Annotated in this window: 54 protein-coding genes and 1 pseudogene (1 of these 55 running past the window's edge); 25 read left to right on the top strand and 30 right to left on the bottom strand. The window is 66.7% G+C overall.

Annotated elements, in window-relative coordinates; genetic code table 11:
• The coding region (locus A5651_RS08215) for an O-methyltransferase (RefSeq protein ID WP_066978177.1) at positions 1-594 on the bottom strand (594 nt) is incomplete at its 3' end.
• Positions 595-783: 189 nt separating this feature from the next.
• On the opposite strand from A5651_RS08215, the pseudogene sigE reads away from it, so the two are divergent.
• The 4 genes and pseudogenes from sigE to tatB all read left to right on the top strand — a co-directional run bounded on the left by sigE (position 784) and on the right by tatB (position 3,985).
• Positions 784-1,598 (top strand): annotated as a pseudogene (gene sigE / locus A5651_RS08220) (RNA polymerase sigma factor SigE).
• Between the two features lie 39 nt (positions 1,599-1,637).
• Positions 1,638-2,033 carry an anti-sigma E factor RseA gene (gene rseA / locus A5651_RS08225; protein WP_066978180.1) on the top strand — a complete coding sequence of 132 codons (396 nt, stop codon included), beginning with the start codon at positions 1,638-1,640 and terminating at the stop codon, positions 2,031-2,033.
• Positions 2,034-2,102: 69 nt separating this feature from the next.
• Positions 2,103-3,596, top strand: coding sequence for a S1C family serine protease (locus tag A5651_RS08230; protein ID WP_066978049.1), 1,494 nt, complete (start codon positions 2,103-2,105; stop codon positions 3,594-3,596).
• Positions 3,596-3,985 (top strand): Sec-independent protein translocase protein TatB, encoded by a 390-nt coding sequence (gene tatB / locus A5651_RS08235; RefSeq protein ID WP_066978052.1) that lies wholly within the window; start codon positions 3,596-3,598, stop codon positions 3,983-3,985. The genes A5651_RS08230 and tatB overlap by 1 nt, the downstream gene beginning before the upstream one ends.
• 98 nt (positions 3,986-4,083) lie before the next feature.
• Here tatB and A5651_RS08240 read toward each other — a convergent pair whose 3' ends face one another.
• From A5651_RS08240 to A5651_RS08255, 4 genes are all read right to left on the bottom strand, one after another.
• Positions 4,084-5,226, bottom strand: a complete 1,143-nt coding sequence (locus A5651_RS08240) for an Mrp/NBP35 family ATP-binding protein (protein WP_066978056.1) — start codon at positions 5,224-5,226, stop codon at positions 4,084-4,086.
• Between the two features lie 56 nt (positions 5,227-5,282).
• The gene (locus A5651_RS08245; RefSeq protein WP_082943646.1) at positions 5,283-6,632 is read right to left on the bottom strand and encodes a lytic transglycosylase domain-containing protein; all 1,350 of its coding nucleotides are present in this window, start codon (positions 6,630-6,632) and stop codon (positions 5,283-5,285) included.
• A gap of 85 nt (positions 6,633-6,717) precedes the next feature.
• The gene (locus A5651_RS08250) at positions 6,718-7,272 is read right to left on the bottom strand and encodes a DUF1003 domain-containing protein (RefSeq protein ID WP_066978062.1); all 555 of its coding nucleotides are present in this window, start codon (positions 7,270-7,272) and stop codon (positions 6,718-6,720) included.
• Between the two features lie 61 nt (positions 7,273-7,333).
• On the bottom strand, positions 7,334-8,626 hold the full coding sequence (locus tag A5651_RS08255; protein WP_066978065.1) for a magnesium transporter MgtE N-terminal domain-containing protein: 1,293 nt from the start codon (positions 8,624-8,626) through the stop codon (positions 7,334-7,336).
• 25 nt (positions 8,627-8,651) lie between these two features.
• Here A5651_RS08255 and A5651_RS08260 point away from each other — a divergent pair, with 25 nt between their 5' ends.
• Positions 8,652-9,611 carry a CoA ester lyase gene (locus A5651_RS08260; RefSeq protein ID WP_156662726.1) on the top strand — a complete coding sequence of 320 codons (960 nt, stop codon included), beginning with the start codon at positions 8,652-8,654 and terminating at the stop codon, positions 9,609-9,611.
• A 10-nt stretch (positions 9,612-9,621) separates the two neighbouring features.
• On the opposite strand, the gene A5651_RS08265 is transcribed toward A5651_RS08260, so the two are convergent.
• Positions 9,622-10,065: a DUF4190 domain-containing protein gene (locus tag A5651_RS08265; protein WP_066978071.1), complete on the bottom strand. Its 444-nt coding sequence runs from the start codon at positions 10,063-10,065 to the stop codon at positions 9,622-9,624.
• Positions 10,066-10,076: 11 nt separating this feature from the next.
• Complete coding sequence (locus A5651_RS08270; RefSeq protein ID WP_066978074.1) at positions 10,077-10,859, bottom strand: DUF4190 domain-containing protein; 783 nt, start codon at positions 10,857-10,859, stop codon at positions 10,077-10,079.
• A 130-nt stretch (positions 10,860-10,989) separates the two neighbouring features.
• Here A5651_RS08270 and A5651_RS08275 point away from each other — a divergent pair, with 130 nt between their 5' ends.
• The 6 genes from A5651_RS08275 to A5651_RS08300 all read left to right on the top strand — a co-directional run bounded on the left by A5651_RS08275 (position 10,990) and on the right by A5651_RS08300 (position 16,561).
• A complete protein-coding gene (locus tag A5651_RS08275; RefSeq protein ID WP_066978077.1) occupies positions 10,990-11,517 on the top strand; it encodes a general stress protein in 528 nt (175 codons plus the stop codon).
• A gap of 120 nt (positions 11,518-11,637) precedes the next feature.
• A complete protein-coding gene (locus A5651_RS08280) occupies positions 11,638-13,035 on the top strand; it encodes an ABC transporter substrate-binding protein (RefSeq protein WP_066978183.1) in 1,398 nt (465 codons plus the stop codon).
• Positions 13,032-13,949, top strand: coding sequence for a carbohydrate ABC transporter permease (locus tag A5651_RS08285; RefSeq protein WP_066978081.1), 918 nt, complete (start codon positions 13,032-13,034; stop codon positions 13,947-13,949). Before A5651_RS08280 ends, A5651_RS08285 begins: the two co-directional genes overlap by 4 nt.
• A 2-nt stretch (positions 13,950-13,951) precedes the next feature.
• Entirely contained in the window at positions 13,952-14,788 is an 837-nt protein-coding gene (locus A5651_RS08290) for a carbohydrate ABC transporter permease (protein WP_066978084.1), read from the top strand.
• A gap of 4 nt (positions 14,789-14,792) precedes the next feature.
• Entirely contained in the window at positions 14,793-15,974 is a 1,182-nt protein-coding gene (locus tag A5651_RS08295; RefSeq protein ID WP_066978087.1) for an ABC transporter ATP-binding protein, read from the top strand.
• A complete protein-coding gene (locus A5651_RS08300) occupies positions 15,971-16,561 on the top strand; it encodes a suppressor of fused domain protein (protein ID WP_066978090.1) in 591 nt (196 codons plus the stop codon). The genes A5651_RS08295 and A5651_RS08300 overlap by 4 nt, the downstream gene beginning before the upstream one ends.
• Before the next feature lie 68 nt (positions 16,562-16,629).
• Here the strand turns inward: A5651_RS08300 and corA are convergent, their stop codons facing one another.
• The 3 genes from corA to A5651_RS08315 form a co-directional block, all read right to left on the bottom strand.
• Entirely contained in the window at positions 16,630-17,733 is a 1,104-nt protein-coding gene (corA, locus tag A5651_RS08305; RefSeq protein WP_066978092.1) for a magnesium/cobalt transporter CorA, read from the bottom strand.
• A gap of 74 nt (positions 17,734-17,807) precedes the next feature.
• A complete protein-coding gene (locus A5651_RS08310; RefSeq protein ID WP_082943647.1) occupies positions 17,808-19,004 on the bottom strand; it encodes a cytochrome P450 in 1,197 nt (398 codons plus the stop codon).
• Position 19,005: 1 nt separating this feature from the next.
• On the bottom strand, positions 19,006-19,461 hold the full coding sequence (locus tag A5651_RS08315; RefSeq protein WP_066978096.1) for a 2,4'-dihydroxyacetophenone dioxygenase family protein: 456 nt from the start codon (positions 19,459-19,461) through the stop codon (positions 19,006-19,008).
• A gap of 76 nt (positions 19,462-19,537) precedes the next feature.
• Between A5651_RS08315 and A5651_RS08320 the strand changes: the two genes are divergently transcribed.
• From A5651_RS08320 to A5651_RS08330, 3 genes are all read left to right on the top strand, one after another.
• Positions 19,538-20,527 (top strand): malate dehydrogenase, encoded by a 990-nt coding sequence (locus tag A5651_RS08320; protein ID WP_066978099.1) that lies wholly within the window; start codon positions 19,538-19,540, stop codon positions 20,525-20,527.
• Between the two features lie 112 nt (positions 20,528-20,639).
• Positions 20,640-21,809: an NADP-dependent malic enzyme gene (locus A5651_RS08325; protein ID WP_066978102.1), complete on the top strand. Its 1,170-nt coding sequence runs from the start codon at positions 20,640-20,642 to the stop codon at positions 21,807-21,809.
• Positions 21,810-21,816: 7 nt separating this feature from the next.
• Complete coding sequence (locus A5651_RS08330) at positions 21,817-22,662, top strand: hypothetical protein (RefSeq protein WP_066978189.1); 846 nt, start codon at positions 21,817-21,819, stop codon at positions 22,660-22,662.
• 4 nt (positions 22,663-22,666) lie between these two features.
• Here the strand turns inward: A5651_RS08330 and A5651_RS08335 are convergent, their stop codons facing one another.
• From A5651_RS08335 to A5651_RS08350, 4 genes are all read right to left on the bottom strand, one after another.
• Complete coding sequence (locus A5651_RS08335) at positions 22,667-23,503, bottom strand: SDR family oxidoreductase (RefSeq protein WP_066978105.1); 837 nt, start codon at positions 23,501-23,503, stop codon at positions 22,667-22,669.
• A 38-nt stretch (positions 23,504-23,541) separates the two neighbouring features.
• Entirely contained in the window at positions 23,542-24,579 is a 1,038-nt protein-coding gene (locus A5651_RS08340) for a GGDEF domain-containing protein (protein WP_197496579.1), read from the bottom strand.
• A gap of 490 nt (positions 24,580-25,069) precedes the next feature.
• A complete protein-coding gene (locus tag A5651_RS08345; protein ID WP_066978192.1) occupies positions 25,070-28,789 on the bottom strand; it encodes a multifunctional oxoglutarate decarboxylase/oxoglutarate dehydrogenase thiamine pyrophosphate-binding subunit/dihydrolipoyllysine-residue succinyltransferase subunit in 3,720 nt (1,239 codons plus the stop codon).
• Positions 28,790-29,006: 217 nt separating this feature from the next.
• Complete coding sequence (locus A5651_RS08350) at positions 29,007-29,753, bottom strand: hypothetical protein (RefSeq protein WP_066978111.1); 747 nt, start codon at positions 29,751-29,753, stop codon at positions 29,007-29,009.
• 127 nt (positions 29,754-29,880) lie between these two features.
• Here A5651_RS08350 and A5651_RS08355 point away from each other — a divergent pair, with 127 nt between their 5' ends.
• Entirely contained in the window at positions 29,881-31,134 is a 1,254-nt protein-coding gene (locus tag A5651_RS08355; protein WP_066978114.1) for a multidrug effflux MFS transporter, read from the top strand.
• A 169-nt stretch (positions 31,135-31,303) separates the two neighbouring features.
• Entirely contained in the window at positions 31,304-33,010 is a 1,707-nt protein-coding gene (locus tag A5651_RS08360) for an MFS transporter (RefSeq protein WP_066978118.1), read from the top strand.
• Between the two features lie 19 nt (positions 33,011-33,029).
• Here A5651_RS08360 and A5651_RS08365 read toward each other — a convergent pair whose 3' ends face one another.
• Together A5651_RS08365 and A5651_RS08370 are read right to left on the bottom strand one after the other, a co-directional pair.
• A complete protein-coding gene (locus A5651_RS08365) occupies positions 33,030-34,388 on the bottom strand; it encodes an FAD-binding oxidoreductase (protein ID WP_066978122.1) in 1,359 nt (452 codons plus the stop codon).
• Positions 34,385-37,810 carry a TM0106 family RecB-like putative nuclease gene (locus A5651_RS08370; protein WP_066978125.1) on the bottom strand — a complete coding sequence of 1,142 codons (3,426 nt, stop codon included), beginning with the start codon at positions 37,808-37,810 and terminating at the stop codon, positions 34,385-34,387. Before A5651_RS08370 ends, A5651_RS08365 begins: the two co-directional genes overlap by 4 nt.
• Positions 37,811-37,925: 115 nt before the next feature.
• Between A5651_RS08370 and A5651_RS08375 the strand changes: the two genes are divergently transcribed.
• A complete protein-coding gene (locus A5651_RS08375) occupies positions 37,926-39,194 on the top strand; it encodes a glycosyltransferase 87 family protein (RefSeq protein ID WP_066978128.1) in 1,269 nt (422 codons plus the stop codon).
• Positions 39,195-39,199: 5 nt separating this feature from the next.
• Here the strand turns inward: A5651_RS08375 and A5651_RS08380 are convergent, their stop codons facing one another.
• Positions 39,200-39,943: a maleylpyruvate isomerase family mycothiol-dependent enzyme gene (locus A5651_RS08380; protein ID WP_082943649.1), complete on the bottom strand. Its 744-nt coding sequence runs from the start codon at positions 39,941-39,943 to the stop codon at positions 39,200-39,202.
• A gap of 127 nt (positions 39,944-40,070) precedes the next feature.
• Here A5651_RS08380 and A5651_RS08385 point away from each other — a divergent pair, with 127 nt between their 5' ends.
• Positions 40,071-40,673 carry a TetR/AcrR family transcriptional regulator gene (locus A5651_RS08385; RefSeq protein ID WP_066978131.1) on the top strand — a complete coding sequence of 201 codons (603 nt, stop codon included), beginning with the start codon at positions 40,071-40,073 and terminating at the stop codon, positions 40,671-40,673.
• A 13-nt stretch (positions 40,674-40,686) separates the two neighbouring features.
• Here the strand turns inward: A5651_RS08385 and A5651_RS08390 are convergent, their stop codons facing one another.
• A complete protein-coding gene (locus tag A5651_RS08390) occupies positions 40,687-41,235 on the bottom strand; it encodes an LppP/LprE family lipoprotein (protein ID WP_066978134.1) in 549 nt (182 codons plus the stop codon).
• A gap of 88 nt (positions 41,236-41,323) precedes the next feature.
• On the opposite strand from A5651_RS08390, the gene A5651_RS08395 reads away from it, so the two are divergent.
• The 3 genes from A5651_RS08395 to A5651_RS08405 all read left to right on the top strand — a co-directional run bounded on the left by A5651_RS08395 (position 41,324) and on the right by A5651_RS08405 (position 44,964).
• Complete coding sequence (locus tag A5651_RS08395; protein WP_066978137.1) at positions 41,324-42,997, top strand: DEAD/DEAH box helicase; 1,674 nt, start codon at positions 41,324-41,326, stop codon at positions 42,995-42,997.
• Positions 42,994-44,142 carry an acyltransferase gene (locus A5651_RS08400; RefSeq protein ID WP_066978140.1) on the top strand — a complete coding sequence of 383 codons (1,149 nt, stop codon included), beginning with the start codon at positions 42,994-42,996 and terminating at the stop codon, positions 44,140-44,142. Before A5651_RS08395 ends, A5651_RS08400 begins: the two co-directional genes overlap by 4 nt.
• Before the next feature lie 105 nt (positions 44,143-44,247).
• Positions 44,248-44,964: a siderophore-interacting protein gene (locus tag A5651_RS08405; protein WP_066978142.1), complete on the top strand. Its 717-nt coding sequence runs from the start codon at positions 44,248-44,250 to the stop codon at positions 44,962-44,964.
• A gap of 10 nt (positions 44,965-44,974) precedes the next feature.
• On the opposite strand, the gene A5651_RS08410 is transcribed toward A5651_RS08405, so the two are convergent.
• The 5 genes from A5651_RS08410 to A5651_RS08430 form a co-directional block, all read right to left on the bottom strand.
• A complete protein-coding gene (locus tag A5651_RS08410) occupies positions 44,975-45,559 on the bottom strand; it encodes a TetR/AcrR family transcriptional regulator (protein ID WP_066978144.1) in 585 nt (194 codons plus the stop codon).
• On the bottom strand, positions 45,559-46,800 hold the full coding sequence (locus tag A5651_RS08415; protein WP_066978147.1) for a cytochrome P450: 1,242 nt from the start codon (positions 46,798-46,800) through the stop codon (positions 45,559-45,561). The genes A5651_RS08410 and A5651_RS08415 overlap by 1 nt, the downstream gene beginning before the upstream one ends.
• Before the next feature lie 71 nt (positions 46,801-46,871).
• Entirely contained in the window at positions 46,872-48,191 is a 1,320-nt protein-coding gene (locus tag A5651_RS08420; RefSeq protein WP_066978197.1) for an FAD-binding oxidoreductase, read from the bottom strand.
• A gap of 51 nt (positions 48,192-48,242) precedes the next feature.
• On the bottom strand, positions 48,243-48,518 hold the full coding sequence (locus A5651_RS08425; protein WP_066978150.1) for an L-lactate permease: 276 nt from the start codon (positions 48,516-48,518) through the stop codon (positions 48,243-48,245).
• A gap of 53 nt (positions 48,519-48,571) precedes the next feature.
• Positions 48,572-49,807: an MFS transporter gene (locus A5651_RS08430; protein ID WP_066978152.1), complete on the bottom strand. Its 1,236-nt coding sequence runs from the start codon at positions 49,805-49,807 to the stop codon at positions 48,572-48,574.
• Between the two features lie 76 nt (positions 49,808-49,883).
• On the opposite strand from A5651_RS08430, the gene A5651_RS08435 reads away from it, so the two are divergent.
• A complete protein-coding gene (locus A5651_RS08435) occupies positions 49,884-50,756 on the top strand; it encodes a uracil-DNA glycosylase (RefSeq protein WP_066978155.1) in 873 nt (290 codons plus the stop codon).
• A 7-nt stretch (positions 50,757-50,763) separates the two neighbouring features.
• Positions 50,764-51,813 (top strand): LLM class flavin-dependent oxidoreductase, encoded by a 1,050-nt coding sequence (locus A5651_RS08440; protein ID WP_066978160.1) that lies wholly within the window; start codon positions 50,764-50,766, stop codon positions 51,811-51,813.
• Here the strand turns inward: A5651_RS08440 and A5651_RS25930 are convergent.
• From A5651_RS25930 to A5651_RS08450, 3 genes are read right to left on the bottom strand one after another with little or no spacing between them, the layout of a single operon-like run.
• Positions 51,810-51,977 (bottom strand): nitroreductase/quinone reductase family protein, encoded by a 168-nt coding sequence (locus A5651_RS25930; protein WP_231988618.1) that lies wholly within the window; start codon positions 51,975-51,977, stop codon positions 51,810-51,812. The genes A5651_RS08440 and A5651_RS25930 overlap by 4 nt on opposite strands.
• On the bottom strand, positions 51,916-52,251 hold the full coding sequence (locus tag A5651_RS08445; protein ID WP_231988619.1) for a nitroreductase/quinone reductase family protein: 336 nt from the start codon (positions 52,249-52,251) through the stop codon (positions 51,916-51,918). The genes A5651_RS25930 and A5651_RS08445 overlap by 62 nt, the downstream gene beginning before the upstream one ends.
• Positions 52,252-52,254: 3 nt before the next feature.
• Positions 52,255-52,692, bottom strand: a complete 438-nt coding sequence (locus A5651_RS08450; protein WP_066978163.1) for an HIT family protein — start codon at positions 52,690-52,692, stop codon at positions 52,255-52,257.
• Between the two features lie 188 nt (positions 52,693-52,880).
• Here A5651_RS08450 and A5651_RS08455 point away from each other — a divergent pair, with 188 nt between their 5' ends.
• Complete coding sequence (locus tag A5651_RS08455; RefSeq protein ID WP_082943650.1) at positions 52,881-54,260, top strand: trypsin-like peptidase domain-containing protein; 1,380 nt, start codon at positions 52,881-52,883, stop codon at positions 54,258-54,260.
• A 12-nt stretch (positions 54,261-54,272) separates the two neighbouring features.
• On the opposite strand, the gene A5651_RS08460 is transcribed toward A5651_RS08455, so the two are convergent.
• From A5651_RS08460 to A5651_RS08470, 3 genes are read right to left on the bottom strand one after another with little or no spacing between them, the layout of a single operon-like run.
• Positions 54,273-54,704, bottom strand: a complete 432-nt coding sequence (locus tag A5651_RS08460) for an SRPBCC family protein (RefSeq protein ID WP_066978165.1) — start codon at positions 54,702-54,704, stop codon at positions 54,273-54,275.
• Positions 54,705-54,717: 13 nt separating this feature from the next.
• Positions 54,718-55,170, bottom strand: coding sequence for a hypothetical protein (locus tag A5651_RS08465; RefSeq protein ID WP_066978168.1), 453 nt, complete (start codon positions 55,168-55,170; stop codon positions 54,718-54,720).
• Between the two features lie 28 nt (positions 55,171-55,198).
• Positions 55,199-55,711 (bottom strand): DNA-deoxyinosine glycosylase, encoded by a 513-nt coding sequence (locus tag A5651_RS08470; RefSeq protein ID WP_066978172.1) that lies wholly within the window; start codon positions 55,709-55,711, stop codon positions 55,199-55,201.
• A 112-nt stretch (positions 55,712-55,823) separates the two neighbouring features.
• Between A5651_RS08470 and A5651_RS25260 the strand changes: the two genes are divergently transcribed.
• A complete protein-coding gene (locus tag A5651_RS25260) occupies positions 55,824-56,003 on the top strand; it encodes a hypothetical protein (RefSeq protein ID WP_156662732.1) in 180 nt (59 codons plus the stop codon).
• On the opposite strand, the gene A5651_RS08475 is transcribed toward A5651_RS25260, so the two are convergent.
• Positions 56,000-56,981: part of a copper-translocating P-type ATPase coding region (locus A5651_RS08475; protein WP_066978175.1), annotated on the bottom strand (this coding region is incomplete at its 5' end). Its footprint extends 859 nt past the window's final position; the window shows 982 of its 1,841 annotated nt. The genes A5651_RS25260 and A5651_RS08475 overlap by 4 nt on opposite strands.

The raw sequence follows: 56,981 nt of genomic DNA on the forward strand, positions 1-56,981 counted from the left end.
CTCGGCGATCAACCGGGCCGCTTCGCGCACCGCGGTGACCTCGGCGTCGCGGGCATTCGCGTCGCCGGCGCGGCCGCCCAACGCGGCGCGGTGCACGATGATCACCCCGCCCGGGCGCAGCAAGCGCACCCCCTCGACGACGAAGTCCGGCTGGTCGAGGGGATCGGCGTCGATGAACACCAGGTCGTAGGACTCGTCGGCCAGCCGGGTGAGCACTTCCTGGGCGCGGCCGCTGATCAGCCGGGTGCGCGACGGCCCGATCCCGGCCTCGTTGAACGCCTGCTTGGCCAGCCGCTGATGTTCGGGTTCGACGTCGATCGTCGTCAGCACGCCGTCGTGACGCATCCCCGACAGCAGCCACAATCCGCTCACCCCGGCGCCGGTGCCGACCTCGACGACGGTCTTTGCGCCGCTGAGCTTGGCCAGCACGCTGAGCAACGCCCCGACCGCAGGGGTGACGGCGCCCGCACCCGTCTCGACCGCGCGATCGCGCGCCGCCGCAACGATGGCGTCCTCGGAGATCGAATGCTCGGCGTGATTGACGATCGACTCGGCGCGGCTGGGCTGGCTCTGGCTCACCGGGGCATCGGCCATGCCCGCAGCGTAGAGCGGTGCGCAAACGCTCACCACCGCGACACGCCCGTACGGCAACGTCGAAATCCCGCGGCCAACCGATGATTTTCGCTGGTTAAAGCGGGCAGGAACGGGGTACAGCGGGGTTTCTCAGGGAAAGTTCAGTTAGCTCATATGCCCACCACACGACGGTCGGAAAAGGTATGTCGCATGGAACACGGCGGACGCTGGCGCTCTGGGAATAACTCTGTCGATCGTCGTGTTGCCGCGACTGTCGCGTTCCCGACAAGCGGTGAACGCTGTGACCTGGAGGATCCGACGAGCACAACCGTCACGGCGCCCCATCTGGCGCCCGTTTCCATGCCGCACCTCGAGCGCTACACCGATGGCGAATGGGTCGAGTCGTCCGACGAGCCACAGGGCACCGCGATCTTCGACGCCACCGGCGACAAGTCGGCGATGCCCTCTTGGGATGAGTTGGTGCGTCAACACGCCGACCGGGTGTATCGGCTGGCCTATCGGCTGTCGGGCAATCAGCACGACGCCGAGGATCTCACCCAGGAGACGTTCATCCGGGTGTTCCGGTCGGTGCAGAACTACCAGCCCGGCACCTTCGAGGGTTGGCTGCACCGCATCACCACCAACCTGTTTCTGGACATGGTCCGCCGGCGTGGCCGCATCCGCATGGAGGCGTTGCCCGAGGACTACGACCGGGTGCCCGCCGACGAGCCCAACCCGGAAGAGATCTACCACGATTCGCGGCTCGGACCTGACCTGCAGGCCGCGCTCGATTCGCTGCCGCCCGAGTTCCGCGCCGCGGTCGTGCTGTGCGACATCGAAGGCTTGTCCTACGAGGAGATCGGCGCCACCCTGGGCGTGAAGCTCGGGACCGTGCGCTCGCGTATCCACCGGGGCAGGCAGGCGCTGCGGGACTACTTGGCGCGCCATTGCGAGGACACGGCCAGGTCTGCCTGACCATTCACAGGTGTCGGGCATCGGGTCCCGCGCTACATTCAAGTAAGTAAATGTCTGTCGCGCTGGTGATGCATCGAGAGGAGCGGGTGATGGCCGACCCGGGACATGTGTTCCGTCGCGCGTTCTCATGGCTGCCCGCTCAGTTCGCCTCGCAGAGTGACGCACCGGTGGGGCCGCGCGAGTTCGGTTCCACCGAGCACCTGTCCACCGAAGCCATCGCCGCCTATGTCGACGGTGAGCTGCGGATGACCGCACATCTGCGCGCCGCCCATCACCTTTCGCTGTGCACGCAATGTGTCGCAGAAGTCGAGGCCCAGCGCCAGGCCCGCGCGGCGTTGCGGGATTCGCGGCCGATTGCCATCCCCACCTCGCTGCTGGGCCTTCTGTCGCAAATTCCCCAGGACACGGCCCATCTTCAGGCCGGCAACGATGACCAATCTCATTTTGCTGACGACACCATCCGCGGCCGGCGCAAGCGCCGGTAATGTGGACGACAATCCAAGCACCGACGCGCGCCGGCGGACAGCGGCGACCACATAGAGAGTGATACACGGGTGACCAAGCAGGACCAGACCGAAGGTAGCCAACGGGTCGCGCCCCGCCCTGTCATGCGGCCGCCGGTCGACCCGTCCACCACCCGGGCTTTCGGCAGGCCTGAAGGCGTCGACGGCTCCTTCGTCGGCGCGGACCGCTATCGCGACCAAGGCGAGTTCACCCCGACCAACCAGCCACCCGATCCCGTTTTGAAGGAGGCGTTCGGGCGGCCCAACGGCCGTGGTGATTCTCTGCAACGTCATCCCGCCGACATTGGAGCGTTGGAGGCGGAGCGCGAACGGGAGCAGCCGCAGGAGCCCGACGATCCGTGGCGCGATCCTGGTGCCGCCGCGGCTCTCGGTACCCCCGCAGTGCCCGCTCCCGCGCCGATGCCCGCGGCTGCCAACGTCGGCAAGCTCGGCGTGCGGGACGTGTTGTTCGGCGGCCGGGTCTCCTACGTCGCACTGGCCGTGCTGGCGATCATCGCGCTGGTGATCGGATTCGCCGGCGGTTGGGTGGGCCGCAAGACCGCAGAGGTGGTCGAGGCGTTCACCACGTCAAAAGTCACCCTGAACACCGACGCCGGCTCCGAGCAGCCCGAAGGCCGCTTCGCGAAAGTAGCTGCTGCCGTGGCCGATTCGGTCGTCACGATCGAAGCCGTCGGTGACAACGAGGGCGCCCAGGGCTCGGGCGTCGTCATCGACGGCCGCGGTTACATCGTCACCAACAACCACGTGATCTCCGAGGCCGCCACCAATCCCAGCCAGTACAAGCTGTCTGTGGTGTTCAACGACGGCAAGGAGGTACCGGCCAACCTCGTCGGCCGCGACCCGAAGACCGACCTGGCCGTGCTCAAGGTGGACAACGTCGACAACCTGAGCGTGGCCCGCCTCGGCGACTCCGACAAACTGCACGTCGGCGACGAAGTCATCGCTGCGGGTGCGCCGCTGGGCTTGCGCAGCACCGTCACCCACGGAATCATCAGCGCGCTGCACCGGCCCGTCCCGCTGTCGGGCGACGGTTCCGACACCGACACCGTGATCGACGGCGTGCAGACCGACGCCTCGATCAACCACGGAAACTCCGGTGGCCCGCTGATCAACATGAACTCCGACGTCATCGGCATCAACACCGCCGGAAAATCGTTGTCGGACAGTGCCAGTGGCCTCGGGTTCGCGATCCCGGTCAACGAGGTCAAGACTGTCGTCGAGGGACTGATCAAGGACGGCAAGATCGCCCATCCGACGTTGGGTCTGACGGCGCGCTCGGTGAGCAACGACCTCGCGTCGGGCGCGCAGGTGGCCAACGTCAAGGCTGGCGGCCCGGCGGAGAAGGCGGGCATCCTCGAAAACGATGTCGTCGTCAAGATCGGCAACCGCACGGTCGCCGATGCCGACGAGTTCGTGGTGGCGGTGCGGCAGTTGAAGATCGGCCAGGACGCGCCCGTCGAGGTGGTGCGCGACGGCCGCCATGTGACGCTTACCGTGAACCCCGGCTCCGACAACAGCACCTGATGTTCGCCAACGTCGGCTGGGGCGAGATGCTGCTCCTGGTGATCGCCGGTTTGGTGATCCTCGGGCCGGAGCGGCTGCCCGGCGCCATCCGCTGGACCTCTGATGCGCTGCGCCAGGCCCGCGATTACATCAGCGGGGCGACCAGACAGCTGCGGGAGGATCTGGGCCCCGAGTTCGATGACCTCCGCGAACCGCTGAGCGAGCTGCAGAAGCTGCGGGGCATGACGCCGCGCGCCGCGTTGACCAAGCACCTGCTCGACGGCGACGACTCGATCTTCACCGGCAAGTTCGACCAGCGCACCACACCACAACCACCGCCCCCGGCCGAGCCGACGCAGAAGGCGCCGCCGAAGCCGTTGTCGACGCCGTTCGACACCGACGCCACCTGAGCGCACCTAGGCGCATCTCGGCGCATCTCGGCGCGAAACATTATTCCAGCACGCAAATTGCGAGTGGAGCGGTGCGAGGATTCCGTTTCGCGGACGATCTAGCGGCCGGCCGGATCCAAGCCCAGCGACATGCCCGCCAGCCCGCGTTTGCGGCTGGACAGGGCGTCGGCGATGCTCCGCAGCTCCTTGCCGGCGGCCGAATCCGGCGCGCTCAACACCAGCGGCACCCCCGAGTCGCCCGCGGCGACCAGCGCCGGGTCCAACGGGACCTGGCCCAGTAGCGGCACGTCCGCGCCGACGGCCCGCGTCAACCGGTCGGCGACCTGGCGGCCACCGCCCTCGCCAAACACTTGCATGGTCGTCCCGTCGGGCAGCACCAGCCCCGACATGTTCTCGACCACACCCACGATGCGCTGACGGGTCTGCAACGCGATCGCACCCGCCCGCTCGGCGACCTCGGCCGCGGCGAGCTGCGGCGTCGTCACGACGAGGATCTCCGCGCCGGGGATCAGTTGCGCGACCGAGATGGCGACGTCGCCGGTGCCCGGTGGCAAGTCGAGCAACAAGACGTCCAGGTCGCCCCAGTAGACGTCGGCCAAGAATTGCTGAAGGGCGCGGTGCAGCATCGGTCCGCGCCACACCACCGGCGTGTTGCCCTGGGTGAACTGGGCGATCGAGATCACCCGCACCTCGTGGGCGATCGGCGGGATGATCATCGACTCGACCTGAGTGGGCCGTTCCGTCGTGCCCATCATCCGCGGGACCGAGTGCCCGTAGATGTCGGCGTCGAGCACGCCGACCGACAGCCCGCGGGTGGCCATCGCCGCGGCGAGGTTGACCGTCACGCTCGACTTGCCGACCCCGCCCTTGCCCGATGCGACGGCATACACCCGGGTCAGTGAGCCGGGCTGGGCGAACGGGATGACGGGCTCGCGCGCGTCACCCCGCAATTGCTTGCGTAGTTCGGTGCGTTGCTCGTCGCTCATGACGTCCAGGTTGACCGTCACGGCCCCGGTGCCCGGCACGTCGGCGACCGCGGCGGTCACCCGCTCGGAGATCTCCGTCTTCTTCGGGCACGCCGCGGTGGTGAGGTACACCGCGACATGCACGGCACCGTCGGGGGCGACGGCGACGCTTTTGACCATGCCGAGCTCAGTGATCGGCCTGCGTAACTCGGGATCGATCACCTTGGCGAGCCCGGCGCGGACCGCGGCTTCCAGCTCCGTTGAACGTTGTGACATCACCGCCGAGTGTAGGCGGCGTCTACGGAACCTCTTCGCGCGCGGCGGTCGTCAGGTCAGGAGGCCGGGCCGGGGGCCGGTCCCACGCCCTGCGGCCCGATCGGCGTCGGTGTGGCCGGCGCTTCGGCAGCCGGCGCGGGCGAGGTCGGCGCGAATTCCGCGGCAGGGCCCGGCGCGAGCGGGGCCGGCGCAGCGGGTGGCGGGACGACGCCCGGCGGCAGCGCTTCCGGCGGCAGCTGCGGCTGCACAGAAGCGGGCGGGTTCGTGCCGAGGCAGAACACCGCGCAGTTCTGCTGCGGCGGTTGCGGCATCCACGGCGGCAGGCTCTGCGGCGGGCCCGGCTGAGTGACCGCAGGCGCCCCCGCCTCCGCAGGCCCGGGCAGCGGCCCGAAGACCTGCCCGTTGGGTTGCATCTGGCTGGCCACGTCCGTGCGGCTCATATCGGCGAGGGGGACCAGCGCAAGCGGATCGTTGGCCGGCAGCCCGAGCACGTTCATCGGCAGGCCGGGGCCCAGGCCCTGGTAGTTGTCCAGGTGAGCGTCGGCGATGGGCGGGATCGGCCCCGTGATCGGCGGCAGATCGATCGGCACGACGCCCGTTGCGTATGCCGCCGCCCAGCCCAACACGTTCTGGGCGTAGGCCATCGAGTTGTTGTAGCGCAGGATCGCCGTCATCACCTGGGACTGGTCCCGCAGGTTCAGGCCGCCGCTGCACAGGTAGCGCGCCGCCGCGAGGCTGGCGTCGAACACGTTCTGCACGTCGGCCTTGCCGTCGCCGTTGCCGTCGGACGCGTAGCGCGACCAGGTGCCCGGCAGGAACTGCATCGGCCCCATGGCGCGTGCGTAGGTCACCCGGTTGGCGACGCGGCTCATCTCGATGACCTCGTTGCCGGGCAGCGTGCCGTCGAGAGTGGGCCCGTAGATGGGACGCACCGCGGAGCCCGACGCGTCGGTGGCTCCGCCGTTGGCGTGCATCGACTCGATCCGTCCGATGCCTGCCAGCAGGTTCCAGCTGATGCCGCAGCCCGGGTACGAGGCGGCCATCATGCGTTCAGCGTTCTGATAGGCATTCAACGAGATCATCGGAATGCGAAGGGTGCCAGGCGAACTCACGACAGCCGAGGGCAACGGACCGGATATGCCTGCGGCCGAGGCGATGTGGAACGGTGTCGGCGTCTTGGTGATCGCGACGACGGAAGCGCCGTGCGGATTGATCGGCGACGGGGCCACCGCCGCAAGCGGCGTCACCGCTGAATCACGTACGGGCGCCGTCGATGCCGGCGACCCCGCGACCGCTCCCGCAAAGACAACCGGGGTGATCGCCACAATGCCGAGGGCGGGCGACCGCATTACCCGCGCAGCGCGTCGCCGCACTGCCTCGAGCGCGGCCCCTCCCCCTATGTGCACTCAACCGTCCTAGCGTCGATGGCTTGTGAACCAAGTCACCATACCTACTCGGAACGAGCGGTGTGACGACAATGCCTGAGCTGGATTAACCCAGTCGTTTCGAGCGACGGTCGCCGGAGTGGGATTTGCCGGAGCCATCATGGCCCCCGTCGGCCGCCTCGGCGGGCCTCATTTCATGCAATAGGTCACGCAGTTCGTCGAGCTCGCGGCGCAGGTAATCACGGGTGGCCACCTCGCCGACGGCCAGCCGAAGCGCCGCCAGTTCGCGCGCCAGATACTCGGTGTCGGCCTTGGTCTGCTCGGCCCGCCGCCGGTCCTCTTCCAGTGCCACCCGGTCGCGGTTCTCCTGCCGGTTCTGCGCCAGCAGGATGAGCGGCGCCGCGTAGGCGGCCTGGGTGGAAAAGGCCAGGTTGAGCAGGATGAACGGGTACGGGTCCCAGCGCAGGCCGACGGCGAAGAGGTTCAGTGCGATCCAGACGATGACGATGATGGTCTGCCACAGCAGATAGCGCCCGGTGCCCAGGAATCGGGCAATGGATTCGCTGAACTGGCCGACCGCCTCGGCGTCGACGTTGAAGGCGAACCGGCGGCTCGACGTCCGTGGGGTGTCGAGCCGCTGACGCGCCGTCACCTCGCTCATGCGCTGCCCTCGTGTGCGAGGCCAGCGCATTCAACAACCATGATTCGCTCGCAAGCTTCGCTCATGCGCTGCCCTCCACGCCCGTCATTTCGGGTTCCTCGCGTTCCCGCCAGTCATCGGGCAGCAGATGGTCGAGCACGTCGTCGACCGATACCGCCCCCAGCAGGTGGTTCTCCTCGTCGACAACCGGACCGCAGACCAGATTGTAGGCAGCGAAATAGCGGGTGACCGCCGTCAGCGGGTCCTCGGCGCTGAGGCTGGGCAGATCGGTGTCGAGCATGCCACCGACGAGCGCCGCAGGAGGCTCCCGCAGCAGCCGCTGCAGATGCACGCAGCCCAGGTAGCGCCCGGTCGGCGTGGCCGTCGGCGGGCGCACCACGAACACCAGCGAGGCCAGTGCGGGGGTGAGGTCGGGATCGCGCACCCGGGCCAGGGCCTCGGCCACCGTGGTGTCCGGCGCGATCGCCACGGGCTCGGAGGTCATCAGGCCGCCCGCGGTGTCGGGGGAGTGGGCCAGCAACCGTCGCACGTCCTCGGAGTCCTCGGGATCCATTCGGCGCAGGAACAATTCGGCGTCGGCGGGCGTCATGGTGCCCAGCAGGTCGGCGGCGTCGTCCGGATCCATCGCCTCGAGAACGTCGGCGGCGCGTTCGGGTTCGAGCTGACGCAACATGTTGGCCTGCTCGTCTTCGGGCAGCTCCTGCAGCACGTCGGCGAGACGCTCGTCGTCGAGGGCGCGCACCACCTCGAAACGGCGTTTGTCGGACAGCTCGCGAATCGCCTCGGCCACCTCGATCGGGCGCTGGCCCTCGAACTGCTCGAGCAGCTGGGCCACGCCCTGTCCAGGCATCGCCAGCCCCGACGGCGTGAGGCCGTGCACGGTGTGCCAGTCGACGACGTCGATGTTCCTGCGGCGGCCCAGCCGGCGCGGCAACGGTCGCACCGCAACCTTGGTGACCAGCCAGTCACGGGTGCGGCTCTGCTCGATGCCGAGGTCGACCACAACCACGTCGACGCCGGCGAGCTCAGGCAGGCCGGGGTCATCGACGCGGACGCGCGTCTCGATCACCTCGCCGAGAACCAGCACCTCGCCCGGCCGCTGCGAGAACCGGCGCAGCGAGACGTTTGCTGTCGTCAGCGTGACGGCACTCGGATCGATGGCGGTGACCCGGCCGATCGGCACGAAGATCCTGCGGCGGGTCAGCAGTTCGACGACGAGGCCGAGCACCCGCGGTTGATGGCGGACGATGCTGATGCTGATCACCACGTCGCGGATACGGCCGATGGACTCGCCGTCGGGGCCAAGGACCACCAATCCCGCGAGTCGCGCCGCGTAGACCCTGTTCACCGCCATGACTCAAAGGGTAGAGAGTGTGGTTGTGGAAAACCGGTATCGACCCCGCCGAACGATCCTTTCCGTACCCGGCAGCAGCGCCAAGATGATCGAGAAGGCCAAGACGCTGCCCGCCGACGAGGTGTTCCTCGATCTTGAGGACGCCGTCGCCCCGGATGCCAAGGAGGAGGCCCGCACGCGGGTGGCCACGGCGCTGGCCGATTCCGGCTGGGCGGGCCAGCTGCGGGGCGTGCGGGTGAACGACTGGACGACGCCGTGGACCTACGCTGACACCATCGAGGTGGTGTCCACCGCGGGCGCATGCCTCGACATCATCGTGGTGCCGAAGGTGACCGACGCGTCCCACATCACCGCGCTTGATCTGCTGCTGACACAGCTGGAGACGACGCACGGCCTCGAGGTCGGCCGAATCGGCATCGAGGCGCAGATCGAAAACGCGCAGGGGCTGACCAACATCGACGCGATCGCCGCTGCCCCACGTGTGCAGGCGTTGGTGCTCGGGCCTGCGGACATGGCGGCCAGCTTGAACATGCGCACGCTGGAGGTCGGTGAGCAGCCCGAAGGCTACGACGTCGGCGACGCGCACCACTACGTCTTGATGCGCATCCTGATCGCCGCCCGCACCCACGGTGTACTCGCGATCGACGGGCCGTACCTCAAGGTGCGCGACGTCGACGCGTTCCGGCGCGTTGCCGGCCGCTCGGCGGCATTGGGTTACGACGGCAAGTGGGTGTTGCACCCCGACCAGGTCGCCGCGGGCAACGACCTGTTCAGCCCGCGACAGGCCGACTACGACCACGCGGAGCTGATCCTCGAGGCCTATGAATGGCACACCTCACGCGCCGGCGGGGCGCGCGGCGCGGTGATGCTGGGCGACGAGATGATCGACGAGGCCAGCCGCAAGATGGCGTTGGTGATCGCCGGAAAGGGCCGCGCCGCGGGCTTGACCCGTCAAGGGGAGCGGTTCCAGCCGCCGAGGAGCTAGCCGCGAAAACCTATGGAGCGTAGGAGAATCCGCTCGCTGTGACGGCGATGACGAAGATCAGGTACAGCGCGATCAACGCCGTGACCACTGCGCCGACGATGGTGCCCGCCAACGCCAGACCGTAGCCGTCCTGGCCGGTTCGTCGGCATTCACGCATCGCGATGATGCCCAAAATCAGGCCGGCGATCGAGGGCAGCCCGCAGAACATCAGGCCTGCCAGCGAGGCGACCAACGCGCCGATCGCCTTGCCGTTGGTTCCGAGCGGCTTACCGGGCCGGTAGGGGTCATACGGCGGATAGCCCGGGTAGGTTGCGGCCGGCGGGTAGACCGGAGGCGGCAACGGGGGATAGCCCGTCGGATAGTCGATGGGCGCATAGGGATCCGGCTGTTGCGGCGCTTCCTCCAACCGCGGGAATTCCCCGCCGCGGTACGGCTGCTCGGGCGGCACGCTCACGTCACGTCACGTCAGCCGCTGAGCGCGAACACAGTCCAGATGACGCTGATGATCAGCGTTGCGACGCCGACGGCGATGCCCGCAATCGCCAGTCCGTGGCCGCCCTGGCGCCGCTCTTTGATCTGGTTGAGGGCGACCACCCCGAGGCCGATTCCCACGAGTGACCCGAGCGTGCACAGGATCCCGATCAGCGACGCCACCAGCGACCAGATCGCCAACTGGTTCGTCTCGGGTTGCGGCTGCCCGTAGCCATCGCCGTACCCACCTGGATAGCCAGTCGGCGAATACGACGGCGGATAACCCGTTGAGCCGCCGTACGGCGAGGGCGGCGGTGGCGGATAGGACTGTGCGCCGTAGTTCTGCTGTCCGCCGAACGCCGAGGGATCGGGATAGGGCGGGGGATAGCCGGGCTGGGTTCCGGGCTGCTGCACGCCCGGCGTCGGGTAGCCGGGCGGCGGTGGTGGATAAGCCGGCGATCCGGGATAGGCCTGCGGCTGGTAGCCGCCCTGCTGATACTCCCCGGGCGGCTGGTAGGTGGGCTGCTGATAACCCGGTTGCTGGTAACCGGGCGCCTGATATCCCGACGGCGGCTCATAACCGCTCGACGGCGGCGTGTACCCCGGCTGAACGAACTGCTCTGTCGGCGCGGCGGGCGGCGTGAACTGCTCGGTGGCAGCCTGTGGCTGCGACTGCTCGATCGGCGGTGCCTCGTGGGCGCCCGATGACGGCTCCGACGCGGCCGAGCCCGAGTCGGATGATGGCGTTTCGGAGGAGTCCCCGCCCGGATTTGTCATGCTGTTCAACCTAGCGTATGTGCAGGTACTCGTGGCCGGAGTGGACGCAGGGCACGAACGCCGGAGCCGAATCGTTGAGGGTTTGTGACCGAAGCAATTCAGGGCACGAACCAGAGGAGAATGAGGACCGATGACCAGTCCCTTCCAACCCGGACAGACTCCTGGAGCGAGGCCTGGCGCGCCGACGCCAACACCGCGGGGCCCCGGCGCCCTGCCGACCCCGCCGAAGGGGTGGCCGATCGGCTCGTATCCGACGTACGCGGAAGCGCAGCGCGCGGTGGACTACCTGTCCGATCAGCAATTCCCGGTTCAGCAGGTGACGATCGTCGGCGTCGACCTGATGCAGGTCGAACGGGTGACCGGACGGCTCACCTGGCCCAAGGTGCTCGGCGGCGGCGTCATTACCGGCGCCTGGCTGGGTCTGTTCATCGGTCTGCTGCTGGGATTCTTCAGCGAGAACCCGTGGGCATCGCTGATCACCGGGCTGGTCGCGGGCATCTTCTTCGGCCTGATCACGTCCGCGATTCCCTACGCGATGGCGCGCGGCACAAGAGATTTCAGCTCCACCTTGCAACTCGTCGCCGGCCGCTACGACGTGCTGTGTGATCCCCAGAACGCCGAGAGGGGCCGGGATCTGCTGGCGCGCTTGACCATCTAGCCTCCCTTCGCAGCAGGTCGCGATCGTGCCGCGGCCACCGACGCGCCGCCACAAGTGTTGCCAACCATGCACGGCTGGCTCTACGGTGCTGGCGGGTATCGGACCGGACAGGAGGCGGGTGTGCGCGCACGTCGACTGTGTGCCGCGGCGCTGGTCGCCGCGACGACGGCGTCCGTGACGACGGCGTGCGGCTCGGGCGGCGGCGGCATCACCATCAACCTCTACACATCGGCCAACGAGTTGGCGACGTTCAGTGCGCTGGCCAAGCGCTGTGATGAGCAGTTCGCGGATCGATTCACCATCAAGCAGATCAGCCTGCCCAAGAGCGCGGATGAACAGCGGCTGCAACTGGCCCGCCGCTTCACCGGCGACGACAAGACCCTCGACCTGATGGCGATGGACGTGGTGTGGACGCCCGAATTCGCCGAAGCGGGTTGGATACTGCCGCTGTCCGATGATCCGTCCGGACGAGCCGATGCCGATGCGACCACCGACACGTTGCCGGGACCACTCGAGACGGCGCGGTGGCAGGGCAGGCTCTACGCCGCTCCGGTCACGACGAACACGCAGATCCTCTGGTACCGGGCCGATCTCGTGCCGGAGCCGCCGACGACGTGGGACCAGATGGTCTCGACGGCTACCGAGCTGCACGCCCGCGGCAAACCGAGTTGGATTGCCGTGCAGGCCAAGCAATACGAGGGTCTGGTGGTCTGGTTCAACACCCTGTTGGAAAGTGCCGGCGGCCAGGTGGTGTCCGAGGACGGCAAGAAAGCCACCCTCACCGACACCCCGGAGCATCGGGCGGCCACGGTGAAGGCACTGCAAATCATCAAGAACGTGGCCACCGCGCCCGGCGCCGACCCCTCGATCACCCGCACCGACGAAAGCACCGCTCGGCTGGCGCTCGAGCAGGGCAATGCGGCACTGGAAGTCAACTGGCCCTTCGTGTTGCCGTCGATGCTGGAGAACGCCGTCAAAGGCGGCGTGAAATTCCTGCCGCTCGACAAGCGGCCGGATCTGGCGAACAGCATCAACGACGTCGGCACGTTCTCGCCGTCGGACGATCAGTTCCGCGCCGCCTACGACGCCAGCAAGAAGGTTTTCGGTTTTGCGTCCTATCCGCGTGTGCAGCCCGACAAGCCGGCGAAGGTGACACTCGGTGGCCTCAACCTCGCGGTGGCAAAGACCACTCAGCACAAGGCGGAAGCGTTTGAGGCGGTGCGCTGTTTGCGCAGCCCGGAGAATCAGCGCTACGCCTCGGTCGAGGGCGGCCTGCCCGCGGTGCGCGCTTCGTTGTATGACGACCCTCAGTTCCAGGCCCGCTATCCGCAGTACGACATCATCCGCCGGCAACTCATCGACGCCGCGGTGCGGCCGGCCACCCCGAATTATCAAGCGGTGTCTACTCGTATCTCGGCGACGCTCGCGCCGATCACCGCGATAGACCCGCAGCGGACGGCCGATGTATTGGCCGAGCAGGTGCAGAAAGCCATCGACGGTAAGGGCCTCATCCCATGACCGTCTCAGCGCCGTCGGGTCAGTTGACCGGCCGCACCGACGACCGCACATCGCAACGCCGCCTGGCTTATGTGTTGATTGCGCCCGCCGTGATACTGATGCTGGCGGTGACGGCGTATCCCGTCGGGTACGCGGTGTGGTTGAGCCTGCAGCGGTACAACCTCGCGACGCCCGACGACACCGCGTTCGTCGGTCTCGACAACTACGTCACGGTGCTGACCGACCGTTACTGGTGGACCGCCTTTGCGGTCACGCTCGGCATCACCGTCGTATCGGTCGCCATCGAATTCGTGTTGGGTATGGCGCTGGCGCTGGTCATGCACCGGACGATTTTCGGCAAAGGCGTTGTGCGCACCGCGATCCTGATTCCCTACGGCATCGTCACCGTCGCCGCGTCGTACAGCTGGTATTACGCGTGGACACCGGGCACGGGTTATCTGGCCAATCTGCTACCCACGGGCAGCGCGCCGTTGACCGAACAGCTTCCGTCGCTGGCCATCGTCGTGCTGGCCGAAGTATGGAAGACGACGCCGTTCATGGCGCTGCTCCTGCTCGCCGGGTTGGCGTTGGTGCCGCAGGATCTGCTCAACGCCGCGCAGGTCGACGGTGCCGGGGGGTGGAAGCGGTTGGTCAAAGTGATTCTGCCGCTGATCAAACCGGCGATCCTGGTAGCTCTGCTGTTCCGCACCCTCGACGCGTTCCGCATCTTCGACAACATCTACGTGCTGACCGGTGGCACCAACAACACCGGCTCGGTGTCGATCCTGGGCTACGACAACCTGTTCAGGGCGTTCAACCTCGGGCTGGGCTCGGCAATCAGCGTGCTGACCTTCCTGTCGGTCGCCATCATCGCGTTCATCTACATCAAGGTCTTCGGCGCGTCGGCTCCCGGGTCGGACGAGGAGAGGCGCTGACCATGCGCGAACGTGTCGGCGCCGGACGGGCGACGGGCTGGGTGGTCGTCAACGTCATCGTGGTGCTGTACGCGCTCTTCCCGGTACTGTGGATTCTCAGCCTGTCGCTCAAGCCGACGTCAACTGTCAAGGACGGCAAGCTGATTCCGTCGCAGATCACCTTCGACAACTACCGGGGCATCTTCAGGGGAAACATCTTCAGCTCGGCATTGATCAACTCGATCGGTATCGGGCTGATCACCACCGTGATCGCGGTGATCGTCGGCGGCATGGCGGCCTACGCGGTGGCCCGGTTGGACTTTCCCGGTAAGCGGCTGCTCATTGGCGTGGCGCTGCTGATCGCGATGTTCCCGCAGATCTCGCTGGTGACCCCGATCTTTAACATCTGGCGCAGTGTCGGGCTGTTCGACACGTGGCCCGGCCTGATCATCCCGTATATAACGTTCGCGCTGCCGTTGGCCATCTACACGTTGTCGGCGTTCTTCCGGGAGATCCCATGGGATCTGGAGAAGGCGGCGAAAATGGACGGCGCCACGCCGGCGCAGGCATTTCGCAAGGTCATCGCTCCGCTGGCGGCGCCGGGCATCGTCACCGCCGCAATCCTGGTGTTCATCTTCGCCTGGAACGACCTGCTGTTGGCGCTGTCGCTGACGGCCACCCAGCGGGCCATCACCGCGCCGGTGGCGATCGCGAACTTCACCGGCAGTTCGCAATTCGAGGAGCCGACCGGATCGATTGCGGCGGGTGCCATGGTGATCACGGTGCCGATCATCATCTTTGTCTTGATTTTCCAACGAAGGATCGTCGCCGGGCTGACGTCCGGTGCGGTGAAGGGATAGTTCGATGGCCGAGATTGTGTTGGACCGGGTGACAAAGAGTTACCCCGACGGCGCCAACGGTGATCGGCTGGCCGTAAAGGATCTGTCGGTCACCATCGCCGACGGTGAGTTCATCATCCTGGTCGGCCCGTCGGGCTGCGGCAAGTCGACGACGCTGAACATGATTGCGGGGCTTGAGGAAATCTCTTCGGGCGAGCTGCGCATCGGCGGCGAACGGGTGAACGAGAAAGCGCCGAAGGACCGCGACATCGCGATGGTGTTTCAGTCCTATGCGCTCTACCCGCACATGACCGTGCGCCAGAACATCGCGTTCCCGTTGACGTTGGCCAAGATGAAGAAGGCCGACATCAACGCCAAGGTGGAGGAGACCGCGAAGATCCTCGACCTGACCGGGCTGCTGGACCGCAAACCGGCGCAGCTGTCGGGCGGCCAGCGTCAGCGCGTCGCGATGGGGCGGGCCATCGTGCGTAATCCCAAGGCGTTCCTGATGGACGAGCCGCTGTCGAACCTCGACGCGAAGCTGCGCGTGCAGATGCGCGCAGAGATCGCGCGTCTGCAGAATCGGTTGGGCACCACCACGGTCTACGTGACGCACGATCAGACCGAGGCGATGACCCTCGGCGACCGTGTTGTCGTCCTGCGGGCCGGCGTAGCCCAGCAGATCGGCACGCCCGAGGAGCTGTATGCGAAGCCGGCCAACCTGTTCGTCGCCGGGTTCATCGGATCGCCCGCGATGAACTTCTTCCCGGCGACGTTGACCGATCTCGGCGTCAAGCTGCCGTTCGGGGAAGTCATGTTCACCCAGGAAACCCAGGACGTGCTCGCGCAGCACAACAAGCCCAACAACATCATCGTGGGCATTCGGCCCGAACACATCGACGACGCCTCGCTGATCGACACCTACGCACGCATCCGCGCGGTGACGTTCGAAGTGACCGTCGATTTCGTTGAATCGCTGGGCGCCGACAAGTACATCCACTTCAAGACCGAGGGTGCGGGAGCGCACGCGGCGCAGCTGGCGGAGCTGGCCGCCGATTCCGGGGTCGGGGAAAACGAGTTCGTGGCACGGGTTTCCACCGAATCGAAGGTGACGCCGGGTCAGACGGTCGAGCTGGCCGCCGACACTACCAAGCTGGTCCTGTTCGACGCCGACACCGGCGCCAACCTGAGCATCCCACCGGAGTGAGCGACGTCCTCGCAGCCGTCCGCGTCCACCTGCGCGCGCATTTCGACGCCGAACCCGACGCCGCCAGCGTGACGTTCCTGGGCACGCAGTCGTTCGACGTGCTGCGGTTCGGGCCCGACGATCGTCCCGGGCTGGAGGGCGTCGTTCACTATGTGTCCCTTGGCTGTTCGCGCGAGCCGATGACCGACCCGGCCGAGCTGGTCGCCGATCCGGTCCGCGGCCCACGCGCGGAGGTGGTGGTCTCCTTGCGTGGGCCGACGCCGACCGGTCTGGCCCGAAGCGTGGCCGTGGTCGCCGCCGCCCCCGCCGTCGAGGGGCTGGTGCTGGTGCCCGACGCGTTGGTCGACCTGGGCACGCCGTTGTGGAGCGGCGCCCCGTTCACCGCGTTTCTGTTGGGCCGCAGCGACATTGCTGACGTCGCGCTGCCCGCGCCCTACGATCCCGTCGCAGTGCTCTCCGCAACCCCGATCACCGCCACGGAGGCGGCGTGGGTGCGGCTCAAGGGTGCCGAGGCGATGCGTGAGGCGTGGCAGACCGACGGGGTGGACGTGCTGGACCCGGCCCGGCGGGCGTCGTCACCCAGTTGATAACCGCGAAACGGAATTCCAGCACCCAAAGTGCGAGTAGCGACGTGCTGGAATATCGTTTCGCGGAGCTAGAGCCAGTTGTTCCGCCGGAACGTGCGATGCAGCAGCAGGCAGACGCAGGCCATCAGCGTCAGCACGGCGGGGTAACCCCACGTCCACGTCAGCTCCGGCATGTGCTCGAAATTCATGCCGTAGATACCGGCGATCGCGGTGGGCACGGCGGCGATCGCCACCCACGCCGAGATCTTGCGCATGTCGACGTTCTGCTGCATCGCGACCTTTCCGAGCGCGGCCTGCACCAGCGAGCTGAGCATGTCGTCGTAGCTGGTGATCCGGTCGGACGCCTGAATGTTGTGGTCGAGCACGTCGCGCATGTAGCGCCGCACCTCGACCGAGATCAGGTCATTGTGATCGGTGCCGATCCGTTGCAGGCCCAGCGTCAGCGGCGCGACCGCCCTGCGCAATTCCACGACTTCCCGCTTGAGCAGGTAGATGCATTCGATGTTGGTCTGGGTCAACGGCGAGAAGACGTCCTCTTCCATCGCGTCGATGTCGGTCTCGATCAGATCGGTGACGTCGAGGTAGCCGTCGACGACGTGGTCGGCGATGGCGTGCATCACCGCATAGGGGCCGAGCTTGAGCGTGGCGGGTGAGGCGTCAAGCCGCTTGCGCACCTCCGCCAGCCCGCTGTGCTCGCCATGGCGGACGGTGACCACGAAGTCGGCGCCGACGAAAATCATGATCTCGCCGGTCTCGACGATCTCGCGGGCCAGCGCCACCGACTCGTGTTCCACGTAGTTGACCGTCTTGAGGACCAGAAACAGCGTCTTGTCGTAGCGCTCTAGCTTCGGTCGCTGATGGGCATGCACGGCGTCCTCGACGGCCAGTTCGTGCAGGCCGAACACATCGGCGACGGCCTGCATCTGGTGTTCGTCGGGCTCGTGCAGGCCGATCCACACGAAGGCGTCGTTGCCGGCGGCTTCCAGCTCGTGCACCTTCTTCAGCGCAGCGGCGTGGGTGTATTTGCCCGGCAGCCGCTTTCCGTCGGCGTAGACACCGCAATCGACCATGGCCCGCGCGACGGGAACGTGAATCGACTTGGGATCGGGATGGGAGTGTTTGGTCCGCACCGGTCGAAGGGCGGGAGGTAGTGCGCCACGGAACGACGGCATAGGAACACCTCCTGCCACGCCGAGACACCTGCGGCGGCCAATGCTACGCGGTCAACGCGGAAGCGGACTGCGGGTCAGGCCGCGAGCCGCACCGGCAGTTGCTTGAGCGTGTTGTTCAGATTGCTTTGGATGCGCACTGGATCGCCGGTCAGCTCGAATGTGCCGAACGCGTCGAGCAATTCTTCGAAGAACACCCTGCCTTCCAGTCGAGCCAGGTGGACGCCGAGACAGAAGTGACTGCCGATACCGAAGGACAGGTGCGGGTTGGGGTGGCGATGGATGTCGAATCGCTGCGGCTCGGTGAACACCTCTTCATCCCGGTTAGCGGACGTGTAGTACATCGCCACCTTGTCGCCGGCGGCAATGCGTGCACCCGAGAGTTCGACGTCGACGAGTGCTGTGCGCCGGAAGTAGTGCAACGGATTGTCGTATCGGATGATCTCCTCGACGGCGCCGGGGATCAGCGAGCGGTCGGCGCGGAGTTCTGCCAGCTGATCGGGATGGCGCATCAGGGTGAGCAAGCCGCAGCCGAGCATTCCTTTGGTGGTGTCATTGCCCGCCGTGACGAGTTGCACGAAGAAGCTGCCGAAGTCGATGTCACTCATGGGCTGGCCGCCGAAGTCGGCGTCGAGTATCGCGCTCGTCAGATCGTCGGTGTGCGGACCGCTGCGCCGGTTCGCCGCCAGTTCGATCGCGTATAGAGCCATCTCCATTGTGGCCGCTTGAGCGTCGGCGATGTCGGGGTCCTGGCTGGATGTGTTGCGTTCGGCGAGCTCGTGAAGGTGAGCCCAATCCTGTTGCGGCAGCCCGAACAACTCGCCGATCACCCGCGTCGGCAGCGGTGAGGCCACCTCGTGAACGAAGTCGACTTCCCCACGCTCTCTCGCTTCGGCCATGATCGTTCGGCAGATCTCGCGCACCCGACCCTCGATCGTGTTGATGACCCGGGCCCGGAAATGAAGCGAAAGTGGAGTGCGGTGTGTCGTGTGCACCGGCGGATCCATCGCCAAAAGCATGTTGCGCATCATCGCCAGGTTCTCGGGGGAGAGGTTCTCGACGACGACGCCGCCTTCGCTCGCCGAGAAGATGTCGGTGTGGCGCGCCACGTAGCAGACGTCGGCGTGCCGCAAGACCGCCCAGAAGCCGGGCTGTCCGTCCATCGGCTGCCAGTGCACGGGATCGGTCCGTCGCAAGACCGCTAACGCCTCGTGGGGCGGCCCGTCTGCGAACGCGCGGGCGCTCGCGAGGTCGACCACCGCTGCGCTGGACACCTCAACCCACCAGCACGCTCGGCCGCGGGAGACCCTCGGCCTCACACAGCATGCGGTAAGCCGCCAGGGTGAGGGCCCCGTCGACGACGCTTTCGACGTTGCCCTCCGCGTCGAGGTTCAGGTTGGCCCCATACATCTGGAACCAGACGTGGGTGTCGTCCTCGAGCACCTGCAACGTGTGCACCGATCCCGCGGGCTCATAGAGGAACGACCCTGCGCGGTTGACGTAGTCGTACTCCTTATATTTCCAGGCCCCTGAGGTGGTGTAGGCGTATACCGGTCCGGTGTGCTTGTGGCGTTGCACTTCGTAACTGGCCTGGAAGATGTTCTCCACGATCCAGAGGCCTTCGGCCTCCTTGACCTGAATCACCTTGAGCTTCGAGCCGTCGCCGATGTCGACGAACGGGAGTTCCTCGGCGCCGATGTGGACTGCCTTGGGCATGTCGACTGTCAGCATGTCGGCCGCCTCTCGTCGGATGATGTGGGTGCGCTAGTTTCGTCGCGGACCATTGTCTTCCCAAGGAGCCTTCGACGTGAGCACTTCTCCACTAAAGGTGGCGGTCACCGGTGCCGCCGGCCAGATCGGCTACAGCCTGCTGTTCCGCCTGGCGAGCGGCTCGTTGCTGGGGCCGGACCGTCCGATCGAGCTGCGCCTGCTCGAGATCGAGCCGGCTCTCAAAGCGCTAGAGGGTGTCGTGATGGAGCTCGACGACTGCGCGTTCCCGCTGCTGTCCGGCGTGGAGATCGGCGCGGATGCCAACAAGGTCTTCGACGGCGCGAACCTCGCGCTGCTCGTCGGTGCGCGGCCCCGCGGCCCGGGTATGGAGCGCAGCGATCTGCTGGAGGCCAACGGCGCGATCTTCACCGCACAGGGCAAGGCCCTCAACGAGGTGGCCGCCGACGACATCCGCATCGGCGTGACTGGTAACCCGGCCAACACCAACGCGCTCATCGCGATGAGCAACGCGCCCGACATCCCCAAGGAGCGGTTCTCGGCGCTGACCCGCCTGGACCACAACCGGGCGATCAGCCAGCTGGCCCGCAAGACCGGCGCCAAGGTCACCGACATCAAGAAGATGACGATCTGGGGCAACCACTCGGCCACGCAGTACCCCGATTTGTTCCACGCCGAGGTCGGCGGACGCAACGCCGCGGAGGTCGTCAACGACCAGGACTGGATCGAGAACGACTTCATCCCGACTGTCGCCAAGCGCGGCGCGGCGATCATCGACGCCCGCGGCGCCTCGTCAGCCGCGTCGGCGGCATCGGCGACCACCGACGCCGCCCGCGACTGGCTGCTCGGCAGCCCCGAGGGCGACTGGGTATCGATGGCCGTGATCTCCGACGGCAGCTACGGCGTGCCGGAGGGCATCATCTCCTCGTTCCCGGTGACGACCAAGGATGGCAATTGGAGCATCGTGGGCGGGCTGGAGATCGACGACTTCTCCCGGAGCCGCATCGACAAGACCACCGCGGAACTGGTCGACGAGCGCAAGGCCGTGACGGACCTCGGCCTGATCTAGCCGCCGTCTGTGAATCTGACGACGAAAATCCGCATGAACCGTCGTGGAATTCACAATCGACGCTTGGGGGGACGATTAGGTTACCTACCAGTTCGTCGCTACCCTGAGGGCCGTGTCTGAGCCGCTAGAAAGTCCGCAGGTCGTGGTCACCGACGAAGAGATTTTCGATGCTCACGTAGCCGGCAAGCTCTCCGTCGAACTGAAGGCTCCGCTGGATACCCAGCGGGCCCTGTCGATCGCCTACACCCCGGGTGTGGCTCAGGTCAGCCGCGCCATCGCCGCAGACCACACACTGGCCGCCCGCTACACGTGGGCCAGCCGACTGGTAGCGGTCGTCAGCGACGGCAGTGCCGTGCTCGGCCTCGGCGACATCGGACCCGCGGCGTCGCTGCCGGTGATGGAAGGCAAGTGCGGACTGTTCAAGGCCTACGGCGACCTGGACGCGATTCCGATCGTGCTCGACACCAAGGACCCAGACGAGATCGTCGAGACCCTGGTGCGGTTGCGGCCGACGTTCGGTGCCGTCAACCTCGAGGACATCTCGGCGCCGCGGTGCTTCGACATCGAGCGCCGGCTGATCGAGGCGCTGGACTGCCCGGTGATGCACGACGACCAGCACGGCACCGCGATCGTCGTGCTTGCGGCGATGATGGGCGCCACCAGAGTGCTCGACCGCGACATCTCCTCGCTGCGCGTGGTGGTCTCCGGTGTGGGCGCCGCGGGCATGGCATGCGCGAATATCCTTCTCGCCGCTGGCGTTTCGGACATGACGGTGCTCGACTCCCGCGGCATTCTGCACCCCAACCGCGACGGCCTCACCCCGGTGAAGCTCGATCTAGCGCGACGCACCAACCCAGACGGTGTGTCTGGCGGAATGATCGAGGCGCTCAAGGGCGCCGACGTCTTCCTCGGGCTTTCGGGCGGCGTCGTCCCCGAGGAGCTCATCGCGACGATGGCGCCCGACGGCATCGTGTTCGCGCTGAGTAACCCCGACCCCGAGGTGCATCCGGACATCGCTGCCCGCCACGCCGCCATCGTCGCAACCGGACGCAGCGACTTCCCGAACCAGATCAACAACGTGCTGGCGTTCCCCGGCGTGTTCCGCGGCGCGCTGGACGCCGGAGCCCGCAGGATCACCGAGCGCATGAAAGTCGCTGCGGCCGAGGCCATCTTCAGCGTCGTCGGTGACGACCTTGCCGCCGATCACATAGTCCCCAGCCCCTTGGACCCGCGTGTCGGGCCCGCGGTGGCGCAGGCCGTCGCGGCGGCAGCGGAGGACTGACTTCTCGATGGCGGCCCGTCGGCTCGTCGCAGCGCTGCTGACGGCGCTGGTCGTCGCCGGCTGCGGCGCCCAGGCCGGGCGCCCGTCGATCGCCGTCGGGGCGCGTGACGACGTCGTCTCGACGCTGGTGGCGAACCTGTATGCGGCGGCGCTGCGGATCTACGGCACCCCGGCCCACGTGGCGGTGGTGTCGGATCCGCTGAAAGGACTCGACACAGCAGACATCACGGTGGTGCCCGGATTCACCGGTCGTCTGCTCGAGACGTTTGCGCCCGGCGCGACGGCGCGATCGGCAGCACAGGTCTACCGCGAGTTGGTCTCGGCGCTGCCGGAGGGCGTGGCGGCCGGGGACTACGCAGAAGCCGCCGAGGACAAGCCGGCCCTGGCGGTGAGCGAGGCCACCGCCAAAGACTGGCGATCACGGGAGGTGACGGCGGCGGTGCGCCGTTGCGACAAGCTCGACATCGGCGCTGCCGTGGGTGCGCCGTACCCGAAGACGGTTGGCACGTGCGCCCCAGCGGTGCGCGAATACCCATCAGCGGCAAAGCTTTTCGAGTCACTGCGCGTTAGGCAGCTGAATGCTGCGTGGACATCGACCGCTGATCCGGATATCCCGGCCGATGCGGTGGTGCTCGGGGACCGCACCGCGCTCATCCGCGCGGAGAACGTTGTCCCGCTGTACCGCCGCAACGAGCTGACCGAGATGCAGGTCCTCGCGCTCAACGAGGTGGCCGGGGTGCTGGACACGGCTGGCCTGGTGCAGCTGCGTCGCCAGGTGGCCGCCGGCGCCGACCCCGCCCTCGTCGCCGATGGCTACCTGGCCGAACACCCGCTGGGCGCCACCAGCCGATAGCCGGTCACGCCAGCGTGCGCGTCGGCCCCTGGTGCGACATTACGGCGGCGACCACGCGCTGATAGCGGGGGCCGGCGATGCGCGCGAACAGTTCGAGGGTCTTTGCGTCGTTGCCGACGAGCACCCGTGCCCTGTTCTTGCGTACGCCGTCCAGAATGACCCGCGCGGCCCTCTGCGGTGACGTACTGGCCAGGCGCTTGTCGAAGTACTTGGCGAGCGCTTCCTGGTCCACCCCTTCCGCTGCGGCCGAGTTGCGGGCGATCGCGGTCTTGATGCCGCCAGGGTGGACGCACGTCACCTTCACCGGGTGGCCGGCGATGATCATCTCCTGGCGCAATGCCTCGGTGAAGCCGCGCACGGCGAACTTGGCCGCGTTGTACCCGCCCTGCCCCGGCACTGCGAGGAGCCCGAAGATGCTGGAGATGTTGACGACATGTCCATCGCCGGAGGCGATCAGATGGGGCAGAAAGATTTTGGTGCCGTTGACCACACCCCAGTAGTCGACGTCCATCACCCGCTCGATGTCCTTGAACTGGCTGGCTTCGATGCTGCCCATGAACGTGATGCCGGCGTTGTTGTAGATCTGGTTGACGGTGCCGTAGTGCTCCTTGACGGCGTCGGCGTACAGCTCGAACGCCTCGCGCTCGGTGACGTCGAGCCGGTCGGCCTTCACGGGTGCGCCGATGGCCTTGAGCCGCTCCTCGGTCGCGGCGAGGCCCTCGCTGTTGACGTCGCTGATCGCCAGCTTGGCTCCGCAGCGGCCGAGCTCGATGGCCAGCGCCTGCCCAATGCCGGAGCCGGCGCCGGTGATGACGGCGACTTTCCCGTCGAAGCCTTTCATGCACGCACCCCCAAGGATGTGGTCGGACTCCGACGAGGTTAGCCGTTACCCGCGGTCCTGGTTACGGCGGGAGGCTCCGAGGGCCCGAGGCGGTTACTTTCGGTGATTGGGTTCGCAGCTGAGCGCGCTTGATTGCCTCCGCTGGCCTTGGCCGCGTACATCGCGGTGTCTGCCGATCTGATGAGCTCGTCGACGGAGGTCGTTGCGTGCGCGCCGACGATCTGTTTCACCGCGGCACTCGTGTGGCCGATGCTTGCCGTGACGGCGTGGGGTAGCGCGGCGACTGCCGTGCACAGTCGCACGGCGAGCGAGTGGGCGCCCGACGGCGGAACGGTCAGCGCGATGAGGAACTCCTCGCCGCCGGCGCGACATATCGCCGCCCGCGTCGGAACGTGGCATCGGAGCAGCTCCGCCACGGCCAGCAGAGCACGATCGCCTGCCTGGTGCCCATGGCTGTCGTTGATTCGTTTGAAGTCATCGAGGTCGAGCATGAGTACCGCCAGATGGGTGTCCTCCGGACGAGCGCTGACCAGGGCGCCGTGGACGGCGTCGCTGAATCCGCGTCGGTTGAGCAGTCCGGTGAGCGGGTCTTGGTCGGAATGTGTCGCATACTGCCCCATGGCCCGTGTGGTCCCGCGGATTGCCAGCGGCACCACGACGTTGAGCAGCCAGATGATCCAGAAGGCTGATGCGGCGGTAGCGAAGTTCGTCTGACCGGCCAATCGGATGGCCGAAATCAGCCCGGCCGCTATGCCGATGACGAAATTGAATAGAACGAGTTTGTTGGTGTGGAAGAACGCCATGTACCCACCCGTGACGGCCGTGGCGGCACAGCCCAACGCAGCCGTCGAGGTGGCCGGCTGCGCCAGGCTCCATGCTGCGATGGACAGCGTCCCGACGCAGACGAAGACTTCCGATTGCCGCCGGGTCGGCCAACGGGTCAGCCAGAACACCGTCATCCCCGCGCAGAATGCGGCGCCTGCCGAGCCGATCAGAATCGTGGCGGTGGTGGTACCGCGCAGCTGGACAAATAACGCGAAAGGCGCCAGCCCCGAAGAGGCCGCGACGATAGCCATGACAATCTGAGCCGAACGAATCATTCCGCGATTACGGAGGAACTTCGTTACCCATTCGAACTGATCAGGCTGGGCCCACCACATGGCTATTCGTGACATGAAGCCAAGGGCCCTCCGACTTCGCGTGAGCAGCTAAGCGAATTCGTGCGCCTTCTACATTACAAGGGGTTGGATTTGCTGCAAGACACCAATTTCTGGTACCGGCGTGCCGCTTCTTACTTGGCCTTCCCGCGCACTGTTGACTCCTTCGGCGCCTCACTAGATATCTAGCTCGTGGGTTGCGCGGTGTCGCAGCTTACGCGCTGTCTTCTAGACAGGGTCTACGAAAGGTTTGCTGGAGGCGAATATTGCGTCGCGTGACGCAAGTGCGGCAAACGGATTGTCTGGAAGCGCTGAACAGAACGTTCGCTCCCGTGAATCGTCGGTGGTGTTACGCGCGCTGTCCGGGCCCGGCGGTGAGTATTTGACTACTTCAGTGGAGTCGCTTCGCTCAGGAGAACGCCTCGTCGATGATTTCCTGCTGCTCCACCGCGTGCACCTTCGACGACCCCGACGACGGCGCCGACATCGCGCGCCGCGATATCCGCTTGAGGCCCGTCAACTTCTCGGGCAGCAGCTCGGGCAGCGTCAGGCCGAACGTCGGCCATGCCCCCTGGTTGGCCGGCTCCTCCTGCGCCCAGATGTACTGCTCGACGTTCGGGTAGCGGTCCAGCGTCTCGTTCAGCCGCCGTTTCGGCAGCGGCGCGAGCTGCTCGATCCGCACGATCGCCACATCGTCGCGCTTGTCCTTGTTCTTGCGCGCCACCAACTCGTAGTAGAGCTTGCCGCTGGTCATCAGCACCCGTTTCACCTTGTCACGGTCGCCGTCACCGTCGGTATAGGTCGGCTCTTCGAGGACCGAACGGAACTTCTGCTCGGTGAAGTCACGAATGTCGCTGACCGCGGCCTTGTTTCGCAGCATCGACTTCGGCGTGAACACGATCAACGGGCGGTGGATCCCGTCGAGCGCATGCCGCCTCAGCAGATGGAAGTAGTTCGCCGGCGTCGACGGCATCGCGATCGTCATCGAACCCTCGGCCCACAACAGCAGGAACCGTTCGATGCGCCCAGAGGTGTGGTCGGGGCCCTGACCCTCGTGGCCGTGCGGTAGCAGCAGCACGACGTCGGACAGCTGACCCCATTTGGCCTCACCGGAGCTGATGAACTCGTCGATGATCGACTGCGCTCCGTTGACGAAGTCGCCGAATTGCGCCTCCCACAACACAACTGCGTCCTGGTTGCCGACCGAGTAACCGTATTCGAAACCGACGGCGGCGTATTCGGACAGCGCGGAGTCGTACACCATCAGCCTGCCGCCGGTCGGTTCACCGTCGGAGTTGGTGGCCAGCAGTTGCAGCGGGGTGAACTCGGCGCCGGTCTTGCGGTCGATGATCACCGAGTGTCGCTGGGTGAACGTTCCACGCCTGGTGTCCTGACCCGACAGCCGGATCAGCTTGCCCTCGGCGATCAACGAGCCGAGCGCCAGCAGCTCGGCGAAAGCCCAGTCGACCTTGCCCTCGTAGGCCATTTCTCGGCGCTTCTCCAGCACCGGCTTGACGCGCGAGTGCACGGTGAAGCCTTCGGGCAGATCCAGATGCGCGTCACCGATGCGCGCCAGCAGCGACTTATCGACGGCAGTGTCCATGCCGGCGGGCACCATCTGGTCGCTTTCCACTGACGCGCTGGGCTCGATCGCGTGTTTCTCGAGCTCGCGGACCTCGTTGAAGACCTGTTCCAGCTGGCCCTGGTAGTCGCGCAGGGCGTCTTCGGCCTCTTTCATCGAGATATCGCCGCGGCCGATCAACGCTTCGGTGTAGGTCTTGCGCACACCGCGCTTGGTGTCGATGGCGTCATACATCGACGGCTGCGTCATCGACGGGTCGTCGCCCTCGTTGTGCCCGCGGCGGCGGTAGCACAGCATGTCGATGACGACGTCCTTCTTGAACTTCTGCCGGAAGTCCATCGCCAGCCGCGCCACCCACACCGCGGCCTCGGGGTCGTCGCCGTTGACGTGGAAGATCGGCGCGCCGATCATTTTCGCGACGTCGGTGCAGTACTCCGACGACTTTGCATCGGAAGGCGAAGTGGTGAAACCGATCTGGTTGTTCACGATGATGTGGATCGTGCCGCCGGTGCGGTACCCGCGAAGCAGCGCGAGGTTCAGTGTCTCGGCCACCACACCCTGACCGGCGAACGCCGCGTCGCCGTGCAACATCAGCGGAACCACGGAAAAATCTTCGGAACCGTCGACTCCCTTGCCGATGTCCAACAGGTCCTGCTTGGCCCGCACGATGCCTTCCAGCACCGGGTCCACCGCCTCGAGGTGCGACGGGTTGGCCACCAGCGATACCGCAATGTCGTTGTCGCCGAACATCTGTATGTAGGTGCCGTTGGCGCCCAGGTGATATTTCACGTCACCGGAGCCGTGCGCCTGCGACGGGTTCAGGTTGCCCTCGAACTCCGAGAAGATCTGGCTGTACGGCTTGCCGACAATATTGGCCAGCACGTTGAGCCTGCCGCGGTGCGGCATGCCAATGACAACCTCGTCCAGGCTATGCTCGGCGGCCTGGTCGATGACGGCGTCCATCATCGGAATGACGGTTTCGGCGCCCTCCAGCGAAAATCGCTTCTGCCCAACGTATTTCGTCTGCAGGAACGTCTCGAACGCTTCGGCGGCGTTCAGCTTGCTCAAAATGTACTTCTGCTGCGCGACGGTCGGCTTCTCGTGCTTGACCTCGACGCGCTCCTCGAGCCACTTCTGTTGCTCGGGCTCGAGGATGTGGGTGTACTCGACACCGACGTGGCGGCAGTACGAGTCGCGCAGCAACCCGAGCACGTCGCGCAGCTTCTTGCGTTCGGCACCGGCGAAGCCGTTGACCTTGAACACCCGGTCGAGGTCCCACAGGGTCAACCCGTGCGTGGTGACGTCGAGATCGGGATGGTTGCGGAATCGGCTCTTGTCCAACCGAAGTGGGTCGATGTCGGCCATCAGATGTCCGCGGTTGCGGTAGGCCGCGATCAACTCGATGACGCGGGCGTTCTTGTCCTCGATCGAGTCGGGATTGTCGGTGCGCCACCGCACCGGCTCGTACGGGATGCCCAGTTCGTGAAAGATCTCGTCGAAGAAATCGTCGGACAGCAGCAGCTCGTGCACGGTGCGCAGGAAGTCGCCCGACTCCGCACCCTGGATGATGCGGTGATCGTAGGTGGACGTCAGCGTGATGAGCTTGCCGATACCGAGTTCGGCGATGCGTTCCTCGCTGGCGCCCTGGAACTCGGCGGGGTACTCCATCGCGCCGACGCCGATGATCGCGCCCTGGCCGCGCATCAGCCGCGGCACCGAGTGCACCGTTCCGATGGTGCCGGGGTTCGTCAACGAGATCGTCACACCGGAGAAGTCCTCGGCGGTCAGCTTGCCGTCGCGGGCGCGTCGCACGATGTCCTCGTAGGCGGCGATGAACTGGCCGAAGCGCATGGTCTCGGCGCCCTTGATCGCAGCGACGACCAGCTGCCGGTTGCCGTCCTTGCCCTGCAGGTCGATGGCGAGCCCGAGGTTGGTGTGCGCGGGCGTGATCGCGTTTGGCTTGCCGTCCACCTCAGCGAAGTGGCGGTTCATGTTCGGGAACTTCTTGACCGCCTGCACCAGGGCGTAGCCGATCAGGTGGGTGAACGAGATCTTGCCGCCGCGGGTGCGTTTCAGGTGGTTGTTGATGACGATGCGGTTGTCGATCATCAGCTTGGCCGGGATGGCGCGCACGCTGGTCGCGGTCGGCACGTCCAGCGACGCCGACATGTTCTTCACGACCGCAGCGGCCGCGCCCCGCAACACCTGCGCTTCGTCGGTAGGCTCCGCCGACTTCGCCTCGGCCGCCTTCGGTTTGGCGGGCTCGCTCTTGGCGGGCTCGGCTTTGCGCTTCGGTGGGGCGGATTGCTTCTTGACGAGCGACGGCTGCGCAGGCGCCGGCTTGCTGGGCGCGGCGCCGTTGCCGTGTCCGGTATTCGGCGCAGGCGCGGGGCCGGGCTCGCGCGGGGTCAGCGGCGCCGACACTGACGGCTTCCCGTCGGCGACGTCCATGGCGGTCTCGGTGTTCGATTCGGGCGAGTAGTCGACGAGGAACTCATGCCAACTGGGATCGACCGAGGAGGGATCTTCGCGGAATTTGCGGTACATCTCCTCGACCAACCACTCGTTCTGTCCGAATGGTGAAGTTGAACTGCTCACGGCAGCTACTCGCCTCGATTCCTTCTTTTTCGGCAAGTGTCCCAACCGACGCCTGCCCGTCTGTGGTTCCATCCAGCCTGCGGTTACCCCGCATCAACGCCGCCTAAAGGCTAGCGCTTCTGCGCATGCGCAGAGTCACAAGAGCCTCAATCGCCCACCGGCGATGTCAGCCCTGCGGGGAGGGCAACACATGCAGCTTCGACGGCCAGCGCGGCGGCGGAGAGCCGAAGGCCATGCGCGCGTTGGAGATGATGCGCTTGCCCATCAGTCGATTGCCGACCCCGCCGACGACGGCGCCGATGCCGACCGGCAGCAGCTTGCCGAAGGCGATCGCGCCTCGCTTGAGCGCGTATCGCTTGACGAAGTAGCGCAGCAACCTCGAATTCAGTTGCGACACCGCGGGTAGCGGCAAGGTTGCCGCGCCGTCACTGAGCCACGCCCCCCGGGTCCGACCGGGGCCGAGCAGCTCGGCGACCGCGTGCCTGCTGTCCTCGCCCACTAGCACGGCCAGCACCAGGGCCCGCCTGCGCTCGCGGTGCTCGGCGGGGATGCCGTGCACCTCGGCCACGGCGAGCACGAACACCGCCGTCGCCTCCAAGAACACCACGGTCTCGCCGGCCACCGCCGACAGCGCCGCCAACGTGCCGATCCCCGGGATGGCCGCCGCGGAGCCGACGGCCGCGCCGCTGGCCATCACCGCTGCCATGTATCGCTTCTCCAGCTTGGTGACGATCTCGGCGGGCGTCGCGTCCGGGCTGTCTTCCCGCAGCCGATTCACGTAGGCCCGCACGGCGGGGCCCTGCGCGCGGGCGCCGCGCTCGATGATCTCCGAGAGCGCGCGCGCAGCCGCGCCAGGATGGTCGTCGGATTTCTTGGTAGCCGGCAGCTGGCTGGCCTTGGACCGAGCGCTCAATGCGGCCTCCTGCGATGGACGGGTAACCGTTGCTTTCAGGCTAACGGGTGTTCAACGAACGACCGAGGTCTCGAGTGCCCGGCACCACCAGGGAAGAAAATATTGATTTAGCGTGCTAATCATTCTCATGGCAACATCGCCCACTGTGAATTCACACGCACCCAGCCGCTGGCGCATGATCATTGTGCTGGGTGTGATGGTCGCCCTGGGCCCGCTGACCATCGACATGTACCTGCCCGCTCTGCCCAAAATCGCCGACGACCTGTCGGTGTCCTCCTCTGTCGTGCAACTGACGCTGACCGGAACGCTGGCCGGGTTGGCGCTGGGCCAGTTGATCGTCGGCCCGCTGTCCGATTCGCTAGGCCGCAGACGCCCGCTGATGGCGGGCATCGTCGTGCACATGGTGGCCTCGGTCATCTGCATGCTCGCGCCGAACGTGACGGTGTTGGGGCTGGCCCGCGGACTGCAGGGCGTCGGGGCCGCCGCGGGCATGGTGGTGGCGATCGCCGTGGTCGGCGACCTGTTCAGCGACTCCGCCGCCGCGACGGTGTTGTCCCGGCTCATGCTGGTGCTGGGCGTCGCGCCGGTCGTCGCGCCGTCATTGGGTGCCGCGGTGTTGCTGCACGGCTCCTGGCACTGGGTGTTCACCGCGCTGGTGCTTCTCGCCGGCGCGCTGCTGCTGGTGGCGGCGCTGGCGCTGCCCGAGACGTTGCCGCCGTCGCACCGCAGGCCGTTACGGGTACGCGGCATCGCCGCCACGTATCTCGAACTGCTGCGCGACGCGCGGTTCGTCATCCTCGTGCTGGTGGCCGCGCTGGGCATGTCGGGGCTGTTCGCCTACATCGCGGCGGCGCCGTTCGTGCTGCAGGGCGGTTACGGCCTCGATCAGCAGGCGTTCGCGTTGGTGTTCGGCGCCGGCGCGGTGGCGCTGATCGGCGCCACCCAGTTCAATGTCGTGCTGCTGAAGCGGTTCACCCCACAGGCGATCACGTTGTGGGCGCTGGCCGCCGCGCTGCTCGCGGCGGGCGTATTCGTCGCCCTGTCGGTTGCCGAGGTCGGCGGCCTGGCCGGCTTCGTGGTGCCGGTGTGGGCCATCTTGGCGGCGATGGGCCTTGTCATCCCGAACGCACCGGCCGTCGCGCTGTCCCGGCACCCCGACGCCGCAGGCACCGCTGCCGCGCTTCTGGGCGCGGCGCAGTTCGGCCTCGGGGCAGCGGTGGCGCCGGTGGTGGGCGTGCTCGGCAATGACGAGTTGGCGTTGGCCTCGGTGATGGCCGTCAGCGCGCTGGTGGCGCTGCTCGCCCTGATTGCGGTCGGTGTATCGACCAGCGACGACGCCGACGAGTCCGTGTCCGGCGAGGCGGTTTCCGAGCCCGCGTAGTTGTCGCGGACGGGTTTGTGAACGTAGCGTCGGGTCGAATCACCCGATGGCGCGGCACAGCCCGTTTCCGGACTCGTCCGACCTCCGCTGACCGGTCCTTGCGCGCTCCTGCGGCAATGGCGCCCGGCGAAGCCGACACCATCGGGGTCAGGCGAAGACGAGGTGGGAGATGACCACGGCGCTGCGGGGACGGCTCAGAGCTGCGCCCGTCGATGACCCGTGGCGCGCGCTGTGGGCCATGATGGTCGGCTTCTTCATGATCCTGGTCGACGCGACGATCGTGTCGGTGGCCAACCCGTCGATCATGGAGAAGCTGGACGCAGGCTATGACGCCGTCATCTGGGTCACCAGCGCCTACCTGCTCGGCTTCGCGGTACCGCTACTGCTCGCGGGCCGGCTCGGCGACCGTTACGGACCCAAGAACGTCTACCTGTTCGGCCTGCTGGTGTTCACCGCCGCCTCGCTCTGGTGCGGCCTGTCGGGCACCATCGGCATGCTCATCGCGGCGCGGGTAGTGCAGGGTGTCGGAGCGGCGCTGCTCACGCCGCAGACCCTGTCGACGATCACCAGGATCTTCCCCGCCGAGCGACGCGGGGTGGCGATGAGCGTGTGGGGTGCCACCGCCGGGGTTGCCACCCTGGTGGGGCCACTGGCCGGCGGCGTGCTCGTCGACGGGCTGGGCTGGCAGTGGATTTTCTTCGTGAACGTTCCCATCGGCGTCATCGGCCTGGCGCTGGCTCTCATGTGGGTTCCTGAGCTTCCGACGGAGCGGCCGGCCTTCGACATCATCGGCGTTGTGCTCTCCGGCATCGGCATGTTCATGGTGGTCTTCGCCTTGCAGGAGGGGCAGGCGCACCACTGGGCGCCTTGGGTGTGGGGCATGCTGGCCGGCGGCGGGGGTTTCATGGCCGCGTTCGTCTTCTGGCAGCAGGCCAACCGCGACGAGCCGCTGGTTCCGCTGGGCATCTTCCGCGACCGCGACTTCAGCCTCTGCGCCCTCGGCGTCGCGACCATCGGCTTCGTCGTCACCGGCATGTTCCTGCCGGTGATGTTCTATGCGCAGGCAGTCGGCGGCCTGTCATCAACGCGGGCGGCGGTGTTGACCGCACCGATGGCCATCGCGACGGGGTTGTTGGCGCCGTGGGTGGGCAGGCTCGTCGACCGGTACCACCCCCGGCCGATTATCGGGTTCGGCTTCGCCATGCTGGCGATCTCGCTGACGTGGCTATCGGTGGAGATGACGCCGGCAACCCCGATCTGGCGAATCGTGTTGCCGCTGACGCTAACCGGCGTCGGCATGGCATTCATCTGGTCGCCGTTGGCGGCGACCGCGACGCGCAACCTGGCGCCGGATGTAGCAGGCGCGGGATCGGGGGTGTACAACGCCACCCGCCAGGTGGGATCGGTGCTGGGCAGCGCCAGCATGGCGGCGTTCATGTCGACGCGCATCAGCGCCGAGATGCCGATGGCGGCCGAGGGGTCCGGCGGTGAAGGCTCGGTCACCCAGTTGCCCGGGTTCTTGCACGCCCCGTTCGCGGCCGCGATGTCGCAATCGCTGTTGCTGCCGGCATTCGTCGCGTTGTTCGGCGTCGTGGCATCGCTGTTCCTGCTGGGTTTCGCCAACCCTCCTCGAACCGAGCCCGTGGATACCGATGACGAATACTCCGATGACGACGAAGGTTGGGACGACGACGACTACGTCGAGTTCATCATCGAACGAGACGACGGCAACACCCAGCCGATCGGCTTCGCCCACAACGGCTTTCACGCCGACGTTCAGGAGCGGTTCCAGCCGCTCAGCCGGCATACGCGTGTCCAAGCCGATGATGCCGTCAGCCCAGGCCGCCACGGGCGGCACTCCCGGCCCGGCGACTAGTCGCGCCGCCCGATCACTGCTAGTCGAACAGCACCGCCGGGTTGAGATAACCCTCGGGGTCAAACGCGTTCTTGACGGTGCGCATCGCGGCGATATCGGCATCGGTCCGTGACATGGACACGTAGCCGCGCTTGCGGCTGCCGACGCCGTGCTCGGAGCTGACATTGCCTCCGCTGTCGGCGATCAGCGTCATCATGGCCGAATACAGCGCGGCCTCGGCGTCCCCGTCAAGTTGGCAACGGACCAGGTTGAGGTGCAGATTGCCTTCACCGATGTGGCCGAACAACACCGGGATGGCGTCGGGGGCGCGCTCGGCAACCAACTCTGCGGATCGGTGCGCGAACGCCGGGATCGCCGAGAGTGGAAGCGACACATCGAATTTCAGCGGCGGGCCGTACACGCCGAGAACGTCGCCGAGCGATTCACGCACCTGCCAGAGCCGCTGCTGGGTGTTCACGTCAAGCCCGACCGCGGGCTCGCCGGTGGTCGAGAGCGGTTCCAGCGCCGCGGCCAGCCGTTCGGTCTGATCGATGTCGGCGGCCAGCTCGATGAGCAGGTGCCAGGCGCCGTCGACGGGCGCGGCCACCCCGAGGTGCTCGGCGGTCAGCGCGCCGGCGCGCGCGTCGATCAATTCCAGCGCCGCGATGGGATCCATGTCGCGGAACTCGCGGCCCGCCGCGACCAGATCCTCGAGGTCGTGGAACCCGCAGACCGCGGTGACCCGGTGCGTCGGGGTGGGATGCAGCCGCAGCTCCAGGCCGGTGATGACGCCGAGGGTGCCCTCGGCGCCGACGAACAGCGACGCCATGTCGTATCCGGTGTTGTCCTGTCGAACTTGGCTGTGCCGCTGCACGATTGATCCGTCGGGCAGGACAACGTCCAAACCGATCACCTGCTCGCCCATGTTGCCGTAGCGCACGGTCCGCAGACCGCCCGCGTTCGTCGCCGCCATGCCGCCGACAGTGGCGGAGTCGCGCGCGGCGAGGTCGACACCAAACACCAGGCCAGCTTCGGCGGCCGCGCGCTGCACCGCTGCCAGCGGCGCGCCAGCGCCGACCCGGATGCGTCGTTCGGTGGTATCCACCTCACCGATATCGGTGAGCCGTTCGGTGGACAACAGCACGTCGTCGTGCTCAGGGACGGTGCCGGCCACCAACGAGGTGCGTCCACCCTGAACAGTGACGGCGACGCCGGCGTCGCGGCAGGCGCGCAGCACGTCGGCGACCAGCTCGGCGTTTCCCGGCCGAACCAGGACGCTGGCGTGCCCGTGGTAGCGGCCTGTGTGGTCGACGCTGCGGCCTTCGAGCACGTCGGGATCGGTGCTGACATGCGCGGCGCCGACGATGGCGGCGAGCCGTTCGGCCAGCGTTTCGGTCATTCCGTGGGTCTACCACACGCGGTCAGCGATAGAAACGCACCCAACTCGATGAGCCGGTCCGGCGTCGTGGGCAGGTATTCGGTCAGCAGCGGCGAGCACACCACGGCACTGAGGTACTTCGCCCGGCTGATCGCGACGTTGAGCCGATTGCGGTTGAGCAGGAACGAAATTCCGCGTGGCACATCGTCAATGGACGACGCGGTCATCGACACGAACACCACCGGCGCCTGCTGCCCCTGAAACTTGTCCACCGTTCCCGCTCGCACCTCGCGCAATCCCGCCGCGTCGAGCCGCTCTCGTAGCAGCGCAACCTGCGCGTTGTACGGGGTGACGACCAGCACGTCGCGTTGCGTCAGTCGACGAGAACCGTGCTCGTCGATCCACTCGGCACCGATCAGCCGGTCGATCTCAGCGACGATGGCGTCGGCTTCTTCGGGGCTGTCGGTCGCGTTCCCGTCGTGGTCGACGGGCAGCAGCCGCACGCCAGGGGCGCACCCATCCAACCGTCGCACGCCGGCCACCTCGTCGACCGAGCACAGCCGATTGTCGTACGACAGCCGCGACACCGCGGCGCACACGTCGGGATGCATCCTGTAGGAGCGGTCGAGGAAGTATCCGAGATCGGTGGGCAGCGTGTGCCTACCGTCGATCAGCCAGCCCAGCGCCGAGGTATCGACCGGCTCGGGATGGATGCCCTGGCTGACCTGTGGCAGCTGCTGCGGATCGCCGAGCAGCAAAAGATTTTTCGCTGCCGACGCCACCGCGATGGTGTTCGCCAGACTGTACTGTCCGGCCTCCTCGATGACGAGCAAATCCAGGCTGCCGCGGGGCACCCGGCCTGCGTTGGCGAAATCCCATGCGGTACCGCCGATCACGCAACCGTCATGGTCGGCGATGAAGCCCGGATACTCCTTCTCGTCGATCTGCTGCCAGGTCGCCTCGCCGCCGTGCTTCTTCTTGGCCACCAGCGAGGCGTCGACCCCGGCGGCGATCACATCACGAAACAGGTTCTCGACGACGGCATGTGACTGGGCGACCACACCGATGCGCAAGTGGTTTTCCTTGACGAGGCGGGCGATGACCGTGGCCGCGGTGAAGGTCTTGCCGGTTCCCGGCGGCCCGTGTACCGCCAGGTAGGACGAGTCGAGGTCAAGCAGCGCCGCGGTGATCGCATCGGTGACGGAGCCGCGAGGAAGGGGCGCGCCACTTCGTGTTCGCGGCGGCTGGCGCAGCAGGATGTCGATGACGGGGCTCGGGGCCAGATTCGGCAGCCCAGCCGCAATGTCTGTCGCGAACGCCTCGATGGAGTCGCGCAGCGGCCCCGTGGAAATCGGCGGACCCGGCGTCAGCGCGAAGGGCAGCTGGTCGAATGTGCCACCTGTCTTGGGTTCTCGTTCGACGACGGTGACTTCGGTCGGGGCCGCTGGGTCGTCGCAGTCGACGACGATGACCGACCCGAACGCCCGGCGCTCGGTGTCGTCGGTGAGGCCGGCGGGGGAGGGGGGTTCGTACAGGGCGTACATCGAGCTGGCAAGCCCTCCGGAAGCGATGCAGCCGCAGAGTCGCACCCGACGCTGCGGCTTGCGCGCCTTCGGCGGCGTGTGCCAATCGGTTTCCACGACCGCGTCCTCGGCGATGAACACGTCTGTGTTGTCGGCCCATTCGTCGATCGGGTTGTTCAACCGGTCGAAATGGCCCCACCAGTAGGGTTTGTCCTCGCGGCGGTGATAGCCGCGGGCCGCCGAGATCATCGCCACCGCAGTCTGTTCCGGCTTCCGCGCGGCGGGGTCATCGCCGACGAACTTGGCCAGTTGGCGCGCCAGGTCGTCGTCGTCGGTGATTGGCGCGGCGGTCTTGACTGTGACCGGCTGGGCGCCCATCGGCGGCACCGCGCAGTCGATCGCGCGACAGATCAACCAGTCCCGCAGCTTGCGCGTCGATGTGCAGTCGTAGCGGTTGTAATCCTCGATGTCTTTCAGCACGGCCGCCGCGGCGTCGTCGCGTCCCGCGGCACGCAGCTCGCAGTACTTCGCGTACTGGGTGATGGAGTCGGTGGCCGTGGTCACGTCCCCGGTGCGCAGCTGTCCGCCCATGTAGAGCGGCTCGAGCGACTTCAGGCTGTAGTTTTCGGTGCCGACCCGGATGCTCTTGCGGACAAGGGGATACAGGTCGACCAGGACGCCGTTGCGCAACAGGTCGTCGACTTCGTCCTCGCCGACCCCGTACCGCCCAGCGAGCCGCAACAGCGCGGTCTTCTCGTAGGCGGCGTAGTGATAGATATGCATGTTGGGATAGCGTTTGCGCCGTGCGCGCACCATCTTGAGGAAGTCCTGAAGGGCCCGGCGCTCCTCGGCGCGGTCGTGAGCCCACAGCGGCCGGAACTCATCGGCGGTGTCGAGCACGCCGAAGAGATATTCCAGGCCCCACTCCTGGCCGTCGGACGTCCACAGCGGGTCGCCCTCGAAATCGAAGAACAGATCACCTTTATCGGGCTCGGGCAGCACCATCAACGGCTGTGCGTCGGCGATCTCGTAGGGCGGCTTGCCGTCGATCCGGGGCGCCAGTTGCAGCCGTGCCTGTGCTGACAGTGCATCGACGGTGCGCTGCGACAGTTCCGGCACGGCGCCGTCGTGGCCGGCGAGATCGGTGATCGTCGTGATGCCGGCATCGATGAGCCGGGCCCGCTGACTGGTCCGCATGCCCGCCACCAGCAGCAGGTCGTCGTGTTCGCGAACCTGGATGGAGCACTCGGGGCAGCGGAAGCAGGCCCGGATGTTGTCGTTCTCCCACCTCACCGGCCGGCCGCCGGCCAGATGCTCGTCGAGCAGGCGCTGCAGCGCGCCGCGGCGCGGACCGTAGACCGGCAGGAGCTCGTCGACCCGGTAGCTCGCCATCGCGCCGTCGCCGAGCATCAGCTCCACCTCGTCGGCGACCGGTATCCCGGCCCGGTTGAGCGTGTCGGCGTAGGCCGCCAGTTGGAGCAGGGCCTCGACCTTCACCGAGCGTGCGAGCTTCGTGTCGCGCAGCCGGTAGCGCTGGCCGTCGGGCCCGTCATCGAGGATGAGGAAGTCGGCGAAGCCGACGAACCGCCCGTCGAACATCGCCGCCTGGTAGATGATCGGCGCCCGGCGCTCGACGGCCTTCATGGTCGCCTTAGCAGCGGCGGTGAGCCCGGCGATGGTGTAGTCGGGGCGGCCGATGATCGCGACGTTCTCCTGCGAGAGCTCACGCAGCTCGTCGAGGTGACGCTGTTCGTGCCGGCCGCCGAGTTCTGTGGTGCGGGCGAGTAATTCGTCGGATACCGCGATCGCCTCGCCACGGCCCAGTTTCGCGTCGAACGAGCGCAGCAATGCGTACTCGCAGCGGGCCGCGGCTGCGAGATCAGAGGCGCTGTAGATCACTCGATCGTCGACGACGAACACGTGCCCAACTGTAGGCCCGCCCGCCGACAGCATGTGGTCAGCGGGCGATCGCTATCCTCGCGCATCGCAGAGCCAAGGAACGGGTACCGGACACGGGAGAAGGAGTCGCCCTATCGTGCAGGACAATCCCGCCCTCAGCGCAGTCTCTCGATCGGTCCGTGTGTTGGGACCGATCGTTTTGTTGATTGCGTTGGGGTGTTACCTGGCCGCATATCTGTGCTGGCCCAGCTTGGCCAGTCAAGTCGACCTGCTGGTTTACCGGTTCGGAGCGGTGCGAGTCTGGGACGGTCAGGATCTGTACTCGGTCGGGATGACCGGAAATTCCCAGACGATGTTGTTCGACTACACGCCGTTCGCTGCGCTGTGCTTTCTGCCGCTGATCGGGCTGAGCCAGGCAGCCATTCTGGCCCTCGGTCTTCTGGTGAACGTTGGCTGCGTGGGCTACACCGTCCGGCGGGCGGTCAGTGCTGCGGGCATCACGACCGCGTCGGGTGCGTGGGGGTTGACGGCACTTCTGACGGCTCCGATCATCTGGCTGGAGCCCGTCCGGCTGTCGCTGCAGCTGGGCCAGATCAACTTGTTCATCATGGCCATCGTCCTTGCGGATGTGCTGTCGCCACCGTGCCGCAGGTGGGCGGGGATCGGTATCGGAATCGCCGCCGGCATCAAGCTGACTCCGGCGCTGTTCATCATCTTTCTCGTGGCAACCGGGCGACGTCGCCAGGCAGCCATCGCTGCATTGACATTCATCTCGACCATCGCCGTTGGGTTCGTGCTGCTGCCGGCGGATTCGACCGAGTTCTGGCTGCACGGACTGTTTCGAGATGTTCGGCGGATCTCCAGTGACCCGCTGGCGAATACCAGTCTGGCCGGGCTTCTCTCGCGCTTGAATTGGGCGACGGGCTGGGAGACAGCGGCCTCCGTCGCGTTCGCGGCTGTCGCCATTGCAATCGCTGCGGTGGCATGGCGTCGCGGTCAGTTGCTGTTGGGCGTCGCCATCGCCGGGATGACGTCAGCCGCCGCTTCCCCCTTCAGTTGGAGTCACCACTGGGTGTGGTTCGCACCGCTCCTGATCCACCTTGGGCTTCTCGGGTACGTCTACCGCTCGCGCGCGGCAGCCCTTGTCATGTGGACGCTCGCGGCGATCTTCGGGGGCTGGTTCATCGCATCGCGAAGCTCGCCCCCACAAGCGGGCCTGATGTCCATGCGCCACCCGGGGATCTGGAATCAGCTTCTCCCGGCGGCATACCTCTTCGCGCTTTGTATCGTCCTCTGCATCGTCTACCTGAGCCGGCGAGCACGACACCGCCCTTCGGCCGCAGCCGTCGGCATCAAGGCAACGGCGGAGGGCAGTCGACCGACAGCGCGCATCGGCCCGCTCTAGCGGAGTCAGAACACCCTCAACCGCTGAACGACCTCCAGCGTCGGTTGATCGCCTTCGGCGTGCACATCGAGGCTTTGCCACGTGTTGCGTTGGGTCACCCACCGGACGAATCCTTCGGCGTTGCAGGTGATTTGGGCGGCGACGGTGCCGGCGCCGATATGCAGGGTGCGGTTGCACACCCCGGTGAGTCGCACCTCGGCGCCGGTGTTCATCCCGTTGATCAGGCTCGCATTCTGCTGTGGCAGGGCCGCCTGGATCCAGTCGAGCGTCGCGCCAAGCCGCAATTCGTCAGCTTGTTCCGCCTCTCCGTCAAGCGGTCCGTTGGGGGCGAACAGGTCACACCGGAGGTGCACGTAGGTCTCGAAGGCAAATGCGGTCGGCACAACTGACGCCGGATAGGTCCCGACGTCGCCAAGGGGCACGTCGATCTTCAAGCCCTCTGTCGCCGCGAGAAGCTCCAAACCTCTCGTGCTGACCGACTCGTAGTCGGCCACCACCTCTTCGGGAGTCATCGACCGACGCGATTCGACGTAGAGGTCTGCTGCCCGTTCCGCGGGCAGCCCGTTTGGATCGGGCAGCTTCGACGGGTCGACTGCCAACCAGAAGCTGCAGCCCATGTGTGAAACGAGATCGTGCACCGACCAGCCCGGGCACCCGCTCGGGCTGGCCCAGACCGAGTCCGGAACTCGGGACAGGACGTCCAACAGCACCTTCCGATCCGCTTCGATCGCTTCTATTGCAGAACTCATAGGGCAATCACCTTCCGCCGATACATACAACATGTATGAACATACATATCGTATGTATGTAGGGCAAGGCGGTTTCGGCGAGCCGGATGTACGAGGATGCATGCAACACGTATGAGGGAAAGGCCCGATGGACGAGGTTCGTCGCACCCAGGCCGAGCGTTCTGCCGAAACTCGTGACGCGCTGATCGCCGCAGCCCGGACGTTGTTCGCTCAACACGGTTTCGCCGGCACGTCGCTCGAGGCCATCGTGCGCACAGCCGGGCTGACCCGCGGCGCGCTCTATCACCACTTCGCGGACAAGACAGAGCTATTCGCGGCGGTCTTCGAGCAGGTGGAGGCCGATGTGGCTACCCGCATGAGTGAAGCAATCGCCGCATCCGGCCACACCGATGCGATCGAGGTCATGAGGCTCGGCGCCGCTTACTGGCTGGATGCTTGCGCCGAGCCCGAGATCCGCCGCATCGTGCTGGTCGACGCCCCCGCGGTGCTGGGCTGGACGCGGTGGACCGAGATCGGAAACCGGTACAACACCGGGTTGGTCCGCGACCTGCTGGCGGAGGCGATCGACAAGAAGATCATTCCGCCCCAACCCGTGGAGGCCACCGCTCTTACCGTTCTGGCCGCGATGCGCGAAGCCACTCTCTTCGTGGCGTTGGCCGATGACCAAAAGAAGGCGCGAAGGGAGGCTGGTGCGGTCATGGACCGCCTCATCGGTGCACTTGGCCGCTGAGCGGCCGGTGCAGTCAGCCCGGCGTGTTGCCGATCAGCTCGACGCCGTTGCCGTTCCACCGGAACTTCACGATGCTGTCCAGGCCCGGCGTTCCGTTCGAGTACACCAGCGCGACGGTGTCACCGGTGCTTTCCGACGGCGCGATGCTGTTGAACCCGTAGGTGTCGGGCACCCCGGTCGGGATGAATTTGCCGAGGTGAAAGAGCACCGCACGGGTGTTGGGATTCTCGGCGTTGGTGTTGGCCTTGATGATGACCGCCGACAGCTGCGCGCATTCGTTGTAGGTACCGGCCAGCGGCTCGGGACTCCATGCCTGCCCGCTGCGCGGGTCGCGCGGTAGTTCGGCGACGGCCTTGGTGATCTCGGGTGCGGCAAGGTTGACCGCGCACGGATCGGGTGCGGGCGCTGCTGGGGCAGCGGTGGACGCAGGCGCGGCCGTTGCCGACGCGGGCGCGGCGGCGGTCGTCGTCGCGTCGGGCGTCTTGGAAACCGTCGAATCGCCCGAGCCGCAGCCGGACAACAACGCAACGCCCGCCGCGGCAGCGGTGAGGACCCATTTCACAATTGCGCACCGTACCGTGCGCTCCGGCGAGGATCGGGCAGGCAGCGCGGCGGGTCGAGCAGGTCGAGGCCACTAGACTGGCAATCCCATGACGCCGTCCGACCCCGACGCGCCGGAAGCGCAAACCACATTCGCCGACCTGCAGATTCACCCCGCGGTGCTGCAGGCGGTCACCGATGTGGGGTACGAAACGCCGTCGGCGATCCAGGCGGCGACCATCCCCGCGATGATGGCGGGCTCCGACGTCGTCGGCCTCGCGCAGACGGGAACCGGCAAGACGGCGGCGTTCGCGATCCCGATCCTGTCGAAGATCGACACGGCCGACAAGACCACGCAGGCGCTGGTGCTGGCGCCGACGCGGGAACTGGCGCTTCAAGTCGCCGAGGCGTTCAGCCGCTACGGCGCAAAGCTGTCGGTGAACGTGCTGCCGATCTACGGCGGCGCCTCCTACGGGCCGCAGTTGGCGGGGCTCAAGCGCGGCGCGCAGGTGGTGGTCGGCACGCCGGGCCGGGTCATCGACCATCTGGAGAAGGGCAGCCTCGACCTCACGCACCTCGACTATCTGGTGCTCGACGAGGCCGACGAGATGCTGCAGATGGGGTTCGCAGAGGACGTCGAACGCATCCTTGCCGACACTCCCGAGTACAAGCAGGTCGCGCTGTTCTCGGCGACCATGCCGCCGGCCATCCGCAAGATCACCTCGAAGTACCTGCACGATCCGGTCGAGGTGACGGTCAAGGCCAAAACCCAGACCGCCGAGAACATCACGCAGCGCTACATCCAGGTCGCCGGTCCGCGGAAGATGGATGCGCTCACCCGTCTGCTCGAGGTCGAGCAGGGCGACGCGATGATCGTGTTCGTCCGCACCAAACAAGCCACCGAGGAAGTCGCCGAGCGGCTCAAGGCCCGGGGTTTCGCCGCTGCGGCCATCAACGGCGACATTCCACAGGCGGTGCGTGAGCGCACCATCGCAGCGCTCAAGGACGGTTCCATCGACGTGCTGATCGCGACCGACGTCGCCGCGCGGGGACTCGACGTGGAGCGCATCTCGCACGTGGTGAACTACGACATCCCGCACGACCCCGAGTCGTATGTGCACCGGATCGGGCGCACCGGTCGGGCCGGCCGGTCGGGCACCGCGCTGCTCTTCGTCACCCCCCGCGAACGCCATCTGCTCAAGTCGATCGAGCGGGTCACCCGCCAGAAGCTCGTCGAATCCGAGCTGCCCTCGGTCGAGGACGTCAACGCCCAGCGGGTGGAGAAGTTCCGCGACTCGATCACCACCGCGTTGGCATCCCCGGGAATCGAGTTGTTCCGCAAGCTGATTGAGGGCTACGAGCGCGACCACGACGTGCCGATGGCCGACATCGCCGCCGCGCTGGCGTTGCAGAGCCGCGACGGGGAAGAGTTCTTGATGACCGAACCGCCTCCCGAGCGCCGCCGTAGTCCCGACCGGCGGGGCGACGACGGGCCGCCGCGCAAACGCCGAGAGGTCCGCGACGACCTTGCGACCTACCGCATCGCGGTCGGCAAGCGGCACAAGGTGATGCCCGGCGCAATTGTCGGCGCGATCGCCAACGAAGGCGGCTTGCACAGAAGCGATTTCGGCCACATCACCATCCGGCAGGACTATTCGCTCGTCGAACTTCCCGCCAGGCTGGACAAAGATACGCTGAGAAAGCTTGGCAAGACACGGATTCAGGGTCAGCTGATCGATCTGCAACCCGACCGCGGGCCGAAGAGGTCGTACCGCACGAGATGACCGTATCCAAGGGCGTCACAGCGCAGGCCCAGGGCGGGCTCGAATCGGTGGCGGCGCCCGAGCGGGTGGCGTCGCTCACCGGGATCCGCGCAGTGGCCGCGCTTCTGGTGATGGCGACGCACGCGGCCTATACGACGGGCAAGTACACACACGGCTACGTCGGCCTGGTCTATTCGAGGATGGAGATCGGCGTCCCGATTTTCTTTGTGCTGTCGGGGCTTCTGCTGTTCGGTCCGTGGGTCAAGTCGGCCGCAGCGGACGGGCCCGCGCCGTCGGTCCGCCGCTACGCGTGGCACCGCGTGCGCCGCATCATGCCCGCCTATATCGTGACCGTGCTGACGGCCTATCTCGTGTACCACTTCCGCACGGCGGGTCCCAATCCCGGCCACACGTGGATGGGGTTGTTCCGCAACCTCACCCTCACGCAGATCTACACCGACAACTACCTGTTCTCCTATCTGCACCAGGCGTTGACCCAAATGTGGAGCCTGGCAGTCGAAGTCGCGTTCTACGCGGTGCTGCCGCTGCTGGCGTGGCTGTTGCTCACGGCATGTCGACGGCGATGGCGGCCGGGACTGATTCTTGCGGGCCTCGTGATTCTGGCAGCGCTCACCCCGGCGTGGCTGACGCTCGTGCACACCACCGACTTCTTGCCCGACGGCGCGCGGCTGTGGCTGCCCAGTTACCTGGTCTGGTTCGTCGGGGGGATGCTGCTGGCCGTGCTGCAGCAGTTGGGGATGCGCGCCTACGCGATGGCATGCCTGCCCGTAGCGGTGGTCAGTTACTTCATCATCTCGACGCCGCTGGGCGGCGAACCGACCACCTCGCCGTCGGAGTTGCGCGAAGCGCTCGCCAAGGCCGGCTTCTACGCGGTGATCGCGACGCTGGTCGTCGCGCCCCTGGCCCTGCATGACCGCGGCTGGTATGCCAGCCTGCTGGCGAGCCGGCCGATGGTGTTCCTGGGCGAGATCTCGTATGAGATCTTCCTGATCCACCTGCTGACGATGGAAATCGTCATGGTGGAGATCCTGCGCTTCCCGATCTACACCGGCTCGATGCCTGCCTTGTTCATCGCCACGTTCGTCGTGACGGTCCCGCTGGCCTGGCTGCTGCACCGCTTCACCCGCGTCCGCTCGTCGTCGTAGCCCCGCGAAACGGAATTCCAGCACGCCTTCACTCGCACTTTCAGTGCTGGAATTCCGTTTCGGGTGAGGGCCCGCTACGACATTAGGTTAGGTTACGCTTCCCTAATGACTGATCAAAGGGCGTCGCGCGGTCTCGAAGGTGTGCTCGTCAAGCTGTGGCGGGGTGGCGACTATCAGATGACGGTGACCGGCCGCACCGAGATCACGGCCAACTACCTTCGCCTGCACTTCAACGCCAAGGAGCTGCTCACCGACCGCGACATCCACCCGACGATGTGGATCCGCGGCTGGTTTCCCGACGGCGCGAAGTCTCATCAACGGGGTTACACCCTGGTCAACCCCGATCCGGCGACCGGGACTGTCGACATCGACTTCGCCATGCACGAGGGCATCGCCACGCGGTGGGCGCGCGTGGCGATGCCGGGCGACGTGCTCGAGGTGACGGTGCTCGGCAGCAATTTCTCGCTGCCCGAACCGGCCCCTGCGGGCTACCTGATCGTCGGGGATGCCGCGTCGCTGCCCGCCATCAACTCGCTGCTCGAGGCCATCGGGGACACGCCGGCGCGGGTGTTCCTCGAATCGGCTCACGACGACGACCGCGAGCTGCCGATCGTCCGAGACACCAACGTCGTGTGGGTGGACCGCAAGAACGAGGGCGAGGCGCTGGTGCAGGCGGTCAGCTCGTCGGCCTTCGACGCCGCTGACCACTTCGGCTGGGTCGCCTGCGACAACCGGACCACCCGCGCTGTCTCGAAGATCTTCCGGGAGGAGTACAAGATCCCGCGCAAATCTATTAAGGCGCAAGCCTATTGGGTGTCTTGACGGCCTGCGGCTAGCTCGTTTCGGAGGTCGCCGGCACTACCATCGGCACCACGAACTGCTCGATCATCGCCCGCTCGTCGGCCTCGTCGAGGCCAGGGAACACCAGGAGTGACGTCATCACCCGCACGAGCCAACGGGCCTTGCGCTCGACCACCTCGGGGTCATCAGGCCCCATCGACACCAGAAACGCTTCGGTGAGGGCCTTGACCACCTGTGACTGCTCGGCGATCTCGGCGCCGATCGGCCGCTGGGTGGTGACGAACCACGATGACAGCGCGGGGCTTTCGCGGACATTGCGCAGCGACGAAATCATGCCCTCGATGAGCCGCTCGCGCGGTTCCTCGACGCCGCTGAGCTGATCGGTCATCTGGTGAAACAGCCGATAGCTCTCGCGGTGAACGTACGCGGTGTAGAGCGCGTCGCGGTTCTCGAAGTACCGGTACAGCGTCGCGCGCGAACACCCTGCGGCCTTGGCGATTTCGTGCATGCCGACGGTCGCCGCGTCCTGCCGCGCGAACAGTGCGTCCGCGGCGTCGAGGATGCGGTCGGCGGCCACTTCCGTGCGGCGGCCGCCCAGCCAGTCGCTGCCCGCCACTACGCGACCACCCGGAATGGGACCGACAGCGGCCTGCGGACGTAACTGCCGCCCGCCCAGACCACCTTGGGCATGTCCACCTCGAAGTCGGGGCAGCGGGCCAGCAGTTCGGTCAGCGCGATGCGCGACTGCATCCTGGCCGCAGCGGCGCCGAGACAAAAGTGCGCACCGTGGCTGAACGTCAAGATGTTGCGCGGCCTCCGGCGGATATCGAGTTCGCCTGCGTCCGCGCCATATTCGCGCTCGTCGCGGTTGGCCGACCCGTAGAGCAGCAGCACCTTGCGCCCGGCGGGGATGGTGGTGTTGCCGATGCGCACATCGCGAGTCGTAGTGCGGGCCAGCCCCTGCACCGGCGAGGTCAGCCGCAACAGCTCGTCGACCGCATCGGTTATCAGCTCCGGATGATTGATCAGCAGCCGGCGCTGATCGGGCCGCTGGTGCAACAGCTGCACCGCGCCGCCGAGCATCCCGGTGGTGGTGTCGTTGCCGCCGGTGACCATCGTGAACGTGAACGCGAGGATCGAGAGCATCCCGGCCATGTCCCCGTCGGCGCCGACGCCCGCGGCAACGAGATGCGACACCGTATCGTCCTCGGGTTCGCGCCTGCGCCGTTCGATCAGCTGGGTGAAGTACGCCATCATCGACGCGACCGCTTCACCGGCGGAGACTGCGGCTTCGGCGAAACCGGTGGACTCCGAATTCGCGGCGACGATCGCCTCGGTCCAGCCGTCGAACTGTTCGCGGTCCTCCTCTGGCACGCCGAGGTAGTGCGCGACGACCATCGACGGCAGCGGCTTGAACAACTCGGCGACGATGTCGCCGCCCCCGGCGGTCCGCAGCCGCTCCAGGCGTTCCACCACGAACCGCCGCACGGCGGGCTCGACGGCCTCTACCTGACGCGGCGTGAAGCCGCGCGACACCAGCTTGCGGAATTCGGTGTGCCTCGGCGGATCCTGCATCACGAACGGCGGGTTGTCGGCCAGGCCAATCATCTCCAGCTCGCCGTAGTTCACCGTGAGCCCCTGAGCCGAGGAGAACGTCTCGTGGTCGCGGGCGGCGCCCCACACGTCGGCGTGGCGGCTCAGCACCCAGTAATCGTGGTGGGGGCGGTCGGCGGGGACAACGTGGTGAACGGGATCCTTATCGCGCAGGGCCTGGTACATCGGCCAGGGGTCGGCCCACGTCTCCGCGGTGGCGAGTTCGAACCGAGCAGGCGTGCGGTGAGACACAGCAGCGGTCATGTCTTATGCGTACGACACAACCCCATACTCTGTCAACTACATCGGCTGATTTTTCTCAAATCGCCTTGTTCTCAGATCGCCGCGCCGGGATTCAGGATGTTGTCGGGGTCGAGCGCCTGCTTGATGCGGCGGTTGAGCTCCATCACCTCGGGGCCCACCTGGTCTTCCAGCCAGGGCCGTTTCAACCTGCCGACGCCATGCTCACCGGTGATGGTGCCGCCGAGGCCGATCGCCAGATCCATGATCTCGCCGAACGCGCGCTCGGCGCGCTCGGCCATCGCGGCGTCGGCGGGGTCGTACACGATCAGCGGATGGGTGTTGCCGTCGCCGGCGTGGGCGATGACCGAGATCATCACGTCACGGTCGGCGGCGATGCGCTCGACGCCGCTGACCAGATCGCCGATCCGCGGCAGCGGCACACCGACGTCCTCGAGCAGCAGCGTGCCCTTGGCTTCCACCGCGGGGATCGCGAAGCGCCGGGCGGCCACGAACGCTTCGCCCTCGTCGGGGTCGTCGGTGGAGAACACGTCGGTTGCACCGTTCTCCCCGAACACCGAGGCGATCCGTTCGGCGTCCTCGGCTGCTGACCGTCCACGTTCGTCGGAGCCGGCCAGAAGCAGGGCCGCCGCATCGCGGTCCAGCCCCATCTTCAGCTTGTCCTCGACGGCGTTGATGGCCACGGCGTCCATGAACTCGAGCATCGACGGCCGCATCTGGCAGGCCACGCCGAGCACCGCGTCGGTGGCCGCCTCAACCGTGGCGAAGTTGGCCACCACCGTGGCCGACCGGTGCTGCTTGGGCAGCAGCCGCAGCGTGATCTCCGTGACGATGCCGAGTGTTCCTTCGCTGCCGACGAACAGCTTGGTCAAGCTAAGGCCTGCAACGTCTTTCACCCTCGGGCCGCCGACGCGCACCGCTCTTCCGTCGGCCAGCACCACCTGCAGGCCCATGACATAGTCGGTGGTGACGCCGTACTTGACGCAGCACAATCCGCCGGCGTTGGTGGCGATGTTGCCTCCGATGCTGCAGATCTCGAACGACGACGGGTCCGGCGGGTACCACAGATCATGTTCGGCGGCAGCCTTTTTCACCTCGGCGTTGAAGAGGCCCGGCTGGCAGACCGCGGTGCGGGTGACGGGGTCGACGGTGATGTCTCGCATCCTCTCCGTCGACAGGACGATGCCGTCGTCGAGCGCGGTGGCCCCGCCCGACAGGCCGCTGCCCGCGCCCCGAGGAACCACGGGAATCCGGTGGGTGCCAGCCCACCGCATGATGGTCTGCACGTGCTCGGTGGTCAACGGCCGCACCACCGCCAGCGGCTTGCCCGCCGAAGGGTCGAGCGCACGGTCCTGCCGATAGCCCTCGGTGATGGCCGGGTCGGTGATGACCATGCCGTCGGGCAGGTCGGCGGTCAGGCTGTCGAGAACGCTCACTCTTCGATGCTACGAGTTACCGAGGCACCGTATGACCACGCGGCGGAAGATGTCGCCCTCCTTGCCGTTCATGCCCACGGCGGCCGCGGCGATGGCCAGGTTCTGCGGCATCCCGTAGACGAGTACGGCGACCGCAATGGCCACGGCGAGCGAGATCAGCGACGCCACCCACGCGGTGACTCTGACGACGCCGAGCAGGACGAACAACAACAGCAGCGGTATCGCCGCAACCAGCGAACTCCACGCCAGCGAATGGCCGACCGGATCGAGAACTTGCTGGTACACGAACGCACCTCGGTGTTCACTATGAGGTCTGCGTCACCCCGAGTACCCCAACATCACACGCGCGTAACCGGTTCGGTGTCCAGGTCGCGCAGTGCAGGCAGGAAGACGGCGACAACGCCGAGCGCAAGCATCGGCAGCGACAGCGCCATAAACGTCGCGTGCAGCCCCGCCGCATCGGCCAGCGGACCGGCCACAATCAGGCCGAGCGGGCCCGCGGCGTAGGCGAGTGACCCCATGACGCCGACGACCCGCCCGCGCAGATGTGCCGGCGCGCGGGTCTGCATGACGTAGTTGTAGATCGGTGCGATCGGTCCGTATACGAACCCAACGAGCGCGCACAGCGCCAGGATGAACGGCAGCGGCGGCAGGAACGCGATGATCGTCATCGCCACGCCGAGCGTGAGCACCGCCGTCAACATGATGACCCGTCGGCGCGAATACTTCGACAGCACTGCATAACTCAGAGCACCGACGAGCCCGCCGACGCTCAACGCCATCAGCACCCAGCCCAGTTGCGCTGGCTCGTCGCGGTCGGTGAAGTACTTGGGGAACAGCACCGACTCCATGGGCATGTAGAAGCCCGTCGCGGCGAGGTCGACGATCGCGAGCGTGCGCAGCACCTTGCTGTGCCAGACAAAGCGCAGCCCTTCCATGACGCCGGACCAGACGCCCGCGGGCAGCACCGTGCGGTCCGGTGGGCCCGCGCCTTCGAGCCGCAACCGCGCGATGGCGATGATCGACAAGACGAACGCGCCGGCCGTCACCCACATCGTGTTGACCCCGCCGAGCGTGGCGATCATCAGGCCGCCGATGCCGGGTCCGACGATGTAGGACAGGTTGAACGCCGCCTCGTAGACGCTGTTGGCGCGATCCAGCGTCCAGCCGGCACTGTTGGCGGCTTCGGGCAGCATCGTCTCGCGCGCCGTCATGCCCGCGGGGTCGAATAGTGCGCCGAGCGCAGCAAGGCCCGCCAGCACGGCCACGGAGATGGCGTGGGACCCGAAGGCGAGCGCGATCACCGGAACGGCGGCCACCGACAGGGCCGACAGCGCGTCGGAGATCATCGAAACCCGTTTGCGCCCAAGGTAATCGACGGCGGCACCGGCGATCAGCGTGGCCACCAGCAGTGGAAGGCTTCCCGCCATCGCGACGATCGACGCGTCGAGCGCGGACCCGTTGCGCTGCAGCACCAGCCAGGGAAAGGCGACAAGCGAGACGCCGTTGCCCGCGCCGGCCATCAGCGCGGCGAAGAGAACGACGAAGAGCGGTCCGCGCTTGCCGTTGATCATGGGATATCTCGTCAGGAATCTAACAGCGGCGTAGCCCGGTGGGCGACGGATTTTCTCGCGCAGGCACAGTGGAGCGGTGAAGTTGGCCCATCCTCGCACCGGCAAACGGTTCGATTCGCCGGTGCCGCCCGGCGCGGGCTGGCCGGGAGATCCTGCTTCAGCGACGACGGCCGTCGCGGAAACCGCCGCGCAGGTGATCAGAATGGCCGAGGCGGCGGAGTCGATCGGGCAGTTGGACGCCGAGGTGTCGGTGTGCCGAGCCTGTCCGCGGCTGGTCGAGTGGCGCGAGCGGGTGGCGGTCGAGAAGCGCAAGTCGTATGCGGGCGAACCGTACTGGGGCAGGCCGGCGCCGGGCTGGGGTGCGGCGCGGCCGCGGGTCATGGTCGTCGGTCTGGCACCTGCCGCGCACGGGGCCAACCGGACGGGGCGGGTGTTCACCGGTGACCGCTCCGGTGATTTTCTGTTCGCCGCGCTGCATCGCGCCGGGCTGGCCAACCAGTCTGTGTGCGTGGACGCCGGGGATGGCTTGAGGCTCAACGAGACTCGGATCGCAGCGGCGGTGCGGTGCGCGCCGCCGGGCAATGCGCCAACGCCCGTTGAGCGCGCGATGTGTGCGCCGTGGCTGGACGCCGAGTGGCGGCTCGTCGGCCCGCACGTGCGGGTCGTGATCGCGCTCGGCGGGTTCGCCTGGCGCGCCGCGCTGGACATGGTCCGCGTCGGCGGGGGATCGGTGAGCCGTCCTGCGCCGAAGTTCGGGCACGGCGCAACGGCGGTACTGCAGACGCCCCACGGCGAGGTGACGTTGATGGGCGTCTACCACCCGAGCCAGCAGAACACGTTCACGGGCAAGCTGACCGAGGCGATGCTCGACGACGTCTTCAGCAAGGCCGCTGACACGGCCGGCATTCAGCGATTTCTGCGGGAAGGGGCATGCGATCGCCAGCGTTGAGGACCGTATGCGACTTTCCGTACTCGACCTTGTGCCGGTGCGCAGCGACCAGTCGACCTCCGACGCGCTCGCTGCGTCGACGGCGCTAGCGCAGACCGCCGACCGGCTGGGATACACCCGCTACTGGGTCGCCGAGCACCACAACATGCCGTCGGTGGCCGCGACCAGCCCACCCGTGCTCATCGCGCACCTCGCCGCCAACACCTCCCAGATCAGGGTCGGCTCCGGCGGCGTGATGCTGCCCAACCACGCGCCGCTGGCCATCGCGGAACAGTTCGCGTTGCTCGAGGCGGCCAATCCCGGCCGCGTGGACCTCGGCATCGGCCGGGCGCCCGGCTCCGACCCGTTGACGTCGTACCTGCTGCGCGGATTCAAAGGGCGCGACGCCCAGGCTGAACGAGAAGACATCGACAAGTTTCCCGAGTACGTCGATCACGTCGCGGCGATGATGAGCGCCAACGGTGTGCGCGTGTCGATTCCGCAGCAGGACTACATCCTCAAAGCCACGCCCGCCGCTACCAGCGAGCCGCGGCTGTGGCTACTCGGTTCCTCGATGTACTCCGCGCACCTGGCCGCAGCCAAGGGCCTGCCGTATGTGTTCGCCCACCACTTCTCCGGGCAGGGCACCGCCGAAGCGCTGGCCGTCTACCGCTCGGAGTTCAAGCCGAGTGCTCTCGCGTCGGAGCCCGTGACGTTGCTGACGGTCAACGCGGTGGTCGCCGAAACCCGCGACGAGGCGATGGCTTTGCTGCTTCCCAACCTGCACATGATGGCCAAGCTGCGCACCGGCCAGCCGCTCGGGCCCGTCGAACTCGTCGAGGACGCCGAAGCTCGCCGGCTCACGCCGCAAGAGCGGGCCGTTGTCGAGTCTGGTGTGCGCCGAGCCGTCGTCGGCGATCCGACGGAGGCCGCTGAGCAGATGCGCGCACTGGCCGCGCAATTCGACGTCGACGAAATCATGGTGCACCCGGTGGCATCGGCCCGTCGCGGCACGCATCCTGCGACGTCGCCGGCCCGTATCAAGACACTTGAACTGCTCGCGAAAGAGCTGTTCTAGCCACCCTTTGGGGTCAGCCGCACGATCGGAATCGGTCGGCTGGTCCTCTGCTGATACTGGTCGTAGGACTTGTTGTACTTGGTGACGACCTTCCAAAAACGCTCACGATCGGGGTCGCCGGGCAGAATCGGCGTCGCCGTGACCGCGAAACGCCTTGGGCCCACGTTGATCTCGACATTTGGGTTGGCCTTGAGGTTGTGATACCAGCCCGGTGAGCTGCGGCGATCCACCGTTGGACGCCACCACCAGATAGTCGTCGCCGTCGCGGGCGTAGGTCAACGCTGTCGTGCGGGCTTTACCCGTCTTGGCGCCGGTGGTGTGCAGCAACAGGCTGGGCAGCAGCGCCATTCGGTGGCCGATCCATCCGTTGGTGCGCTGGTAGATGGCGTTGTGGAACCGAACGAAGGTGCCGAAGGCGTTCTCGACAGTGGACGGCATCGGTCACTCCTGCGGTGCGGTGTCGAGGGTGGCCAGCGCTTCACGCAGGAGCCGGCCGGTCTCTTCGCGGTCGGGGTCGCGGCGCATCAGCATGCCCTTGGCGAACGACAGCTTGTCGCCGTCTTGGCGGGGCAGCACGTGCAGATGGATGTGGAAGACGCTCTGGAACGCGGCCTTCCCGTCATTGATGACGACGTTGTTGCCGTCGGCGTGCAACCCCGAGCGGCGCGCGGCCTTCGCGATGCGCTGGCCGATGCGGACCAGGTCTGCACACGTCTCCGCCGGGGTGTCGGTGAGATCGACGGTATGGCGTTTGGGGATCACCAGGGTGTGCCCACGGGTGAACGGACGGATATCCAGAATGCCTAGATAGTCGTCGTCCTCGTAGACACGGATGGCTGGGGCTTCACCGGCGACAATGGCGCAGAACACACAGGACATTCCGCCAGGCTAAACCGTTGATCGATTTTCTAAACCCGGACCCCTTTGCTCATCGCCAACACCCCTGAGGTATCCCGCAGCCAAAAGTCTTGGACGGTATAGATCGTTCTCTCAGTCCGCTCTCAGCGAGCATACGCACAGTGTGGCTAAGCACTTTGCCCCGCAGTGTCGAGAGAGAAACGGATTTCATGAAGAAGCAATCGCTGCGTCGCCCGCGCCGGGCACCACGTCCGAGTAGCCCTGCAGGCCAACAGCATCCCGGTCCGGCTTCTCAGGGCGGGCTCCACCAACCGTACGACTGGCGTTACGCAACCCGGACACCGCATCCTGCCTACGACACGTATAGCGTTGCGCATCAGCATGATTCGACGCCGACCACCCCGATTCCCGTGGTGCGGAAACGATCACGAACCGGACTGGCGGTCGCGGGAGTGGCGACAGTAGCCGTAGTATCCGGTGGCGTCGGCGCGCTACTGGCCAACCAGCCCGACCCGTCAGCCGCCAACAGTGCGGCCACCGCCGCGACGGCCGCCGCCCCTGTGCCCAAGCAACCGGTCACCGCCGCGCCGTCCGGCTCGGTCGAGCAGGTTGCGGCGAAGGTGCTACCGAGCGTGGTGAAGCTGCAGCTCAGCATTGGCCAGGGCAAGGAAGAGGGCTCCGGAATTGTGCTGAGCGAGGACGGCTTGATCCTGACGAACAACCATGTGGTGGCGGCGCTCAGCGGGTCGGATACCGATCAGGCATCGAGTGTTTTCGGCGGCCGCAACGAACAGTCTGCGGACGAGCCTTCCGGCCAGGACATGGAGGCGACGGTGTCATTCGCCGACGGCAAGACGGTTCCATTCTCCCTCGTCGGCACCGACCCCGCCGACGACATCGCCGTCGTTCGGGCCCAAGGTGTTTCGGGGCTGACACCGATCACGATCGGATCGTCGAAGGACTTGCGAGTGGGCCAGAACGTCGTGGCCATCGGATCGCCGCTCGGGCTCGAGGGCACGGTGACCACCGGCATCATCAGCGCGCTGGACCGGCCGGTCAGCACCGGCGACGAGGCCACCGGTCAGCACTCGGTGATGAACGCCATCCAAACCGACGCGGCCATCAACCCCGGCAACTCCGGCGGGGCGCTGGTCAACATGAACGGCGAACTCGTCGGAGTGAATTCGGCGATCGCCTCGATGGGTGGCGGCCCGAGTTCTGAAGGGGCACAAGCGGGTTCGATCGGGTTGGGCTTCGCGATCCCGTCGGATCAGGCCAAGCGCATCGCCGACGAGCTCGTCTCGACCGGCACCGTCACGCACGCGTCCCTGGGTGTCCAGCTGACGCAGGCTGCGGGCGGCCGTGGCGCTGCGGTCGCCCAGGTGGTCTCCGGGGGCCCCGCGGCGGCCGCCGGCGTGCCGGACGGTGTACTGATCACCCAGGTCGACGACCGCCCGATCGACGACGCCGACGCGTTGGTGGCGGCGGTGCGCTCGAAAGCGCCGGGTGACACTGTCACGCTGACTTACACCGACGGATCCGGTGCGGCCCAGACCGCCCGCGTCACTCTCGGTGAGGCGCAGACATGAGACCGGCGGACGTCAGCCGTAGAGCTCCTCGAACCGCTGGATCGAGCGTTCGATATCGCCCTTGACCAAGCGGGCCGCGGTCGAGCCGATAGGACCGAACAACGGCGCGCCGCCGAGGTCGATCTTCACGGTGAAGTCGCATCCCGAATCCGTAGGCGTCACCGTCATCCGCAGCCCGTACTTGGTTCCCCCGACGCCCTTGCCGGTGACGTTCAACAGGCGAGGGATATCGAGCTCCTTCACCGTCCACGTCACCCGGTTGCGTAGTCCCTTGACCCCGGCGACACCGACCAACGTCGTGCCGACCTCGAGCTCATCGGGCAGCTCGGACCGCCAACCCTCGTGCATCGTCAGCCAGTCACCCAGCGTCGAGAAGTTTGACGCGTGTTCCCACGCGTCCTCGGGCGTCATCGAAAGGCTGCGGGAAAGTTCCAGTTTGGCCATTTGGCACGCTCGATCAGGCCGGCGGCGCGTCGATCGGGGGTCCACCCGCAGACGCGGCCTCCGGTGTTGCGACTACGCCACCGATGCACGTCAAGTTCGACGTGGACTTCCACGTGACGCCGTCGGGTCGTTCGCCGGTCACCGCTCCGGTGGCCTGATTCACCACGCCGGTGTAATGGGTTTCGAATCCCTTGTCCCAGCCGATGCCGAAGGCAACGGTGGCGCCGTCGCTGCCGCCTTCGGCCGTGCCGCGCAGTAGCGGGCCTTGGTTGGGCGGTATGCCGACGGCCGACCCGCCGACGCCTCTGCCGGAGGTCGCCACGGTCACCGCCCAACCGTCGCTCTGCGTGAACCTCAAGGTTGGGCCGAACTCCCAGCCGCCTGGGCATTCGGCGTTGGCGTGGCCGACGGCGGAGGAGACGAGACCGATGGCGACAAGCGGTATCGCCAGGAGTGCGCGTGACATAGGGGTAGAGGGTAGGCCATGGGGCGCGTCAAATGTCTGACTTGGTGTGCGCGTGCAGCGCGTCGCGCCACGCCTTCAGTTTCACCGAATACGACATGGTCTGCGCGGGACTCGTCGACGGCAGCCGGCGGAAAAGCAACGGCCGGGCCACCTCGGCCAATCGGATGAAGTTCCTCTCGGCTGCCTCGCCGTTGAAAAACACCTGCGTGATGGCCGGATGGGCGTCGAAAAACTCGTCGAAGTCGTTGGCCACCATGCTGTCGCGTTCGATCGCGGAATCAAGGCTGCCCTGCCGTCGGCACAACCGCAGCACATCCCACACCGCGACACCGCATCCTCGTATCGCCGCGGTGCGTTGCTCGTACGGCGCCGACGGGTCGAATCCGAGAACTTCGCCGGTGATGCGCCAGAATGCGTTGCGTGGATTGCCGTAGTACTGCTGCGCCGCCAGCGACATCGCGCTGGGCATGTTGCCGAGGATGAGAAGCTGTCCGCGGTGGTCGGCGATCGGCGGTAGCCCTTCCAGCAACGGTCCGGACATGGTCACAGGTATACGTCAGGACGTTGATTCCCGGTGCCCATCAGAAAAATCCGTGACGCAGGTGTTAATAACAAGATCACAGGGTAGCCGGTCCCGGTCGGAAGGGGTCACCATGGACATCCCGCGCACCAGCGCACAATCCGCTCCGCCCTTGGTGGCATCGGCGGCGGATCTGCTGACCACCTCATCAATATGTCCCGCGTGCGGCTATCCGACGATCGGCATGGACCTGTGCGCTTATTGCCGTCCGCTGGCACAGGATTTCCTGGGTCCGGCCGGGCTTTCGGCCTAGCGCGGCGGCGTGAAGCGACGTAACCGCAGGCTGTTCAGGACCACGAACACCGAACTGAATGCCATTGCCGCACCGGCGATCATCGGATTCAGCAAACCAAGAGCGGCGAGCGGCAGCGCGGCGACGTTGTAGCCGAACGCCCAGAACAGATTCCCCTTGATCGTGCGAAGTGTGGCCCGCGACAACCGGATTGCATCCGACACTACCCGCAGATCACCGCGCACCAGGGTCAGATCAGAGGCCGCGATCGCCGCATCGGTACCGGTGCCCATCGCCAGACCCAGATCGGCCTGGGCCAGCGCGGCCGCGTCGTTCACTCCGTCGCCGACCATCGCCACGACCTTGCCCGCGTCCTGTAATAGCTTGATCTGATCGACCTTTTCGGCGGGCTGCACCTCGGCGATCACGTTCGCAATGTCGAGCCGCTTGGCAACAGCGTCGGCGGCGCGCCGATTGTCGCCGGTGAGCAGAACCGGCGTGAGGCCGAGGCTGCGGAGCTCGTCGACCGCGGAACGCGATGTCTCCTTGATGGTGTCGGACACGATGATGACGGCGTCGATCCGGCCGTCGACCGCCACCCAGACCGGTGTCCTGCCTTCGGATTCGGCCGCTCCGGCGGCGTACCGGAGTTCGTCGGCTACCGCGGCCGCCAGCTCCTCGCGCAGCCACCGCAGCTGCCCGGCGGCCAGCGCGTGCCCGTCGACGACGCCGGTCACCCCTCGACCGCCGTGGTTCTCGAACTCGGCCACCGTCGGCAGGGTGCCCACCTTGGCAGCGGCCCGGGCCACGGCACGTCCGATGGGGTGTTCGGAGGCGTGCTCCAAACCGCCTGCCAGACGGAGGATTTCGATGTCTTTGCCCTCGGCCGCGTGTACCGACGTGACCGTCATCTCTCCCGTGGTCAGCGTGCCGGTCTTGTCCAACACGACGGTGTCGATGTGCCGAGTCGACTCCAGGACTTGCGGGCCTCTGATCAAA

Source organism: Mycobacterium sp. 1274761.0, from assembly GCF_001668615.1.
GTDB lineage: Bacteria > Actinomycetota > Actinomycetes > Mycobacteriales > Mycobacteriaceae > Mycobacterium.

Excerpts from the sequence above, each read along its gene's own strand:
- rseA (WP_066978180.1), top strand. The coding sequence starts at position 1,638 with ATGGCCGACCCGGGACATGTGTTCCGTCGCGCGTTCTCATGGCTGCCC.
- tatB (WP_066978052.1), top strand. The coding sequence starts at position 3,596 with ATGTTCGCCAACGTCGGCTGGGGCGAGATGCTGCTCCTGGTGATCGCC.
- A5651_RS08240 (WP_066978056.1), bottom strand. The coding sequence starts at position 5,226 with ATGTCACAACGTTCAACGGAGCTGGAAGCCGCGGTCCGCGCCGGGCTC.
- A5651_RS08250 (WP_066978062.1), bottom strand. The coding sequence starts at position 7,272 with ATGAGCGAGGTGACGGCGCGTCAGCGGCTCGACACCCCACGGACGTCG.
- A5651_RS08255 (WP_066978065.1), bottom strand. The coding sequence starts at position 8,626 with ATGGCGGTGAACAGGGTCTACGCGGCGCGACTCGCGGGATTGGTGGTC.
- A5651_RS08270 (WP_066978074.1), bottom strand. The coding sequence starts at position 10,859 with ATGACAAATCCGGGCGGGGACTCCTCCGAAACGCCATCATCCGACTCG.
- A5651_RS08275 (WP_066978077.1), top strand. The coding sequence starts at position 10,990 with ATGACCAGTCCCTTCCAACCCGGACAGACTCCTGGAGCGAGGCCTGGC.
- A5651_RS08285 (WP_066978081.1), top strand. The coding sequence starts at position 13,032 with ATGACCGTCTCAGCGCCGTCGGGTCAGTTGACCGGCCGCACCGACGAC.
- A5651_RS08290 (WP_066978084.1), top strand. The coding sequence starts at position 13,952 with ATGCGCGAACGTGTCGGCGCCGGACGGGCGACGGGCTGGGTGGTCGTC.
- A5651_RS08295 (WP_066978087.1), top strand. The coding sequence starts at position 14,793 with ATGGCCGAGATTGTGTTGGACCGGGTGACAAAGAGTTACCCCGACGGC.
- corA (WP_066978092.1), bottom strand. The coding sequence starts at position 17,733 with ATGCCGTCGTTCCGTGGCGCACTACCTCCCGCCCTTCGACCGGTGCGG.
- A5651_RS08315 (WP_066978096.1), bottom strand. The coding sequence starts at position 19,461 with ATGCTGACAGTCGACATGCCCAAGGCAGTCCACATCGGCGCCGAGGAA.
- A5651_RS08330 (WP_066978189.1), top strand. The coding sequence starts at position 21,817 with ATGGCGGCCCGTCGGCTCGTCGCAGCGCTGCTGACGGCGCTGGTCGTC.
- A5651_RS08335 (WP_066978105.1), bottom strand. The coding sequence starts at position 23,503 with ATGAAAGGCTTCGACGGGAAAGTCGCCGTCATCACCGGCGCCGGCTCC.
- A5651_RS08340 (WP_197496579.1), bottom strand. The coding sequence starts at position 24,579 with ATGGCTATCGTCGCGGCCTCTTCGGGGCTGGCGCCTTTCGCGTTATTT.
- A5651_RS08345 (WP_066978192.1), bottom strand. The coding sequence starts at position 28,789 with ATGTACCGCAAATTCCGCGAAGATCCCTCCTCGGTCGATCCCAGTTGG.
- A5651_RS08355 (WP_066978114.1), top strand. The coding sequence starts at position 29,881 with ATGGCAACATCGCCCACTGTGAATTCACACGCACCCAGCCGCTGGCGC.
- A5651_RS08360 (WP_066978118.1), top strand. The coding sequence starts at position 31,304 with ATGACCACGGCGCTGCGGGGACGGCTCAGAGCTGCGCCCGTCGATGAC.
- A5651_RS08365 (WP_066978122.1), bottom strand. The coding sequence starts at position 34,388 with ATGACCGAAACGCTGGCCGAACGGCTCGCCGCCATCGTCGGCGCCGCG.
- A5651_RS08380 (WP_082943649.1), bottom strand. The coding sequence starts at position 39,943 with ATGAGTTCTGCAATAGAAGCGATCGAAGCGGATCGGAAGGTGCTGTTG.
- A5651_RS08385 (WP_066978131.1), top strand. The coding sequence starts at position 40,071 with ATGGACGAGGTTCGTCGCACCCAGGCCGAGCGTTCTGCCGAAACTCGT.
- A5651_RS08395 (WP_066978137.1), top strand. The coding sequence starts at position 41,324 with ATGACGCCGTCCGACCCCGACGCGCCGGAAGCGCAAACCACATTCGCC.
- A5651_RS08400 (WP_066978140.1), top strand. The coding sequence starts at position 42,994 with ATGACCGTATCCAAGGGCGTCACAGCGCAGGCCCAGGGCGGGCTCGAA.
- A5651_RS08405 (WP_066978142.1), top strand. The coding sequence starts at position 44,248 with ATGACTGATCAAAGGGCGTCGCGCGGTCTCGAAGGTGTGCTCGTCAAG.
- A5651_RS08415 (WP_066978147.1), bottom strand. The coding sequence starts at position 46,800 with ATGACCGCTGCTGTGTCTCACCGCACGCCTGCTCGGTTCGAACTCGCC.
- A5651_RS08420 (WP_066978197.1), bottom strand. The coding sequence starts at position 48,191 with ATGGTCATCACCGACCCGGCCATCACCGAGGGCTATCGGCAGGACCGT.
- A5651_RS08430 (WP_066978152.1), bottom strand. The coding sequence starts at position 49,807 with ATGATCAACGGCAAGCGCGGACCGCTCTTCGTCGTTCTCTTCGCCGCG.
- A5651_RS08440 (WP_066978160.1), top strand. The coding sequence starts at position 50,764 with ATGCGACTTTCCGTACTCGACCTTGTGCCGGTGCGCAGCGACCAGTCG.
- A5651_RS08445 (WP_231988619.1), bottom strand. The coding sequence starts at position 52,251 with ATGCCGTCCACTGTCGAGAACGCCTTCGGCACCTTCGTTCGGTTCCAC.
- A5651_RS08450 (WP_066978163.1), bottom strand. The coding sequence starts at position 52,692 with ATGTCCTGTGTGTTCTGCGCCATTGTCGCCGGTGAAGCCCCAGCCATC.
- A5651_RS08455 (WP_082943650.1), top strand. The coding sequence starts at position 52,881 with ATGAAGAAGCAATCGCTGCGTCGCCCGCGCCGGGCACCACGTCCGAGT.
- A5651_RS08460 (WP_066978165.1), bottom strand. The coding sequence starts at position 54,704 with ATGGCCAAACTGGAACTTTCCCGCAGCCTTTCGATGACGCCCGAGGAC.
- A5651_RS08465 (WP_066978168.1), bottom strand. The coding sequence starts at position 55,170 with ATGTCACGCGCACTCCTGGCGATACCGCTTGTCGCCATCGGTCTCGTC.
- A5651_RS08470 (WP_066978172.1), bottom strand. The coding sequence starts at position 55,711 with ATGTCCGGACCGTTGCTGGAAGGGCTACCGCCGATCGCCGACCACCGC.
- A5651_RS25260 (WP_156662732.1), top strand. The coding sequence starts at position 55,824 with ATGGACATCCCGCGCACCAGCGCACAATCCGCTCCGCCCTTGGTGGCA.